The following is a 54,822-nucleotide window of genomic DNA, read 5'->3' as shown; positions in this document are numbered from 1 at the left end:
CGGCCACCACCAGCGCCAGTTGCTGCGCCTGACCGGCCTGGACGCCGAGGAGAACCAGGCCCGGCGGCTGCTGAACGACCTGGAGAGCTGGATGGCCACCCAGGACGACTACGCCCCGGGCGACCCCCTGGGAGCCCGCCCCGAGGTCCTCGCCCACCGCTGGGTGCGCGAGGTCTTCCGGCCCACGGTGCGCGCCGTGCCGCTGGAGCTGCGCGGCGCGATGGACCCGGCCGAGATCTACCACGAGCTGCTGGAGCACCGCTGGTTCCTGTCCGAGCGCGCCCAGCACGACATCGGCCTGGACACCGCCGTCGAGGACTACGTCACCACCATCCTGCCGCGGGCCCGGGAGACCCTTCAGCCCACGGCGGACTGAGCGGCGTACCGGCCGTCACGTGTGCGGGACCACCGCCACCGGGCAGTCGGCGTGGTGCAGCACGCCGTGCGCCACGGAGCCGATCCGGGCGCCGACGGCCGTACGGCGGGCCCGGCGGCCGACCACCATGAGCTGGGCGCCGCCGGCCACCGACAGCAGCACCTGACCCGCGCTGCCCATCTCGACGTGCTCGATCACCGGGACGTCGGGGAAGCGCTCGCGCCACGGCGCGAGGGCCTCGCCGAGTGCCTTCCGCTCGTACTGCTCCAGGCCCCCGGCCTCGTCGGCAAGCCGCATCGAGCCCGGGCTGTAGGTGAACACCGTCGGCAGGGCCCAGGCGCGCACGGCCCGCACCGTGGCGCCGCGCGCGGCGGCCGCCTCGAAGGCGAACCCGATCACGTCGGCGCTGTCCTCGGGCTCCCCCTGCTGACCCACGACGACCTCGCGCCCCGCGGCCTCGTTCGCGGCCTCGTCCCCGGCGCGCACGAGCACGACCGGCCGGGGCGACTCGGCGATCACCTGCTGGCCGACGGAGCCGAGCAGGAAGCCGACGACCGCCCCGTGCCCCCGCGACCCGAGCACGAGCGTCTCGGTGTCGGCCGTGGCGGCGAGCAGCGCGGCGACGGCGTCGTCGGCCTCGCGGATCTCCGTGGAGACCGCGAGGTCCGGGTGGCGCTCGGTGACGGTCCGGACCGACTCGGCCACCGAGTCCCGGATCCCCCGCTCCTGCGCCTCGCGGTCCGTGGGGCCGTCCGTGTCCCGCGACGCGAACCGCCAGGCGTGCACGACACGCAGCGACGCCTCCCGGCGGACCGCCTCCCTGGCGGCCCAGTCCAGCGCGGCCAGGCTCTCCTCCGAACCGTCCACACCTGCCGTGATCGCGCGCGTCATGCGGGCCCCTCCCTGTGTCGCCGTCTCGTTCATGGGGCCCAGTCTTCCCTACGCTGTCCGCATGACCTTGGAGTGGGAGCAGGTGAACGTCGACGCGGCCGATCCGGCGGCGCTCGGACGCTGGTGGGCCGAGGCGCTGGGATGGGTCGTGGTGAACGACGCGCCCGACGAGTACGAGATCCGCCCGGCGCCCGACCGGCTGCCCGGGCTGCTGTTCGTCCCGGTACCGGAGGACAAGACCGTCAAGAACCGGCTGCATCTCGACTTCCGGCCGAAGGACCAGGAGGCCGAGGTGGCCCGCCTGCTGGAACTGGGCGCGCGCCGTGCCGACGTGGGCCAGGGCGAGCAGCCGTGGGTGGTCCTGGCGGACCCGGAGGGCAACGAGTTCTGCGTGCTCGGCCCCCGCGGCGGCCGTCCGGCGGGCTGAGCGGCCGACTGAGCGGGCCGCGCTGATCGAACATACGATGGACGGCAGGCCGGTGCGGTGACGGGGACGCCGTACCGTGAACCCGGCCGTTCGACGTGGGGGACGCATGGCACAGGCCGACGGGGCGACGCGGACCGTCATCATGACCGTGGACGACGATCCGGGGGTCTCCCGCGCCGTCGCCCGTGATCTGCGGCGGCGGTACGGCGCCTCGTACCGCATCGTGCGCGCGGAGTCCGGCGAGTCGGCCCTGGAGGCGCTGCGGGAACTGAAGCTCCGCGGCGACCTGGTGGCGGTGCTCCTGGCCGACTACCGGATGCCGCGGATGAACGGCATCGAGTTCCTGGAGCGGGCCCTGGACGTGTATCCGGGCGCCCGCCGGGTGCTGCTGACCGCGTACGCGGACACCGACGCGGCGATCGACGCGATCAACGTCGTGGACCTGGACCACTATCTGCTCAAGCCGTGGGACCCGCCCGAGGAGAAGCTCTACCCGGTGCTGGACGACCTGCTCCAGGCCTGGCGCACCGGCGACCACCGGCCGGTGCCCAGCACGAAGGTGGTCGGGCACCGCTGGTCGGCGCGCTCCTCCGAGGTCCGGGAGTTCCTGGCCCGCAACCAGGTGCCGTACCGCTGGTACTCGTCCGACGAGCCGGAGGGGCGGCGGCTGCTGACGGCGGCCGGGCAGGACGGGCGGCGGCTGCCGGTGGTGATCACGCCGGAGGGCGCCCCGCTGGTGGAGCCGGAGGCACCCGAACTGGCCGCGCGGGTGGGTCTGGCGACGACGCCGGCGGCCGACTTCTACGACCTGGTGGTCATCGGCGGCGGTCCCGCGGGGCTGGGGGCGGCCGTGTACGGGGCCTCCGAGGGACTGCGGACGGTGCTGGTGGAGCGGTCGGCGACCGGCGGACAGGCCGGGCAGAGCTCCCGCATCGAGAACTACCTCGGCTTCCCCGACGGCGTCTCCGGCGGGCAGCTCACCGACCGGGCCCGGCGGCAGGCGGCGAAGTTCGGCGCGGAGATCCTCACGGCGCGCGAGGTGACCGGCCTGGAAGTGGGCGGCGCGGCGCGGACCGTGCGGTTCTCGGACGGCTCGGCGATCGCCGCGCACAGCGTGATCCTGGCGACCGGCGTCTCCTACCGGCAGCTGGCCGCGCCGGGCGCCGACGACCTGACCGGCTGCGGCGTCTTCTACGGTTCGGCGCTGACCGAGGCGGCCTCCTGCCACGGCCACGACGTGTACATCGTGGGCGGCGCCAACTCGGCCGGGCAGGCGGCGATGTACCTGGCCCGGGGCGCCAAGTCGGTGACGCTGCTGGTGCGCGGCGACTCGCTGGCGGCGTCGATGTCGTACTACCTGATCCAGCAGATCGAGGAGACGCCCAACATCCGGGTGCGCTGCGGCACGGCCGTGGAGGGCGCGCACGGCGACGGGCACCTGGAACGGCTGACGCTGCGCGACGCGGCGAGCGGTGAGACCGAGCAGGTCGACGCGCAGTGGCTGTTCGTGTTCATCGGAGCGGCCCCGCGGACCGACTGGCTGGACGGGACGGTGCTGCGGGACGAGCGGGGGTTCATCCTGGCCGGGCCGGACCTCACCCCCGACGGGCGGCCCCCGGCCGGCTGGGAGTTGGACCGGCCGCCTTACCACCTGGAGACCAGCGTGCCGGGCGTGTTCGTGGCGGGCGACGCCCGCGCGGAGTCCGCGAAGCGGGTCGCGTCCGCCGTCGGAGAGGGAGCCATGGCCGTGATGCTCGTCCACCGGTACCTGGAGCAGTCGTGAGCGGCCGGCCGATGCCGTGCAGCCCCCGGGAGATCGGGGAGCTGTTCCTGTTCGAGAAGCTGACCCCCGAGCAGTTGGGCCGGCTGTGCGCCGAGGGCCGGGTGGAACGGTTCGAACCCGGGCCGGTGTACGCCGAGGGCGAGGACGCGACCTGCTTCTACGTGTTGCTGGACGGGACGGTCGTGCTCTCCCGGCGGGTCGGCGGGGACGAGGTGGAGACCCACCGCACCTCGCAGCGCGGGGTGTACGCCGGGGCGATGCAGGCGTACGTCGGCGACCGGGTGCCGCAGGTCTACACGAACTCGATGCGGGTCACCGAGCCGACCCGGTTCTTCGTGCTGCCGGCGCAGACCTTCGCGAGCGTCATGCAGGAGTGGTTCCCGATGGCGGTGCACCTGCTGGAGGGGCTGTTCTTCGGTTCGCAGAACACCCAGCGGGCCATCGGTCAGCGGGAGCGGCTGCTGGCGCTCGGTTCGCTGTCCGCCGGTCTCACGCACGAGCTGAACAACCCGGCGGCGGCGGCCGTACGGGCCACCTCGGCGCTGCGGGAGCGGGTGGCGAAGATGCGCCACAAACTGGCCGTCATCACCGAGGGACCGTTCACCCGCGACGCGCTCGCCGGGCTCATCGAGATCCAGGAGCGCACGGCGGAGCGGGTGGCCAAGGCCCCCTCCCTCTCCCCGCTGGAGGCCAGCGACCGGGAGGACGCCCTCGCCGACTGGCTGGACGACCACGGCGTCGAACAGGGCTGGCGGATCGCGCCGACCTTCGTGCAGGCCGGGCTGGACACCGAGTGGCTGGACCAGGTGGCGGCGGCGGTGGACGAGCAGCTGCTGCCGGGGGCGATCGGCTGGCTCAACTACACGGTCGAGACCGAACTGCTGATGGACGAGATCGCGGACTCCACCGCCCGAGTCTCGCACCTCGTCGACGCAGCCAAGCAGTACGCGCAGCTCGACCGGGCCCCCTACCGGACCGTCGACGTCCACGAACTCCTGGACAGCACCCTGCTGATGCTGTCCGGCAAGATCGGCCCCCGGATCGACGTCGTCAAGGACTACGACCGCACCGTGCCCGAGATCCCGGCGTACCCGGCGGAACTGAACCAGGTGTGGACCAACCTCATCGACAACGCGGTCTCCGCGGTGAACGGCGCGGGCGGCGACGGCACCCTGACCGTGCGGACCACGCTCCACCACGACCGGCTGCTCGTGGAGTTCCGCGACACCGGGACGGGGATCGCGCCGGAGATCCGCGACCGCATCTTCGATCCGTTCTTCACCACCAAGCCGGTGGGCGAGGGCACCGGGCTCGGTCTGGACATCTCCTGGCGGATCGTGGTCAACAAGCACCACGGCACGCTGCGGGTGGACTCCGTGCCCGGCGACACCCGCTTCCAGGTGCTGCTCCCGCTGACCGCCGCCGCACCCGAACCGACCGAGGAGTCCGCATGACCGACGACACCGGAATCGACCCCACCGTCCCGCCGAGCGGCCCCGGCTGCGCCGACTGCGACGCGGTGGACGGCTGGTGGTTCCACCTGCGGCGCTGCGCCGGCTGCGGTCACGTCGGCTGCTGCGACAGCTCGCCCGGGCAGCACGCGACCGGGCACTTCCGCGCGACCGGGCATCCGGTGGTGCAGAGCTTCGAACCGGGTGAGGACTGGTACTGGGACTACGCGACCGAGGAGGTGCGGGAGTCCGGCCCCGAACTGGCCGCACCGCGCAGCCACCCGGAGGACCAGCCGAGCCCCGGACCGGCGGGACGGGTGCCCGCGGACTGGGCCGAGACGCTGCGTCGTTGAGGAGGGCGCGGCCCGGTCCGGTGGCCTCGCGCCGGTCCCTCGGGGGCCGGCCGCACCGGCGCCGGACCGACCGCCGGGCTCGTGCCAGGATGGGCGGCGTGTCGCAGACCATGTTCACCAGCCCGCTCGTCGGCCGCGAGGACGAACTCGCGCGCCTGGACGACGTCCTGGAACGGGCTCGTTCGGGCGAGGCCCGTGCGGTACTGATCGCCGGGGACGCCGGGGTCGGCAAGACCCGGACGCTCGACGAGGTCGCCGGGCGGGCCGCCGCGGCCGGGACGACCGTGCTCACCGGGCACTGCGTCGACCTGGGGGACGTGGGCCTGCCGTACCTGCCGTTCACCGAGATACTCGGCGCGCTCGCGGCCGACGAGCGCTTCGCCGCCGTCCTGGCCGCCCATCCGGCCGCCGACCGGCTGCTCGGCGGCGGTGTGGACGACGGTCCCGACGGCGGGGACGCCACCACGCGGTCGCGGCTGCGGCTGTTCGAGGGGGTGGCGGCCCTGCTGACCGAGCTGGCGGAGATCACCCCGCTGCTGCTGGTCCTGGAGGACCTGCACTGGGCCGACCAGTCCTCCCGGGACCTGCTGCGGTTCCTGCTCAGCCGGGGGGTCCTGCACCGGCCGGCGGGCGGGGCGCCCGGCCACCGGCTTGCGGTGCTCGCCTCGTACCGGGCGGACGACCTGCACCGGCGCCACCCGCTGCGGCCCCTGCTGGCCGAGCTGGTACGGCTGCCCGCCGTGGAACGCCTGGAACTGCGCCCGCTGCCCGACGCCGACGTGGCCCGGCTGGTGCGCCTCCTCGGGGACCGGCCGCTGCCCGACACCACCGTGCACCGGATCGTGGAACGCGCCGAGGGCAACGCCTTCTACGCCGAGGAACTGGTCGCGGCCGCGGACGCGCCCGCCTCAGGGGTGCCCAGCGGTCTGGCCGACGTCCTGCTCATCCGGTTCGAGCAGCTCTCCGAGACCGCCCAGCAGGTCCTGCGCACCGCGGCCGTCGCCGGGCGGCGCGTGGGGCACGAGCTGCTGCGGGAGGCGGTCGGGCTGCCCGAGGAGGAGCTGGAGACGGCCCTGCGGGAGGCGGTGGGGCGGCAGTTGCTCGTCACCGGCGACGACGGCGCCTACTCCTTCCGCCACGCCCTCGCCCGGGAGGCGGTCTACGCCGACCTGCTGCCCGGCGAACGGGCCCGGCTGCACGGCGCGTTCGCCCGGCTGCTCTCCGGGCCGGGGAGCCGGTCCGACAGTGCCGCCGAGCGCGCGCACCACTACCGGGAGAGTCACGACCTGCCCGAGGCGCTCGCCGCGTCCCTGGCCGCCGCGGACCACGCCCAGCGCGTCGGGGCGCCGGCGGAGGAACTGCGGCACGTGGAGGCGGCCCTCGACCTGTGGTCGGCGGTCGACGCGGCGGCGCGGCCGGCCGGTTCCGACGCCGTGACGCTCACGCTGCGCGCCTCGGCCGCCGCCGCGCACGCCGGGGAGCTGCACCGCGCGGTCTCCCTCACCCGCTCCGCGCTGGCCGGCCTCGGCCAGGACGCCGACCTGGAGCTGGCCGCCCGCGTCCGGTACACGCTCGCCGGGAACCTGCTGAACGTCGACAACCTGTCGGCCGCGTTCACGCACAGCAGCGAGGCGCTCGAACTGATCCCCGCCGAGCCGCCGTCGGCGACGTGGATGTGGGCCGCGGCGACGCACGTCATGGCGGCCCGCCAGGTCGGCGAGTACGAGACGGCGCTGCGGGTCGCCCGCCGGGCGCTGGGCGTCGCCGACCAGCTGGGCGTCGCCGACGCCCGCGCCGATCTGCTGATCTCCCTGACCAGCCTCGAAGGCGGCAACCGGAGCACCCCGCGGGGCCGGGAACGGCTGCTGGAGGCGCGGGAGCTGGCACGGCGGGCGGGGAACGCGCCGGTGGAGATGCGCGCCCTGTTCAACCTCGCCATCGGGAGCTTCGAGTCCGGTGACCTGGAGGAGTGCCGGCACTGGGCGTCGGAGGGGCTGGACCGGGCCCGGCGTTCCGGGCTGCTGTCGTCGCCGTACCCCCGTGAGATGCGGTACCTGCGGCTGCTGGTGCAGTACACGCTGGGCCACTGGGACGAGTGCGTGCGCGCGGCGGCGGACGACGCCGGTGTGCTGCCCGCCGCGGGGGGTCATGGCGCGGGCCCCGGGCTCTACGTGGCGCTGGCGCGCGGGGACCTCTCGGCCGCCGACCGGGCCCGCGCGCTGCTGGAGGGCCCGTTCGACTGGATGGCCACGCTGGTGGCGGGCATCGTGCTGACCGACGCCGCCGCTTCGCGGGGTGACGCGGAGGAGGCCGTGCGGTGGATGCGGTCCACCGTGGAGGTGCTCACCGACGACGCGGGCGTGCTGCCCGCCGCCACCGTCCGACTGGCCGCCCTCGCCCTGTCCGCGGTCGCCGACCGGGTCGTCGAGCTGCGCGGGGCCGGCGACGGGACGGAGGCGGGCCGCTGGACGGCCACCGCGAAGGAGCTTCTGGCGCAGGCCCGCCGGGCCGCAGGGCACGGAGAGGACGGCGTACCGCAGGGGCCGGAGGGGCAGGCGTGGCTGGCACGCGCCGAGGCGGAGATGACCCGGATCGAGGGGGCCGGACCCGACCCGGCGGCCTGGCGGCGGGCGGTGGAGGGGTTCGCGCACGGCGACGTCTACGAACGCGCGCGATGCCGGTTCAGGCTGGCCGAGGCGCTGCTGGCGGCCGACCGCCGCGAGGAGGCGGCCGTCGAGGCCGACGGCGTACGGCGGGAGGCCGACCGGCTGGGCGCCACCCTGCTGCGCGAGCGCCTGGACGGGCTGGCCCGCCGGGGCAGGCTCACGGGCGCCAGGGAGGGTTCCGCCGTGCTGACGGCCCGCGAACAGGACGTGCTGCGGCTCCTCGCCCTCGGCCGCAGCAACCGCCAGATCGGCGAGGAGCTGTTCATCAGCGCCAAGACGGCGAGCGTCCACGTCTCCAACATCCTCGCCAAGCTGGACGCCGCCAGCCGTACGGAGGCGGTGGCGGTCGCCTACCGCCGGGGACTCGTCGCCCCGGAGCCGACCACACCGTCCTGACCCGGCCCGCATCGGCCCGTACCGGGCACCGCCCGGTCCCGGGAACCCCCGGTGGGCGGCGGTCGTTGAGCCGTCACCGAGAGACCCGACCGGAGCGCGGACCACGACGAAGGACGGCACGATGAGCGAGTTGGTCCCCGGGGGCAACGTCCCTCTGCCGGACGGCCCCGTGAGCGTGCGGGTGCCCGGCGACTTCGACGTGTCGGCGCTCGTCACGGACGACGGCGGGAAGGTGCGCGGCGACGAGGACTTCGTCTTCTACAACCAGCCGGAGGCACCCGGCGCCCGGCTGCGCGGCGACACGCTCACCGTCGATCCCGGGCGGCTGCGCCCCGGTGCCACCCGGGTGACGGTGGCGGTCAGCCCCTCGGACCCAGCGACCGCCCTGAGCGCGCTGCCCTCCCCCACCCTCCAGGTCACCGACGCCCGCGGCCGGATGCTGACCCGGTTCACCCCCGAGCGGCCCCGGCAGGAGACCGTACTGCTGCTCGCGGAGTTCTACCGGCGCGGCGCGGGCTGGAAGCTGCGCGCGCTCGGCCAGGGGTACGCCGACGGACTCGCCGGACTCGCCCGGGACTTCGGGGTGGACGTCGTCGAGGACGCCGCCGCACCCGGCATCCGTCCGACGGCCCCTCCCCCGGCGCCCGCCGCCGACCCCGACGGCTTCCTCGCCCTGGTGAACTCCGCCCGGGCGGCCGCCGGTTCGGGCCCGGTAGCCACCGACGCGCGGCTGGTCCGCGCGGCGCGTGCGCACGCCACCGCCATGGCCGCCGCCGGCACCCTGAGCGTGGAGACCCGCGACGGCGTCAGCGTCCACCAGCGCGTCGTCTCGGCCGGGTACGCGTACCTCACCGTCGGCGAGCACCTGGTCTCGGGCCCGCGCACGCCCGCCGAGTTCGTCGCGTACTGCCTGGGCACCGAGCGCACCCGGCGCACACTGCACGCCGCCTTCACCCACACCGGGTGGGCCCACGCCACGCACGGCGGCTCGGGCGACACGTACTGGACGGCGCTGTGGGCCGTGCCGTTCACACCGGACGGCCTGGCCCGCACCGCGGCCGAGGTCGTCGACCTCACCAACCGGGAGCGGTCGGCGGCGGGGCTGCCCGTGCTGGCGGCCGACCCGCGGCTCACCGCGGCCGCGCAGGCGCACAGCGATGACATGGTGGCCCGCGACTTCTACTCCCACACCGACCCGGACGGCGGCAGACCCTGGGACCGGGCCGCCGCCGCGGGCGCCGCGCGCCGCACCGTCGGCGAGAACATAGCCTGCGGCCAGCGCTCCCCCGCCGATGTCGTGGAAGGCTGGATGAACAGCCCCGGACACCGCGCCAACATCCTGAAGGCCGACTTCACCCACATCGGGATCGGCTTCGCCGGCGGCGGCCGGGCCGGCACCTACTGGACGCAGCTCTTCGGCGGCTGAGGCCCGGCGTCCGGTGACCGATCTTGGCGGAAGGCACCCCTCCGGGCCAGGATGCCCGTATGAAGGGTGACCTCTTTTCCAGCGAGCACATGGTGCAGCCCGCCACCGCGCCGGGCATGACCGTCGAGAACTCCAAATGCATCCGTTACACGGTGAACGGCGACATGCTGGCCCGGCAGGGCGCGATGGTCGCCTACCGCGGCAACCTCCGGTTCGAGCGCAAGGGCCAGGGCGTGGGCGGCATGCTCAAACGCGCGGTCACCGGGGAGGGGCTGCCCCTGATGGCGGTGAGCGGGCAGGGCGAGGCCTGGTTCGCGCACGAGGCGCAGAGCTGCTTCATCGTGGAGGTCGAGCCCGGCGACGAGTTCACGGTCAACGGCCGCAACGTGCTGTGCTTCGACACCTCGCTGTCGTACCGCATCTCCACCGTGAAGGGCTCGGGCATCGCCGGCGGCGGGCTGTTCAACAGCGTCTTCACCGGGCAGGGCAGGCTGGGGCTGGTGTGCGAGGGCAGTCCGCTCGTCATCCCGGTCTCGCCGCAGTACCCGGTCTACGTCGACACGGACGCGATCGTGGGCTGGTCCGCCGGACTCGCCACCTCCCTGCACCGCTCGCAGTCCATCGGCTCGATGCTGCGCGGCGGCTCGGGCGAGGCCGTGCAACTGGTGCTGCAGGGCGAGGGCTTCGTCGTCGTGCGGCCGAGCGAGGTGACGCCGCAGAAGGCGCAGGCGCACTGAGGCGACGGGACCGTTCGCCGGCGTCCCGGCGGCCGACGTCCTGCCGCCCGACCACGCCTCGGAACCGTGTTGACCTCGGACGCGGCACGCGAAAGGGTGCGCACGGTCGCGGATCACCGCCCGCGCCGGAAGGATGAGTGCCTTGATCGGGATCACGGAGATCGAAGCCGCGGCGGAGCGGATCGCCGGACATGTCGTACGCACCCCGACCGTGCCCAGCCCCGGGCTGTCCGCGCTGCTCGGGGTCCCGGTCACCGCGAAACTGGAGCTGCTCCAGCGCACCGGCTCGTTCAAGGCGCGCGGCGCGACGGCGAAGCTGCTGTCGCTGACCGAGGCCGAGCGGGCCGCCGGTGTCGTCGCGGTCAGCGGCGGCAACCACGGCATCGCGGTGGCGGTGATGGCCGCCGCCCTCGACGTCAAGGCCACGGTGGTCATGCCGCGCACGGCACCGGCCCGCTCCGTGGAGATCGCCGAGGAGGCGGGGGCGCTGGTGCGGCTGACGGACGGGATGGACAGCGCCTTCGCGTTGGTGAGCCGGCTCCGCGAGGAGGGCCTGACCCTGGTCCACCCCTTCGACGACCCCGTGGTGATCGCCGGCCAGGGCACGGTGGGGCTGGAGTTCGCCGCGGACGCCGGGGAGCTGACCGACGTGCTCGTGAGCATCGGGGGCGGTGGGCTGATCGCCGGTGTGGCGGCGGGGCTGCGGGCGGTGCGGCCGGACGTGCGGATCTGGGGTGTGGAGACCGAGGGTGCCGAGGCCATGTCCCGGGCGCTGGCGGCGGGCGGGCCGCTCCCGGTGGCCCTGTCGTCGGTCGTCACCACGCTGAGCGCTCCGTCCGTCTCCCAGGTGACCTACGAGCATGTGTCGGCGCTGGTGACCGAGGTGCTGGTGGTTTCGGACCGGGAAGCCGTGGAGGGTTCGCAGGCCCTCGCCGAGCACGCGAAGGTGTGGACCGAGCCGGCCGCCGGCTGCCTGCTGCCCGCGGCCCGGCGGGTGGTGGAGCGGGTGGGCGACACCGCGCGGATCGGTCTGGTGGTCTGCGGCGGCAACGCGACCATCGCCGACATGGCGGCCTGGGCGGACCGCTTCGGTCTGCGCTGACGCCCGCATCCGGGCCGCAACCGCGTGTACCGCGGGGCACCACCGGGTCGGCCCCGGATGCGCAGGTTGAAGAACGGTCGGAATCGACCCCCTGATCCACCCGCGTTGAACGCACCCCGGCCTCCTCACCGTACTGCTGGGCAAGCCGAGAGCCGGCGGTGCGAACGAGGGGTGGCCATGGGCAGGGCGCACGTCTCCACACAGGGATCGGTCGCCGGGCGGTACCGCCTCCTGGAGGTCGTCCACCGCGAGACGAACCGGCTCTGCTGGTCCGGGGTGGACGCGGAGACCGGCCGCCCGTGCCTGGTCACGCAGATCGCGCTGCCGGAGGGCCACGCGGCCCAGACCGCCCGCCGGGCCACCGGCCGTGTGGTGCGCACCGGCGAGACCATGCGGTCGCTGTGCCCCGGGCGGATCGCCGCGGTGTCCGACGCCGTCGTGACGGACGGCGTCCTGTGGACGGTGACCGAACGGGTCGCCGGCGTGCCGCTCGGTGAACTCCTGGCCGGGCAGGGCGCCTTCAGCTACGCGCGGGCGGCACGGATCGGCCTTGCCCTGCTGGACGTGCTGGAGGCGGCCCACGACCTGGGGGTCACACACGGCGAGCTGAGCCCGGGGCAGGTGTTCGTGGCCGAGGAGGGCTCGGTCGTCGTCACCGGCTTCGGCCTGGCCGGCGCCACCCTCGCCCCCCGGCTCACGGCACCCTCGTACGCCTCGCCCGAGCAGGCGCGCGACGAGCGGATCGGGCCGGCGGCCGATCTCTGGGCGCTGGGCGCGATCCTCTACACGATGGTCGAGGGACGCCCTCCGTTCCGCGACCGCGAGCGGCCCGAGGCGACGCTGAGGGGCGTGGACCGGCTGCCGCTGCGCACGCCCGTGCGCGCCGGTCCGCTCACGCAGGCCGTGCAGGGACTGCTCCGGAAGGACCCGCGGGAGCGGCTGACCCGCCCGGTGGTGCGCGAGGCCCTCACCCGGGCGCTGGCCGAGGAGCCCGAGCCGGTCGTGCGCGGGGCGTCCCGCCCCCGGCTCCGGGGCGCGTGCGCCGCCGCCCGGTACGCGGGCCGCGGGTGGAGCCGGCGGACGGTGCTCGCGGGGACCGCCCTGGCCGTCGTCGCGGTCACGGCGGCCGTCCTCGCCGTCACCCACGGCCTGCCCGGCTCGGGTGACGGCTCCGCCATCGGCACCGGCCCCCGGCAGCGCCCTTCGGCCCCCGTGTCGCCGCCCGGGGACGACACGGCCCCCTCCTCCCCCGCTCCCCGGCCGAGTGCGACCCCCTCCCCCTCGCGGCCGGGCGGCGCCCTGCCGGCCGGGTTCCGCCGCTACGACGCACCCGAGGGGTTCTCCGTCGCGCTGCCCGAGGACTGGCGGCGGCTGAGCACCTCCCGGGTGTCGGACGTGGCCTACCGGGTGGTCCTGGGCGCGTCCGGCGACCCGCGCACCCTCGCGGTCACCTACAGCGAGCGGGCGGGCGCCGATCCCGTGGCGGTGTGGCGCGAGGACGTCGAGCCCGGTCTGGAGCGGTCCGGGGACTACCGGCGGATCGGCGAGATCCGCGCGACGAGGTACCGGGGACGTGAGGCGGCCGACATGGAGTGGACCGCCGAGGCCGACGGCACCCGAATCCGCACCTTCGGCCGCGGCTTCCTCCTCGGCGGCGGACGGAGCTTCTCGCTGCGCTGGACGACGCCCGCCGAGGACTGGGACGACGCCGGGAACGAGCGGGCGCTCGCCGCCTTCCTGGAGACGTTCCGGGAGGACGCGCGCCGTCCCTCCCCGTCCTGAACCTCGTCGCCCGGTGCGGGGGCGGGTTCGCGGTGCGGGCACCGGGCGCGCGCGGTATTTCGCCCCGTTTTCGCTGCGCCCGGGCGGGGACTCGCGCCCCATGGTGCAAATCGGATACACGATGATGACCGAGCAGGCCGGCCCCCGTGAGCTCGTCGGCCATCTGGTGCGGGCCGAGGAAGCGGGCTTCGACTTCTCGGTGACCTCGGACCACTACTTCCCGTGGCTGCGCTCGCAGGGTCACTCGCCCTACGCCTGGGCCGTGCTGGGCGCGGCGGCCCAGGCGACCTCGCGCATCCCGCTGATGACCTACGTGACGTGTCCGACCTTCCGCTACCACCCCGCGGTGGTGGCGCAGAAGGCGGCGACGTTGCAGTTGCTGTCCGAGGGCCGGTTCCGGCTCGGCCTCGGCTCGGGCGAGAACCTCAACGAGCACGTCGTGGGAGGCGGCTGGCCGTCGGTCGACGTCCGGCACGAGATGCTCGAAGAGGCGGTGGAGATCATCACGGGGCTCTTCGAGGGCCGCCACGTGAACCACCGCGGCACGCACTTCGACGTGGAGTCGGCACGGCTGTGGGACCTGCCGGACACCGCGCCGCCCATCGGCATCGCCGTATCCGGCGAGCGCTCCTGCGCGCTCGCGGGGAAGCACGCCGACCTGGTCATCGCCACCGAGCCGAAGTCCTCACTGCTGGAGGCCTTCGACCGGCACGGCGGTGCGGGCAAGCCGCGCGTGGGCCAGCTGCCGGTGTCCTACGATCCCGACCGGGACACGGCGATCAAGCGCGCCCACGCGCAGTTCCGCTGGTTCGGCAACGGCTGGAAGGTCAACTCCGAACTGCCCCACCCGGATTCCTTCGAGGCGGCCACCCAGTTCGTCACCCCCGACGACGTCGCCGAGTCGATCCCCTGCGGTGACGACCCGGACGCGTTCGTGGAGGCCGTGCGCCCCTACGCCGAGGCCGGGTTCACCGAGGTCGCCCTGGTGCAGATCGGCGGCGAGACGCAACCCGCCTTCCTCGACTGGTCGGAGAAGACGCTGCTGCCCGCGCTGCGCGAGGCCCTGGGCCGGTCCTGAGCCCCGGGGCACGATTCACCCGTCTGCGTGAGCATCTTGCCGGTGAGCGGGGTACTAGAGGGCTCCACGTCCGTCCTCCGGAGGCCCCAGCCGTGAATTCCCTCGTGCACAAGACCCTGGTCGTGCAGCTCCAGGCGGGCGACGCAGACCGCTTCCCCGTGCTCGCCCATCTCGGCTACGACTCCGCGGACCCGTTCGCCGTCACCGTGGTCTTCAGCCACGACGGGCGCGTCCTCGCCCGCTGGTCGCTGGACCGGGAGATGGTGCTCGACGGGCTGACCCGCCCGGTCGGCGTCGGCGACGTGCGACTGCGGCCCGAGTCACGGGGCCTGTGGGACGAGCTGCGGATCGAACTGCTCGGCGACGCCCGGCCCGACGGAGGCCGCCACCACGCCGTGGTGTTCCTGTGGGCGGCGGCCGTCGAGGCCTTCCTGCGCGAGACCCACGCCGTGGTGCGGCCCGGGGAGGAAGAGGTGTGCGTCGACGACTTCCTCGCGGAGGTCATGGCCGAGGGGTGACGCGCAGTCAGCGCGTCGTGTGGCGGTACCGGGTCCACAACGGGATGCCGAACCAGCACACCAGGTACCAGAACACCACCCCGGCCACGAGATAGGGCACGAACCCGTCGTGGGTCGCCACGCGCAGGATCAGCAGGAGCGAGGCGGTCGTCGTGGCGAGCAGCAGGACCAGGCCGAGCAGGGTGAGCCGGGAGGCCCACCGCACGGCATGGGGCTTCACCCGCCGCCCGGCGACGATGCGGTGCAGGGACACCGGACCGATCAGGGCGCCGGTGGTGACCGCCCCGAGGACGACCGTCACCAGGTAGATCATCTGGTCGGTGTCCGAGAGGTCGTCGTACTTCGGGGTGAACACGACGGTGAGCAGGAAGCCGAACAGGATCTGCACACCCATCTGCGCGACGCGGACCTCCTGGATCAGCTCGGTCCACATGCGGTCCGCCCGCTCCTCCTCGGTCTCGTCGCGCCCTCTGCGCCGACCCGAGTTCGCTGTCGCGCCCTGGTCCGTCACGGTTCCTCCCGGTTGCCGCGGCCTGCGTTCCCTTCCCTCTTCCCGGGTTCTCCACCCTCAGGCTCCAGGTCGGGGCGACGGCGCCCGGTTTGAGTGATCAGCGCACGGATACACGGGCCCGGACCGACGCGATTCCTGGGGAAGGGCGAAGCATGTCCGACACACAGCTCACCGTGACGCTCAGCGGTGGCGGCATCGACGACGCGCGGGCGATCGTCCGCGCACTGGAGGAGGTCTTCGGCGCGCCCGACGGCCTGCCGGGCGACGAGCGGGCGACGGTGCGCACCGCGACCTTCGACTCTCCGGACGCGCCGCGGGCGGCCACGGCCGACCGGCCAGCCGGGACCACGCTGTCGGAGCCGGTATCGGTCACCGTCCAGGGCTCGCCGCAGGCCGTCGAGGCGGCGAGCAAGACGCTGGCCCACGCCTTCAGCACGAGGAACGAGGGGGCCGCCTCCGGCGACCAGGAGCGGGAACGGCAGCTGCTCCTGGTGCCGTGAGGGCGACGGGTACGCCTACCAGCGGCTCTCGACCTGGTCCCTGACCCGCCGGTCGTACAGGTCGCGGATCGCCGTGAGCGTCTCCTCGGACAGCTCCGGCAGCCGGGCCGCGTCCGTGTTGGCGCGGGCCTGTTCGGGTGAACGCGCTCCCGGGATCACCGTGGTGACGCCGGGCTGCTGGATGATCCAGCGCAGCGCCAGCTGGGCCGGGGTGTACCCCTCGGGGGCGAGCGCGGCGAACTCCGCGGCGGCCTCCACTCCGGTGGCGAAGTCGACACCGGAGAAGGTCTCGCCCTGGTCGAAGGCCTCGCCGTGCCGGTTGAAGTTGCGGTGGTCGTTGGCCGCGAAGACGGCGTCCCTGGTGTACTTGCCGGACAGCAGTCCGGAGGCCAGCGGCACCCGGGCGATGATGCCGACGCCCGCCTCCCGGGCGGCCGGCAGCACCTCGCGCAGGGGCTTCATCCGGAACGGGTTCAGGATGATCTGCACGCTCGCCACGTTCGGCCGGGCGATCGCGGTCAGCGCCTCGGCGCAGGTCTCCACGCTGACGCCGTACGCGGCGATGCGCTCCTCCTCGACGAGGGCGTCCAGGGCGTCGAACACCTCGTCGCTGGAGTAGACGGGGGTCGGCGGGCAGTGCAGCTGCACCAGGTCGAGGACGTCCACGCCGAGGTTGCGCCGGGAGCGGTCGTTCCACTCCCGGAAGTTGTCGAGTACGTAGTTCTGCGGGATCTGCTCGACCCGGCGGCCCATCTTGGTGGCGATCAGCACGTGCAGGTCGGGCCGGCCGCGCAGGAACCCGGCGATCGTCTCCTCGCTGCGCCCGTCACCGTAGACGTCCGCGGTGTCGAAGAACGTCACCCCGGACTCGGCGGCCGCCTCCAGCACCGCGAGGGCTTCCTTGTCGTCGACGTCCCCCCAGTCGGCGCCCAGTTGCCAGGTGCCGAGTCCGACCACCGAGGCGTGCTGATCCGACCTGTCGAAAGTGCGCTCGTCCATGGCGACAGTCTGTCACCCGGAGCGCTCCCGCACCGCGCCGGGACCTGCCGCCGGACTCGCGGCGAGTCTCCGGGCCTGGACCGTGCGCGCGATCCTGGGTCCCAGCCAGCGCTTGAGCCGGCGCAGCGCCTCCAGCCGGCCGGCCGCCCGGTCGAGCCGGTGGTAGAGCCGGGGCGGGACGTACGGCAGCAGGGGCGAGTGGCGCTGGCCGAGCAGGGCGAACATCTGCTCCGGGGGGAGGCCGATGTAGCGGGGCAGGTTCTCGTACCACTGCGCGCTGTGCCGGGCCGCGCTCTGCACCGGGAGCAGGGCCTCCCTGCGTTCCCGCTCGTAGTGGGCGAGCGCCTGCGGGAGGGTCGCCCGTTCGCGCAGGGCGGCGGACAGGGCCATGGCGTCCTCCAGGGCGAGCGTGGTGCCGGCGCCGATGGAGTAGTGCGTGGTGTGCGCGGCGTCGCCGAGCAGGACGAGGTTGTCGCGGTACCAGGTGCGGTTGGTGAGGGTGCGGAAGGTGGGCCACGCGCCGCCGGCGCCGGCCGCTGACCGCCCGGTGAGGGGGTGGCCGTCCAGGACGTCGGCGAAGAGCTTCTCCAGCACGGTCAGGGCTTCGGCCTCGTCGGCGCGGTCCAGCCCCAGGCCGGTCCAGGTCTCGGGCGCGCACTCGACGACGCAGGTGCTGCCCTCGGGGCCGTAGCCGTAGCCGTACGCCCAGATCCAGCCGTGGTCGGTCTCGGTGAACGCGAAGGTGAAGGCGTCGAAGACCTTGGTGGTGCCGAGCCAGGCGTAGTGGTTGCGCCCGGCCCGGGCCTCGGTGCCGAAGTGACCGGCATGCCGGGTGCGCAGGGCGCTGCCCACGCCGTCTGCGGCCACGACGAGGTCGGCGGGGGGCAGGTCTGCGGCGTCGACCTCCAGGTCGAACTCCAGCCGCACGCCGAGGGACCGGGCTCGGGCGGCGAGGATCTCCAGGAGCCGGTGGCGGCCGATGCCGAAGCCCTCGTCGCCGCGGTGGCGGGCCTGCTCGCCGTCCACGTGGGCGACACCGTCCCGCCAGCGCACGGAGTGCTCCTCGACGGCGCGCGCGGACTCGGGGTCGTGTGCGTGGAGCCGGTCGAGGAGACCCCGCCAGTAGGTCACGCCCCAGCCGTAGGTGGAGCCCTCCGGGTTGCGTTCGTACACGGTGATGTCGTGGGAGGGGTCCTGCACCTTCAGCAGGATCGACAGATACAGGCCGGCGGGTCCGCCACCGACGCATGCGACCTTCACACTCACCCCTGGAATGCCATCAAAACGGTCATATGGCGTGGCAGGTTAGCAGGCGGACGCACTGCCGGGGAGGACGCGACGGCGGGCGGCGGTGACGCACGGCGACGACCCGTGCGGTGGCCCCGCCGGGAACGACTCGGGGGTGCGCGCGGTGGGGTGCGGGGCCCGGTGCTAGCCGGCCGCCGCCGTGCGGCACTCGGGGTGGCCCCAGCCCTGGTCGTTCTTGGCGATGGGTTCCCCGGCGGCGTAGGAGCGGCCGCAGAGGCACCGCCCCGGGAACTTGGCCTTGAGGGTGCGCGCGGAGGCGCCGCCGCTCTTGCGGGCCGTGGACGCGCCCCGGCGCGGTGCCTTCTTGGCGGCGGGCGCGTCGGGGGCGGGCGGCGGCTCCGGGGACCCGAGGCCACTGCCCGCCGGCTTCTGGACGACGGCGGCCTGGCTGGCGGCGCGGTCGGCGAAGTCGTTGAGGCGGTCGCCGTCCACCTGGTGGGCGGGCACGTAGCGGAAGTCGACCGAGCGGCCGTCGAGCAGCTCGTCGATGCGCACGACCAGTTCCTGGTTGGCGACCGGCTTGCCGGCGGACGTCTTCCAGCCGTTGCGTTTCCAGCCGGGCAGCCAGGTGGTGACGGCCTTCATCGCGTACTGCGAGTCCATGCGGACCTCGAGCGGCACGTCCGGGTCGGTCGACGCCAGCAGGCGCTCCAGCGCCGTGAGTTCGGCGACGTTGTTGGTGGCCCGGCCGAGCGGGCCCGCCTCCCAGCGGACCGGGACCTCGCCCGCGTCGGCGACCACCCAGGCCCAGCCGGCCGGACCCGGGTTCCCCTTCGAAGCCCCGTCGCACGCGGCCACCACACGTTCACGCATGCGTCCGATCATGCCATGGCGCGGGGGGTCGCCCGGACGGGGTTCAGGAGACGTCCGTGACCTTCGGCATCTCCCCTTCCGGCTTCGTGAGGTCGATCACCGAGAAGGTGGCGCCCTGGGGGTCGCCGAGCATGGCGAACCGGCCGAAGGGAGAGTCCATCGGCCCGGACCGCAGGACCCCGCCGAGCGCGGTGGCGCGGGCCACGGCGTGGTCGCAGTCGGCGACGGTGAAGCAGACGTTGATGTGGGGCGGCACCTCGGGCGGGAAGTCGTCCGTCATGGCCATCCGGCCGAGGACGGTGTCCTCGCCCAGGTCGAAGAGGCGGAAGTCCACCCCGTCGTCCTCCATCTGCTTCGCCGTGTAGGAGAAGACGGCCGGGAAGAAGCCGTCCGACGTGCCGGGCTCGCGGGTGAACACCTCGGCCCAGCAGTACGCACCCGGCTCCGCCGTCGCCTCGAAGCCCTCGTGGGTGCCGCCCTGCCAGATCCCGAAGACGACGCCCGACGGATCACGCGCCAGGCACATGGTGCCGAAGTCGTCGACCCGCATCGGCTCCATGACGATCTCGCCGCCCGCCTCGCGGATACGCCCGGCGGTCGCCGCGGCGTCGGGGGAGGCGAAGTAGAGGCACCACTGCGCCTGCTCCTCCCGGCCGGGCATGGGCGGCACCACGGCCGCGACCGCCTTGCCGTCGGCGTAGCACTGCGTGTAGTTGCCGTACTCCGACGACGACTCGCCGAAGGTCCAGCCGAGGATGTCGCCGTAGAAGCGCTTGGCTCCCTCGAGGTCGCCGAACATCGCGTCGGCCCAGCAGGGGGTTCCTTCAGGTCGGACGGCCATGACCGCCGCCTCCCGTACGTCGGGGTGAATGGTCCGGATCGTGGGGCGCTCGCCCTCTCACGCTCGTCCTCTCACGCTGGTCATCCCCTTCCGCCTCCGCGCGGCGGCGGGCTCACTCCCCTGCGTACGCCTTCTCCAGTGCGGCGATGTCGAGCTTGCGCATCGACATCATGGCCCGGTTGGCGCGCGCGGCCTTCGCGGCGTCCGGGTCGCGGAACATCTCCTCCAGCCGCGCCGGGACGACCTGCCAGGACACGCCGAACCTGTCCTTGACCCAGCCGCAGGGCCCCTCCTCGCCGCCGTCCTCGGTGAGCGCGGTCCAGTAGTGGTCGACCTCCTTCTGGTCGTGGCAGGTGATCTGGAAGGAGACGGCCTCGTTGAACGTGAACATCGGGCCGCCGTTGAGCGCGACGAACTTCTGGCCGTTGGCCGTGAAGTCGACGGTGAGCACGTTGCCGGCGGGCTGGTGCGCCCCCTCGGGGTAGTAGGTGACGGCGCCGAGGCCGGAGTTCTCGAAGAGGGAGACGTAGAAGCGGGCGGCCTCCTCCGCCCGGCCGTCGAACCAGAGACACGTGGTGAATCCGTCGGTGTCCATGCGGACCTCCTGGGCGTGCGAACGCGGTCACCACTGTCGACCGGCGCGGGCTGGAGAACTCATCGGTCGGCCGCCACCGATCCGGACGGCGGGAGTGCGCTGGCGGGGTGTGCTGCCCGTGACGGCGGGAACGATCCGCTCCTGACGGCGGGAGGGGTCTGCTCGTGGCGAATCTGCCGCGGGCAGAGAAATCCGTGCGGGGGGCCGTGGCGGGCCAAGAGTGGAGGGACAGCGGCATCCCGGCCGCGTACGGCTCACTCGACGACTCGACAAGGAGCGCCGATGTCTCCACTCATCACCGGCCGCGCCCCGGCCGCCCTGCCCCGGGCGGAGGAGGGCGACACCCCCGCGACCCGCTTCGACGACCACCTGGCCGCACAGCTGCTGACGCAGCGGATCGTGCTGCTGGGCACCCAGGTCGACGAGGTCTCCGCGAACCGGGTCTGCGCCCAGCTGCTGATCCTGTCGGCGGAGGACCCGCGCACCGACATCAGCCTCTACATCAACAGCCCCGGCGGCTCCGTGCACGCGGGGCTCGCCATCTACGACACGATGCGGCTGATCCCGAACGACGTCTCGACGCTCGCCATGGGGTTCGCCGCCAGCATGGGGCAGTTCCTGCTGAGCGTCGGTGCGGCGGGCAAGCGGCACGCCCTGCCCAACGCGCGGATCATGATGCACCAGCCGTCGGCGGGCATCGTCGGGACCACCGCCGACATCGAGATCCAGGCCGACAACCTGGAGTTCACCAAGCGCACCATCGAGCGGATCACCGCGGAGCACACCGGCCAGAGCCCGGAGACCATCTCCCGGGACGGGGACCGCGACCGCTGGTTCACGGCCGAGGAGGCCAAGGAGTACGGCATGGTGGACCAGGTCGTCCAGTCCCTCGCGGACGTGCGCCCGGCCGCCACCAGGCGACGGATGGGGCTGTGACATGGGGAGCTACACGATTCCGAGCGTCGTCGAGCGGACCCCGCAGGGCGAGCGCTCCTACGACGTGTTCAGCCGGCTGCTGTCGGAGCGGATCATCTTCCTGGGGACCGAGATCGACGACGGTGTCGCCAACGTCGTGATCGCGCAACTCCTCCACCTGGAGTCGTCGGCCCCGGAGAGCGAGATCGCGATCTACATCAACTCCCCCGGCGGCTCGTTCACGTCGCTGATGGCGATCTACGACACCATGACGTTCGTGCAGGCGCCGATCTCCACGTTCTGCGTCGGGCAGGCGGCCTCCACGGCGGCGGTGCTGCTGGCCGGCGGGGACCCGGGACGGCGGTTCGTGCTGGAGCACGCGCGGGTCCTGCTCGGACAGCCGGCCAGCGGCGGACGGCAGGGCACGGTCTCCGATCTGGCGCTGCAGGCCAAGGAGATGGTGCGCATCCGCGCCCAGGTCGAGGAGGTGCTGGCCCGCCACACGCGTCACGACGTGACGACGCTGCGCGCCGACATGGACCGCGACAAGGTCTTCACCGCCGAGGAGGCCGTGGCCTACGGGCTGGCCGACGAGGTGCTCGGCCGGCGCCTGGCGCGGGTGTGAAAGGCCGGGCCGGCGTCCGCGGGACGCCGGCCCGTACGGCGGTCAGGCCGCCAGGCACATCCCGTCGCGCCGGGCGGCGGAGGTACCGCGGGCCCGGCTCGTGCCGGTGTGCCGCGAGGTGAGGCGGACCAGCTCCCCCTGGGCCCGGGCGAGCAGATCACCGAGACCCAGTCCGAGGGCGCCCGCCGCGGCGGCCAGCACCTCGGACGACGCCTCCTTGCGTCCGCGCTCCACCTCCGACAGGTACGGAATCGAGATCCGGGCGCTCTCCGCGACCTCCTTCAGGGTGCGCTCCTGGGCGAGACGCTCACGGCGCAGGACGTCCCCGACCAGATCGCGCCACAAGGGCTCCCTGGCGGCGGGGCGGGCTCCTGGGCGCGCGGGCTGCGGGCGCAGGGCGATGACACGGGCTTCGTTCGGCACATGGCTGGTCACGTCCTCAGCCTAGGAGCGGGGCCGCGCGACGGAAGGGGCCGGCATTGCGCCCAGAGGGAAATCCGCGGGTGCCACTCGCTGTGGACGGGACTACCCTGAAGAGTGACAGATCACGTCGAGACGCCGTGGCACCGTTTTTCGGCCACCCGTGAAACACGGGGGCATGTGCCGCCGCGCCCCGGGTACCCGCAAGCGGGAAGCGCCTAGGGAGAGACGTCGAACCGTGACTTTCGTGGGAGAGGTAATGGAGACCGCCGTGATCCGGCCGAAAGCACAGGTCGTCGGGGAGACAACCGGGAGCAGGACGGGTGACGGAGCACTGCTGGGCGTGGTGGACCCGCGCGCCGTGGCTCCGCGTGACGCACGGCAGCTCTCCCGCCAGTTCTTCCAGCGCCTGACGGAGCTCGAAGAGGGCACCCACGAGTACCAGTACGCGCGCAACACCCTGATCGAGATGAACATGTCGCTCGTGCGGTTCGCCGCCGGCCGCTTCCGCGGGCGCGGGGACGACATGGACGACATCGTCCAGACCGGCATGATCGGCCTGATCAAGGCGATCGACCGGTTCGAGCTGTCGCGCGAGGTCGAGTTCACCTCCTTCGCGCTGCCGTACATCGTCGGCGAGATCAAGCGCTTCTTCCGTGACACCACCTGGGCCGTGCACGTGCCGCGGCGCCTCCAGGAGCTGCGGGTGGAACTGGCCAAGGCCCGCGAGGAGCTGTCCTCCCGGCTGGACCGGGAACCCACGGTCGCGGAGCTCGCCACGCTGATGAACATCAGCGAGAGCGAGGTCGTCGAGGGCCAGATCGCCTCCAACGGCTACAACTCGTCCTCGCTGGACGCGGCGCTGACCGGGGACGGTCCCGAGGGTGGCGAGTCGGTCCTGGCCGACTTCATCGGCGTCGAGGAGGACGGGCTGCGACTCGTCGAGGACTTCCACTCGCTCGCGCCGCTGATGGCCGAGCTGAGTGAGCGCGACCGGCAGATCATCCACATGCGGTTCGTGGAGGAGGCCACGCAGGCGGAGATCGGTGAGCGGCTCGGCTGCTCGCAGATGCACGTGTCGCGGCTGATCAAGCGGATCATCACGCGGCTGCGCGAGGGCATGCTGGGCGAGCTGGGCTGCGCCTGACGCCGGAGGCGGCGGACGAAAAGACGCCGAGGCCGCGGAGCCGACGGAGGTCGCGGAGGTCGCGGAGGTCGCCCCACACGCGGAGGTGGGGCGGCGCGCTCAGGCCTCGGTGAGGGGAATCGTCGCTCGTACCCGCTTGCCGACGGGCACGTGTTCGACGACGACCGCCTCCGCCAGGGCGTGGACGATCTCCAGTCCGTGCCGGCCGACACGCTCGGGGTCACGCGGGAAGCGTTCGGGAACGGCGCCGCTGCTGTCGTAGACGGTCACCGCCACGGTGGCGTCGGTGCCCTCGAGTTCCAGGATGTACGGGCCCTTGCTGTGACGGTCCGCGTTGGTGATCAGCTCGCTCACCACCAGCAGGACCGCGCCGTCGGCACGGGGGCCGATCGTGGCGCACCACTCGGTCCTCAGCTGCTCCAGGAACAGCGAGGCGAAGGCACGTGCCTGCGCGATGCATCCCGGCTCGCCGGAGTAGTGCGCCGCCTGCCTCAGCGGGTCAACGGGTACGTCGAAACCAGTCGGTATCACTGCCCCGTCCAGGAACTCGGTCATGCGTTTCTCTCTCGAAGCCGGACTGGCCGGACGCTGCTGCACCTGCCCTCGTACCCCGAGCCCGGCCTCGCAGTCCTCACGTCTTCACACTGCGGGCATTGTCACAGTGTCGCGGGGCACCCGGAGGTACGGGAAGGGTGTGCGATGGACGAACTGATGACCGCACGAAGCCTCACCACCCGGCCGGTGGTCACCCTCGGCGGCGACGCCGTCGCCCATGTCAAGGACACCGTATGCGACGACGCCGCGAGCCGGATCACCGGTTTCACACTGACCGGCCGCGGTCTGTTGTCCGGGCCCCTGAAGGAGGGTCTGCCCTGGTCGTGCGTGTACGCGCTGGGCCATGACGCGGTGATGATCCGCGACCGGCGGGCGCTGGTGGGCGCCGCCGCGCTGGCGCACCGGCCGACCCTGCGGGCCCGGGTGGTGGGGGCGCCCGTGATGACGGACACGGGTGCCGAGATCGGCACGGTGCTGGACGTCGTGGTGGAGGGCGGCACCGGCGGGCGGGTCGTGGGCTTCCGGGTGGCCGCGAGCAAGGGCTTCGCCCCGGGCCCCACCCGGCACCGGTGCCGGCTGTACGTGCCGCGCGGCGAGACGCTGACGGTGGCCGGCCGGGCCCTGGTCCTGCCCCGGGCCGCGGTCCGGCATGTCGCCGACGACCTCCCGGGGCTCACCGCCGTGGTCGCCGAGGCCACCGGCCGGCGGAGGGGTGCGCTGCCGTGATGCTCTTCACCGAGGTGCGGGGGCTGCCGGTGGTGCCGGCGGCCGGGGCGGGGCCGCTCGGGACGGTGGCGTCCCTGACCGTCGACATCGCCTCCGGCGCGGTGAGCCACGTCCGTCTGCGGGGCGGTCTCTTCCGCAAGGGGACCGCACTGCCGTGGGACGTGGTGCGGACGGTCGGCCCGGGCGCCGTCCGGGTCCGCTCCGCCGCGGCCCCCGCATCGGTCCCGCACCGCCACGAGTTGCTGGGCCGGCAGGTCCTGACGGATGCGGGCGCCGGGCACGGCACGGTGCTCGACGTGGCGTTCGTGCCCGAGACGGGCCGGATCCTCGCGGTCTTCACCACGCGGGGCGAGGTGGCTGCGGACCGCCTGCTGGGACTGGGCGACCACGCCCTCGTCGTCCGGGAGGGCTGAGACCGCACGGAAGCACGGCGAGGCGCCTCCCGCCACCGCCCCGCGGGCCTTCGCGCTCTCCGGCCCGCCCGCGCACCACCGCCCCACGGTCTCCGCTCGCTCCCCCTCTCAGCCGGTGTGCAGGACCCGGAAGCGGCCGGGGTCTGCCGGGTCGCGGTCCACGACCTGGACCGGCGCCCAGGACCACTGCCACACGCTGATGCCCGGCGCACGGGAGAACCGGATCGGTCCCCGGGTGCCCTCGACCGCGACGTGCGGCCAGGCTCCGGCGGTGCCCGACCGGTCCGCGCCGCGGGTACGCAACACCTCGGCTAGGACCGCCACGGTGTCGTAGCCCTCGAAGGCGACGAAGGAGGGCGCCTCGTCCAGCCGCTCGCGCAGGGCGGCCTCGACCCTGGTGCCGAGCGGGCCGAGCCGTTCGGGCAGGTAGCGCAGGAACGGGACCGCGGCGCCCTCGCGGCCCAGCGCGGCACCCCACCGCGCGAACTCCGGCTGCCCGGCCGGAGCGCCGATCAGGACCTCGCCGAGACGCGGGTCCCGGCGGACGGCCCGGACGAGGGACACCGCCGGCTCGGGGTGGCCGACCAGCAGCAGGAGCGCCGTGGGCCGGCCCTCGACGAGTCCGTCGCACACCGCGGCGGGGGCGAGCGTACGCGCGTCGAGGTCGATGACGGTGCCGCCGCGGGGCGCGAGGTGGTCCCGCAGAAGGCGAGCGCCGGACGCCCAGTAGACGCTCGGTTCGGCCGCCACGGCGATCCGGCGGTGGCCGGCACCGAGGAGGAAGTCCGCGTAGGTGCGCCAGCCGTGGGACTGCGCCGGGGCGAGGCGCGCCACCCAGGGTGTCGCGCGTTCGGTGAGCGCGTCCAGCACGGCGGAGGAGCAGAGGAACGGCAGGCCGAGGGCGTCGGCCCGTGCGGCCGCGGCGCGGGCGACGACGCTGTGGTACTCCCCCGCGAGGGCGGCCACGCCCAGGCCCGCGAGTTCGTCCACGGCCGCCGCGGCCCTGTCCGGGTCCGCCGCGGTGTCCCTGACCACCAGTTCGAGCGGTCGGCCGGCGATCCCCCCGGAGTCGTTGACCTCGCGCACGCCCAGTCGCAGCCCGGCGAGCAGGTGGTGGCCCGCCTCGGTCCAGCCGGGCCGGCTCAGCGGCACGAGAGCGCCGATCCGCACGCGGGCTCCGCGGGGCCGGTCCGGGGGCGACGAGGTTGGTGTACGCATGTGCCGATGTCTCCCCTGTGACGCGCCGGTCGCCGGTCGCCCGGCCGCTCGGCGGTCATTGCATCCACCGCCGTCGCCGTGGGGCAACCGCTTATCGGGGCTCCGCGCCGTCCGGCTCCGCCGCGTCACCGTCGCGGGTACGGGCCCGGCGCGGACGGCCGTGTCGGGCGGGCGGGACCGGCGGCCGCTGCTTAGCGTGGCAGCGTGAGTTCGCCAACCCCCTCCGGTCCCCCCGGTTCGGCAGTCGCCGCGCACGGCTGGCTCCAGGCGCTGGGGGTGGTGCTGGCCGGGCTGATCGCCATGGGGGTCGTGGCCGCGCTCGGACTGTGGGCGGCCGGCGCCGCGGACCTGCCCGACAACGCCTTCCCCCGGGTCGTCACGGCGACCGTCGTCACCGCCGTGGGCGGGGCCCTGGAGCTGTCCGGGAACGCCGGAGGGTTCGCGGACACCGATGCCGGACTGACCGTCATGCCGCTGTCCGTCACCCTGACCGGGGCGCTGGTGATCGCGCTGGGTTTCCTGCGGCCGCTGCGTCGCCGGGCCGTGGCCTCCGCGGCCGAGCTGGCCGGCTGGGCGGGCCGGATCGCCGTCCTGTGGCTGCTCGCCCTGCTCGGACTGGCCTTCGCGGCGCGGCAGACCTTCGAGGTGTCCCTCGGCGAAGGGGTGCTGAGCGACCTCGGCGACCTCTTCGGCGTCAGGCCGACGGTCGGGTTCACCACGGACGTGCCGCTGACCGTCCTCTTCGGACTGCTGTGGCTGGCGGGAGTGCTCCTGCTGGCCCTGCTGGTCTCGCGCGGGGCGCCGCTGCCCGGACGGCTGCTGCGCCATCTGCCCTCGGTGCGGCCGACGGCGTACGCGATGACCGCCCTGCTGCTCGCGTACGTGGTCGTCGGCGGTGTCGTCGGGCTGGTCGTCGCCGGGACGCGGGGGCACCCGGCGGACACGTTCGCGGTGCTGCTGCTCGGCCTGCCGAACCTGGCGTGGCCGGCGCTGACGATCGGTCTGGGCGCCACCTGGGAGGGGCGGGTCGAGGGGCCGTTCGGCCTGCCCATGCCGCACGTCCTGGACGAGGTGCTGCGCACGCCGGACATGTCGACGCTGAACCTCGGGACGCTCGCCGAGCACGACGGGCGGTGGTGGTGGCTCCTGGTCGCCGCGGCGGTCCTGCTCCTGGCGGCCGGATTCCTGCTGGCGTCCCGCGCTCCGGCCGGGACACCGGCCTGGGTGCACTCCCTGCACATGGCCGTGGGGCTGGCGCTCACGGTCCTCATGATCACGCTCGTGGGGCGGATCTCCGCGCACTACGGTCTGTCGGTGCTCGGCATCGGCGACCTGGCCGGCGGGCTCGCCGGGGAGCTGTTCCTGCGGCCGCGGCTGCGGAGCGCGGTCGGTCTCGCCCTGCTGTGGGGGCTGGTCACGGGATTCCTCGGCGCGTCGCTCGCGCGGTGGGCGGCCCGGCGGGCCGACCGGGAGGCACCGTCCCGGAAGTGAGGCCGCGAGGTCTGAGGCCCGGTTCAGGCGACGGGGACGACCAGGGGCGGAGAGGCCCGCTGCATGCGCAGCGCGTCCACGGACTCGGCCATGAGCTCGTACTCGGTGGTGTCGTCACTGGTGGCGACGCGCACCAGGCGCCCTGCCGCCAACTCGTCGGCGACCAGCTCCTGTTGTACGTCGTCGGCGCACCAGGTGCGCAGCACGCGCGAAACGTCGGGTGCGTCGTCGGCGACCGGAGTCAGGGCGCCGCGGGGTAAGTGGGGGCTGTCGGGCTGCGGGTCGAGTCGTTCGGCGATCCAGGACGCACGGTCGCGCAGCCACCACAGGGCGAGGGCGAGGGTGGGGGCGCGGTAGGTGCCGAGGGGGACGCCGATGCGCCGGCCGTCACAGACGCCGTAGGCGGTGACATGGCACAGGAACTCGTCGTGCACTGCTCCCCTCCCCGTCGCCCGGCCCGCCGGCCGGTCGGGCCGGCGCCCGCGTGACTCGTGTGCGGTGCGTGAGGACGTTGTCGCATGGTGTGAGACGCCCTAGAGGTGAGTATGTTCAGTGCTGAACCACTGTCACCATGAATTTCCGGCCAGTCTCCTGGCATATTCACGGTCATTGGTGGCCGAAACCCTACGGCGGGCGGCCCCGCCTCCACCGGCCCGGCACCGGCGTCTCCCGCCACCTCCGAGGGAGACGGGCATGACCCCCGGGGTAATCGACGGCGGCGACAGCCGCGGGCAGGGTTGCGTCATCGGGTCGCCGCTGCCGGCACCCGGTTGCTGACCAGCACACACCGTCTCGATGGAGGTCGATCATCGTGTCCGCTCCCACCACCCGTTTCGAGGACGCCGTCACCCGCTACTTCCAGGCCTGGAACGCCGGGCCGGACGCCGTGGCCCAGGCGGTCGCCGCGGCCTGGACCAATGACGGCAGCTACACCGACCCGCTGGCCGACGCCCGCGGCCACGAGCAGATCGCGGCCGTGATCGCGGCGGTGCACGCGCAGTTCCCCGGCTTCGTGTTCCGTCCCTCGGGCACCGTCGACGGGCACCACGACACGGCGCGCTTCTCCTGGGAGCTGGTGAGCGAGGCCGACGGCTCGGCACCCGTGGCCGGGTCCGACGTGGTCACGCTGGACGCCGAGGGGCGGATCAGGGCCGTGCTCGGCTTCCTGGACCGGGTCCCCGCGGGGGTGTGACCGGCCGCGGTGCGGGCGATGAGTTCCGCCGCCCCCGGGAGTCCACCGGGAAACGGGCCACCGACACCCCTGGGAGCGAAGCCGTCATGACCACGAACCGGGATCTCGACGAGGAATTCACCGCCACGCTGCGCAAGAGCCCGAACAAGGGTGGCTGGACCTATGTGGTCTGGCCGAAGTCCGCCGAGTTCTTCGGCACGCGCGGACTGGTCAAGGTCCGCGGCACTCTCGACGGGCACCCGTTCCGCAGCTCCTTCATGGCGCTGGGCGACGGCACGCACAAGCTGCCGGTGAAGGCCGCCCTCCGCCGGGCCGTCGGCAAGGCGGAGGGCGACACGGTCACGGTCCGGCTGGAGGAGCGGCTCGGCTGAACGCCCTACCGCGCGACGATCTTGTCGATCCGGGTCAGCTCGTCGGCGCCGAAGGCGAGGTTCCCGATCGCCGACACGCTGTCCTCCAGCTGCCCCGGGCTGCTCGCGCCCACCAGCGCGGACGTCACCCGGCCCTCACGCAGGACCCAGGCGAGGGCCATCTGGGCGAGCGACTGGCCGCGGGACCCCGCGATCTCGTTCAGCTCGCGCAGCTTGCCGACCAGTTCCCCGGTGAGGGCGTCGGAGTTCAGGAAGGGGCTGTCGCTCGCGGCGCGCGAGTCCTCGGGGATGCCGTCGAGGTAGCGGCCGGTCAGCAGGCCCTGCTCCAGCGGGGAGTAGGCGATGGAGCCGACCTGGAGCTCGTCGAGGGTGTCCAGGAGGCCGCTGGTCTCGGGACGGCGGTCCAGCATGGAGTAGCGCGGCTGGTGGATCAGCAGCGGGGTGCCCAGCTCGGCGAGGATGCGCGCGGCCTCGCGGGTCTGCTCGGGCGAGTAGTTGGAGACGCCGACGTACAGCGCCTTGCCCTGCTGCACCGCGGTGTGCAGGGCGCCCATCGTCTCCTCCAGGGGAGTCTCCGGGTCGGGGCGGTGCGAGTAGAAGATGTCGACGTAGTCCAGGCCCATCCGGTTCAGGCTCTGGTCGAGGGAGGACAGCACGTACTTGCGCGAGCCCCACTCGCCGTACGGGCCCGGCCACATCAGGTAGCCGGCCTTGGTGGAGATGACCAGCTCGTCGCGGTACGGCGCGAAGTCGGCCTTGAGCGCCTCGCCGAGGGCGGACTCGGCGGAGCCGGGCGGGGGGCCGTAGTTGTTGGCGAGGTCGAAGTGGGTGACGCCGAGGTCGAAGGCGCGGCGCAGGATGGCGCGCTGGGTCTCGACGGGACGGTCCGGGCCGAAGTTGTGCCACAGGCCGAGCGAGAGCGCGGGGAGCTTCAGACCGCTGCGTCCGGTGCGCCGGTAGGGCATGTCCGCGTAGCGGTCGGGGTGTGCGGTGTACAACGCGACTCCAGAGGGGTTGGCACCCGGGGTACGGGGCTTGGGCGGAACCGTCTCCCACTCTGTCGTGACCTGCGGGCAGTGGTCCAACAGAAGAATCCGATGGGATTGTGCGGTTACGCTTCTGAGTCATGGAACTGCGTCATCTCCAGCACTTCGTGGCGGTCGCCGAGGACCAGCACTTCACCCGGGCGGCGGAACGGCTGCTGGTCTCCCAGTCCGGCCTCTCGGCGTCCATCCGGGCCCTGGAGCGCGAGCTTCGGGCGCCGCTGTTCGTGCGCACGACCCGCAGTGTGACGCTGACTGAGGCCGGCCGGGCGCTCCTGGGCGAGGCGGAGCGCATCCTGGCGCAGGTCCGCTCGGCGCACGAGGCGGTCGCCGCGGTGCAGGGCGTCCTGCGCGGCACGCTGTCGCTGGGGGCAGAGCAGTGCATCGCCGGGGTGCCGGTGGCGGGGCTGCTCGCGGCGTTCCGGCGCCGGCACCCGGACGTGGAGATCAGGCTGCGGCAGGCGGGCTCGGGCGAGCTGGCCGAGGAGGTCGGGGCCGGGCGGCTCGACCTGGCCTTCGCCTACCGGACGCAGGACGACACCGACCAGCTGCGGTCGGTGTCGCTGGCCGGCGAGCCGATGACGGTGCTGTGCCACCCCGGCCACCGCCTCGCGACGGCCGGCGCGGTGCGGTCCCCGCACGACCTGGCCGACGAGGTCTTCGTCGACTTCCACCCCGACTGGGGTCCGCGCCGCGTCACGGACGCGGCCTTCGCCGCGGCCGGCGTGCGGCGGACCGTCGCGCTGGAGGTGAACGACGTGCACGGTCTGCTGGACCTGCTGGACGAGGACCTCGGCATCGCGGTCGTGCCGCGGCACTTCCGGCACAAGCGGGCCTCGCTGACCTCGCTCCCGTTGGAGGACGGCGACGAGGCGGCGTACGAGACCATCGCCCTGCTGCCGCCCGCGCAGGCCACCAGCCCGGCGGCGCGGGCGCTGATGGGGCTGCTCGAAACGGGGAGCGTGTGACGGCGGACTGCGCGATGGTGGACGCATGCACGCGAAGGACATCCTCATCGAGGGCTACGGCCGCATCAGGGAAGAAGTCCACTCCGCCGTCGAGGGCCTGGACCCCGACGGCCTGAACGCCCGCCCCGCCGACGGCGCCAACTCCGTCGCCTGGCTCGTCTGGCATCTCACCCGCGTCCAGGACGACCACGTGGCGGACGCCTTCGGGCTCGACCAGGTGTGGCTCACCGCGGAGTGGGAGAAGCGGTTCGGCCTCGGGCTGCCACCCGAGGACACCGGGTACGGGCACAGCGCGGCCGAGGTCGCACGGGTCCGGGTCGACTCGGCGGAGCTGCTCACCGGCTACTACGACGCCGTGCACGAACAGACGCTCACGGCCCTGCGCTCCCTGGCCGCGAAGGACCTGGAGCGCATCGTCGACGAGAACTGGGACCCGCCGGTCACGCTGGGCGCGCGCCTGGTCAGCGTCCTGTCCGACGATCTCCAGCACGTCGGACAGGCCGCCTATGCGCGCGGACTGGTTCAGAGCGCCGCGGCGTAACCCGGCAGGACGACGTCCTCGATGAGAGCCCTGCGCTCGTCGAACGGGATGAAGGCGCTCTTCACCGCGTTCACGGTGACCGTGCGGAGGTCCTCGACCGTCCAGCCCGCCTCCTCGACGAGCAGGGACATCTCGCGGGTCATCGTCGTGCCCGACACGAGGCGGTTGTCGGTGTTGACGGTGACGCGGAAGCCGAGGTCCTTGAGCGCCGTCACGGGGTGCTCGGCGATCGAGGTGGCGGCGCCGGTCTGGAGATTGGAGGTCGGGCACATCTCCAGGGCGATCCGGCGGTCGCGGATCCAGCCCGCGAGGCGGCCCAGCTTGCCGGCCGCGAGGTCGGGGATGTCGTCGGTGATGCGCACCCCGTGCCCGATGCGCTGCGCGCCGCACACCTGGATCGCCTGGTGGATGCTGGGCAGACCGTGCGCCTCGCCGGCGTGGATGGTGAAGGGCACGTTCTCGCGGCGCAGGTGCGCGAAGGCGTCCAGGTGGTCGGCGGGCGGGAAGCCGTCCTCGGCGCCCGCGATGTCGAAGCCGACGACGCCCGCGTCCCGGTAGGCGACCGCGAGGTCGGCCGTCTCGCGGGTGCGGTCGAACATGCGCATCCCGCACAGCAGGGTGCCGACGCGGACCGGGGTGCCGGCGGCGGCCGCCTTGGCCATGCCGCCCGCCAGTCCCTCCTGGACGGTCTCGACGACCTCGGCGAGGGTGAGGCCGCCCTTCAGCATCAGCTCGGGGGCGTAGCGGACCTCGCCGTAGACGACGCCGTCGGCGGCGAGGTCGAGGACGTACTCCTCGGCGGTGCGCAGCAGCCCCTCGCGGGTCTGCATCACGGCGAGGGTGTGCTCGAAGGTGGCGATGTAGCGCACCAGGTCACCGGAGTTGGCGGCCTCGAAGTACCAGGCGGCCAGCTCGTCGGGGTCGGTGGTGGGCAGGGTGTGTCCGACGCCTTGCGCCAGTTCCACGACCGTCGCGGGACGCAGGCCGCCGTCGAGGTGGTCGTGCAGCACCGCCTTGGGGAGGCGGCGGAGAGTCTCGGTGTCTATGCGCGTAGATGACATGTGCGGCGTTTCCTCGGCGGTTCGGTGCGGGGATTCGGGACGGGTCAGGAGGCGGACGGCTGGAGCAGGTCCCAGCGGTTGCCGTACAGGTCCTGGAAGACGGCCACCGAGCCGTAGGGCTCGTGCCGGGGAGTCTCCAGGAAGGTCACGCCCGCGGCGGTCATGCGGGCGTGGTCGCGGGCGAAGTCGTCGGTGTACAGGAAGAAGCCGACACGTCCGCCCGCCTGGTCGCCGACCCGGGCCCGCTGGGCCTCGCCCTTGGCCCGGGCCAGCAGCAGCGCGGTGCCGGCGCCCTCCGTGCCGGGCTCGACGACGACCCAGCGGGAGCCGTCGGGCCGGGGCGCGTCCTCGGCGAGGCGGAAACCGAGGGCCTCGGTGTAGAAGCGGATCGCCTCGTCGTAGTCGTCGACGACGAGGGTGACCAGGGCGATGCGTCTCATCGGAGCCTTTCGGGAGGGACGATTGACGGGAGAGGTTATACGTACAACCCACCCTCGCGCCAGTCCCGGGCCGTCCCTGCGCCGGTCCCGGGCCGTCCCTGCGCCGGTCCGAGGCCACCCCTCCCCTGCCGCCAGTCCCGGGCCGGCGTACGCCGGTCCCGGACGGTTCGCGCCGGTCCCGCGCCGGTCCCGCGCCGGTCCCGGGCCGGTCTCCGGTCCTAAGTCTCGGGGCCGAGGCGCGGGCGGCGCCCGCGCACTAGCGTCACGATCATGGAGATCACCGCACCACCGCGCCCGCCCGCGCGACGCCGGCAGGACGTCCTGGACCGACTGGCACGGGAGATGGACATCTGGGTCGCCACGGCGGACGCCGACGGCCTGCCGTGCCTGGTCCCGCTCTGGTTCGTGTGGCACGAGGAGTCGGTCTGGCTGTGGACCCGGCCCACCAACCCGACCGGCCGCAACCTGCGGGACGGCGGCCGGGTCCGCCTGGCGCTGGGTCACACCCGCGACGTCGTCCTGATCGACGGCGAGGTGGAGACCTTCGGCGCGCGTGAGGCTCCCCCGTCGGCGGCCGGGGCGTTCCTGGCCAGGACCGGCTGGGATCCGCGCGAGGAGAGGGCACCCTACGCCTGTTTCCGGGTACGCCCGCTCGCGGTGCAGGCCTGGCACGAGCAGCACGAGCTGAAGGGCAGGCACCTCATGCGGGACGGTTCCTGGACCGTGTAGCGCACCGCGCGTCGGGGTGGGGATCGGGCGCGCGTCGGTACCGCGCCCTCAGGCCCTCACACCCTCAGGGCGCGCGGCCGCGGCGGGCGGGGTCACGCGTCGCCGTACCGGGTCGTACGTCATCCGACGCCGGACCGGGCGCCGGACCCGTGTGGCCTCGCCGGCGGGTGGGCGGCCGTGGGAGGGGTACTCCGTCCTCCATCCGCGGGCCCGGTTCGCCGGGGCCCGAGCGACCGCCTCCGGACAGGAACCCTCCATGGACCCGTCCCTCGATGACGACCTGCGACTCCACTTCGTAGGCAACGCGACCCTGCTCCTCCAGTACCGCGGTCTCAGCCTGCTGACCGACCCGAACTTCCTGCACCGGGGCCGGCGGGCTCACCTCGGCTACGGGCTGGTGAGCCGGCGCCTGACCGAGCCCGCCCTGGACCCGGCGGACCTGCCGCGCCTGGACGCGGTGGTCCTGTCCCATCTGCACGGCGACCACTGGGACAGACGCGCACGGCGGCACCTGTCCCGCTCGCTGCCCATCGTCACCACGCCGCACGCGTCCCGGCGCCTGCAGGGCGTGCACGGTTTCCACCGGGCCGTGGGACTGCGCACCTGGCAGGAGGAGACGGTGCGCCGCGACGGGACCCAGGTCCGGGTCACGGCGCTGCCGGGGCGGCACGCCGGCCAACCGGTCCTGCGGCGCCTGCTGCCACCCGTGATGGGCAGTCTGCTGGAGTTCGGGCCCGTCGACGAGCCGCCGCTGCATCGCCTGTACGTCTCCGGGGACACCCTGCCTTTCGACGGTGTCGAGGAGATCGCACGCCGCTTTCCCGGCCCGGACCTGGCGGTGCTGCACCTGGGCGGCACGACCCTGCCCGGCGGCTTCGTCGTGACGATGGACGGTCGCCAGGGCGCGGAGGTCGCCCGGCTCGTGCGCGCACGGCTGATCCTGCCGGTGCACTACGGCGACTACACCGTCTTCCGCTCGCCGATCGACGACTTCCTCGCCGAGGCCGACCGGGCGGGGCTGGCGGACCGCGTCGTGCACTGCCGCCACGGGCAGCGCGCCGTCCTGCGGCCGGGCGGCGGAGCGCCGGTCGTCGTCTGAGCGGGACCGGGTCAGCCGCAGCGGACGCGGGTGCGCGGCCACGAGGTGTTGGCATAGCCCTTGGGATTCCACAGCCGGCCGGGCGACTCGGGCATGACGGTGCCGGCCGAGTCCCACGCGCGGGCCATGATCTCCACGTCGCCGTGCGGCAGGTCCAGCGTGGTGCGCCACTGCTGCCACACCCACGGGCCGGCGGCCGCGTCCACGTCGGCCCGGCGCCAGGTTCGGCCCGAGTCGTGGGAGACCTCGACGCGGGTCACGGTGCGGCCCCGGCCGGCCAGGGCGTAGCCGGTGACCGGCGTCGGGCCGCACGGCAGGCGGGCCCCGTCGTCGGGGCGCAGGATCGCGCAGTTCAGCGTGAGCGGGCCGAGCGGGAGGCCGGCCCCGTCGGGGGCGGCGGTGCCCGGACCGGAACCGGTCGGGGGCAGACGGTAGGCGACGGCCTGGAAGTAGTTGTCCGAGGGGGTGCGGCGTACGGTCACACGGGTCAGCCACTTGACGCTGCGGGCGCCGATCCACCCCGGGACGACCGCACGCAGCGGCGCTCCGTGCACGCGCGGCAGCGGTGCGCCGTTCATGGACCAGGCGAGGAGGACCTCCGGGCCCAGCGCCTTGGCGAGCGGGACGGAGCAGCCGTAGGGCTGCGGCGGACGGGAGAGCGGGGAGACGTCCGGTGCGGCGAGGGCGACATGCGCGGCCCCGGGCCGCGGACGGGCGTCGGCGAGCACGTCGGCCAGGCGGACACCGTGGAAGCGGCCGGTGGAGATAGCGCCCGGGCCCCACGGGGTCTCGCCCGGGATGTCGCGCACCTCGGTCAGGCCGGCCCGCCGGTTGCCCGCGCACTCGAGGGTGACCTCGACGTCCGCGGGCTCCCATCGCGTGCGCAGGTCGTCGAGGGACAGGGTCAGGGGGTGGTCGACGAGTCCGTCCACCTCCAGCATCCACGTCGCCGGGTCCGCCTCGGGGACCGGGCCGTGGTTGCGGCTGTAGAAGGTGTCCACGGGGGTGACGGGCGCGTCGGCCAGCGCGGAGCGGGGCGGCTCGGCGTTGAACGGGTCACGCTCGTGCACCGTCATGTCGTCCCGCTTGCCCCACAGGCCCATGTGTCCCGATTATCCGCTTCCGCCCCTACGGCCGCCCGTCGTCGCGGTACAAGGCCGTCGCGACCGGCGTCGGCGCGGCCAGTGCGGCTGTGCCCCTCTCGGCACGGTCCCGTCACCGCGTCCGTGCCGGACACGCTGACGGGACCGGCGCGGCTCAGCAGTAGAGGTTGCCGCCCGGCGAGACGCCGAGGATCTGGCTGAACTGCTGGTACTTGCTGACGCGGCTCTGGACCTGCGCGGGGTTCTTGCCGTCGCACTCCAGGGAGCCGTTGATGGAGCGGATGGTCTGGCCGAAGCCGGCGCCGTTCACCATCGCGTTGTGCGGGGTCATGCTCCCGGGCCCGGACTGGGTGTTCCAGTACCACAGGGCGGTCTTCCAGGCGACGGCCGCGTCGTTCTGCACCAGCCAGGGGTTGCCCAGCAGGTCGATGCCGAGCGCGTCGCCCGCGGCCTTGTAGTTGAAGTTCCAGCTGAGCTGGATCGGCCCGCGCCCGTAGTAGGCGGCCTGTCCGGCGGGACAGCCGTAGGGCTGGCCCCAGTCGCAGTAGTGCGGGTAGTTCGCGGTGTTCTGCTCGACGACGTGGACGAGTCCGCCGGTCTCGTGGCTGACGTTGGCGAGGAAGGCCGCCGCCTCCTGCTTCTTGGTGGCGTCGCCGCCGGTGGTGGCGAACCCGGGGTAGGCGCTGAGCGCGGCGGTGAGGCCGCGGTAGGTGTAGAAGGAGTTCCGGCCCGGGAACATCTGGTTGAACTGGGCCTCGCTCACGACGAAGTTACCGACCGGCGTCCCGGGCCCGTTGTCACAGGCGTACGGCTCCCAGTACCAGGTGCTGATGATCGGGTCGTAGCCCGGGTTGGCGTGCTCGGCGATGTAGGCCTTGCCGTCGGTGTAGCGGACGATGTCGCCCGCGTTGTACGACCTGCCGGCCGTCCAGCTCGGGTAGCTCGAGCAGGCGGCGGCCGACGCCTCGGTGGCGGGCAGGAGCACGGGCACGGCTCCGGCGAGGGCGAGTGCGGTCACCAGTGCGGATATACGGCGCCTCGACACGGGTCTGCCTCCTTCGGCGGGGCACGGCCGCTCCCGTACAAGGACAGCTCCCGTACAGGGACAGGGAGCAGCGGAGCCTTGTGCGCACGTGCCGGTCGGACCGGCCACGGCGTGGGGGCGGCCGTGGTGGGGGGTGTGGAGGCACACTCAACCGCGTTGGTCTGTACCAGTCAAGGGTGTAGACCAGTCCAACCCGGCCGGTGGGCGGCCGGGTTGGCGTGGCGGAGTGACGCGGTCAGGCCAGCGGCTTCCTCAGCACCGCCTTGCGGTGGCTGAAGGTCTCGAGGGACCAGCGGCCGTGGTAGCTGCCCATGCCGCTCTCCCCCACCCCGCCGAACGGCAGGTCGGAGACGGTGAGATGGGCGAGCGGCAGCCCGTGGCCGAGGCCGCCGGAGGAGGTCTCGGCGGCGAACCGCTCCCGGGTTCCGTCGGACGCGCTGAAGACGTAGAGGGCCAGCGGCTTGTCGCGGTCGTTGACGAACGCGATCGCCTCGTCCGGGCCGGACACGGTGACGATCGGCAGGATCGGCCCGAAGATCTCCTCGCGCATCACCGGCGCGTCCGGAGCGACGTCGGCGAGGACGGTCGGCGCGATGTACTTCCGCGCCCGCTCGCTGTCGCCGCCGACGACCACCCGGCCGGAGTCCAACAGGCCGGCCAGCCGGTCGAAGTGGCGCTCGTTCACGATCCGCGCGTACTCCGCCGACTCGGCGGGGTCGGCTCCGTACAGCGCCTCGACGGCGCGGACCAGCGCGGGCTCCAGCGCGGCGGCGGTCTCCGGATCGGTCAGGACGTAGTCGGGGGCCACGCAGGTCTGGCCCGCGTTCAGGAACTTTCCGCCGGCCAGCCGGGCGGCGACGACGTCGAGGTCGGCGTCGCGGTCGACGAACGCCGGGGACTTGCCGCCCAGTTCGAGGGTGACCGGCGTGAGGTGCTCGGCGGCGGCGCGCATGACGATCCGGCCGACCGTGCCGTTGCCGGTGTAGAAGATGTGGTCGAAGCGCTCGGCGAGCAGCGCGGTCGTCTCCGGGACCCCGCCCTCCACCACGGCCACGGCCTCGGCGTCCAGGTACTCCGGCAGCAGCCGGGCCAGCGCGGCGGAGGTGGCCGGGGCCAGCTCGCTGGGCTTGGCCACCACGGCGTTGCCCGCGGCCAGGGCGCCGGCGACCGGGGCGAGCAGGAGCTGCACCGGGTAGTTCCAGGGTGCGATGACCAGGACGACGCCCAGCGGGTCGTACTGCGTCCAGGCGGTGGCGTCGGCGCCGAGATGGGCCGGGACGGGGGCGGGCTCGGGGCGCAGCCAGTCGGTGAGGTGGTCGAGGGTGTGGTCGATCTCGCGCACGGTGAAGCCGATCTCCGTCCGCTGGGCCTCGGCCGCGCTCTTGCCGAGGTCCGCGTGGAGCGCGGCCTCCAGCTCCGGGCCCTGCTCCGTCAGCAGCGCGCGCAACCGGCGCAGCTGGGCGGTGCGCCACTCGACGGGCTTGGTGCGGCCGGTGCGGAAGGCGGCGCGCAGGCGGGCCGCGACCTCGGCGGGCTGCTCGGGGGCGGAGTGGTTCACGATGTGCCTCGCAGGTGGGGGGAAGACGGTCGGCGGACAGTAGATGCAATAACCAACCTTTCACACCGAGAAACAATTCCCGTCTCGGCGACCCGCCGCGAGGCCCCTCCTCCGTGGCGCCCTCGTCACGCGACGCCCCGATCGCGAGAATCGCCGCATGACCACCACCACACCCCATCCACTCGTCGCCGAGGCCCGACGGCTCGCGGACGGCCTGCTGGCCCCCTCCGCACAGCACGTGGACCAGGACGTCGTGCCCGTGAGCCACATCGACGCGGTACGGCGCTCGGGGCTGCTGGGCGTGAGCGCTCCCGAGGAGTACGGCGGGGCGGGCGCCCCGGACCCGGTGGCCCGGGAGGTCGCGGAGATCCTGGCCGGCGCGTGCTGTTCCACCTGGTTCGTGCAGACCCAGCACCACACGCCGGTCCGGTTGCTGGCGAAGGCGGAGCCCGGGCTCCCCGCCCGGGAACGCCTGCTGTGTCCGCTGGCGACCGGCGGACTTCTGGCCGGCATCGCCTACGCCCACGTCCGCTCCGTCGCCCGCACCCCGGTGCGGGCCGCCGACGAGCGGGGCGGTGTGCGCTTCGACGGCACCGTGCCCTGGTACACCGGCTGGGGGCTGAACGACGTGATGCTGCTCGCGGGCGTGACCGAAGCGGACGAGGTCGTCTTCGCCTTCGTCGACGCCCGCGAGCAGCCGGGACTGCGCCCGTCGCCGCCCCTGCGGCTCGCGGCGCTGACGGCCTCCCGCACGGTCTCCGTGGAACTGGACGCCCTGTGGGTGCCGCGGGAAGCCGTGGTGCTGCGCACACCCCGTGCGGAGTTCGCCCGGGTCGACCTGCCCCGCAGCGCCAACACCTCACCCGCCGTCTTCGGCGTCGCCCGTGCCGCGCTGGACCTGCTCGGCGACTCCCCGGACGAACGGAGGACCGCCGACGCGCTGCGGGTCCGGCTCGACGAGCTGCGCACGCGGGCGTACGCCCTCGCGGACCGCCCCGACCCTCACGAGCACGTCGAGGAACGGCTGGCGCTGCGTACCCGGGCGTACGACCTCCTGCGAGCGGCCACGACGGCGGCGGTCGTCAGCGGCGGCGGACGCGCGACGAGCCTGGACAGCCCCGCCCAGCGGCTCGTCCGGGAGGGGATGTTCCTGCTGGTGCAGGGCCAGACGGCGCCGGTGCGCGCGGCGCATCTGGCCGCGCTGGCCGGCCTCTAGACGGCGACCGGCACCGGCGCGTCGCCCGCCGCCTCCGCCCGCGCGGGATGACGCCACAGGCCGCGTGCGGCGAGGCGGGGCAGGACGCCCTCGCCGAACCAGTAGGCCTCCTCCAGGTGCGGGTACCCGGAGAGGACGAACTCGTCGATGCCGAGCGCGTGGTACTCCGCGATCCGGTCGGCGACCTCCTCGTGGCTGCCGACCAGGGCGGTGCCCGCGCCGCCGCGCACCAGGCCGATGCCCGCCCACAGGTTGGGGTGGATCTCCAGGTCGCCGCGGGACCCGTGGTGCAGGGCGAGCATCCGCCGCTGCCCCTCCGACTCGCTGCGCGCGAGGCCGGCCTGCACGGCCCGTACGGTCTCGGGGTCGAAGCCGTCGAGGAGCCGGTGCGCCTCCGTCCAGGCCGCCTCCGCGGTGTCCCGCGTGATCACGTGCAGCCGGATGCCGAAGCGCAGGGTACGGCCCTGCTCCGCGGCCAGCCCGCGCATCCAGGCGATCTTGGCGGCGACCTGCGCGGGCGGCTCGCCCCAGGTCAGGTACACGTCCACGTGCCGGGCGGCGACCTGTCCGGCGGCGGGCGAGGAGCCGCCGAAGTACACCTCGGGCACGGGGTCGGGCGTCCGGACCAGCTGGGCCTCCTCGACCTGGAGGTGCCGGCCGCGGAGGTTCACCGTGCCGCCTTCCCACAACTCCCTGACGACCTGGAGGAACTCGCCGGTGCGACGGTAGCGGGCGTCCTTGTCCAGGAAGTCGCCGTAGGCCCGCTGTTCGCGGCTCTCACCGCCCGTGACGACGTTCAGCAGCAGCCGTCCGCCGGTCTGCCGCTGGAAGGTGGACGCCATCTGCGCCGCGAGCGTGGGCGAGAGCAGGCCGGGCCGGAAGGCGACGAGGAACTTCAGGCGCTCGGTCGCCTGGGAGACCATGGCGGTGGTCAGCCACGCGTCCTCGCACCAGGCACCGGTGGGCGTGAGCGCGCCGACGAAGCCGAGGTCCTCGGCGGCACAGGCGATCTGGCTCAGATACGCCACCGTCGGCGGGCGGTTGCGCCCCGAGTCGGTGGCGGGGGCGCCGTGGCCACCGCCCACGACGTCGCGGCTGTCGCCGCTGGTGGGCAGGAACCAGTGGAAGGTGAGGGACACGGGGATCTCCTTCGAGGACGCGGTGCACGACGGAAGGGCGCCGCACGGCGGTGGGGTCGGGGTACGACGGACGGGTCGGCGCACGGTGAACGGGTCGGCGCACGGCGTACGGTGTCCGAGCGAACGGCGGGGTACGGACGGCGGTGGGCGGTCCGCCGCTCACCCGGTCGCGGCCAGCACGGGGCGGTCGAAGCGGGTGCCGAGGGCCGTCGAGAACTGGTCGACCACGTGGGCGAGGGCCTCTTCCGCGCCCTCGGCCAGCGCGACCGTGCCGTCCTCCCGGCGCGTGATGTCCCGGTCGAGGGTGAACCAGCCCTGCACGATGTGCGCCGCGCCCATGGAGTTCAGCACCGGGCGGAGCGCGTAGTCGATCGCCAGGACGTGGGCGGTGGTGCCCCCGGTGGCGAGCGGCAGCACCGTCTTGCCGGTGAGGGCGTACTGCGGGAGGAGGTCGAGGAGGGCCTTCAACACCCCGGAGTAGGACGCCTTGTAGACGGGCGTGCCGATGACGACACCCTCGGCGCGGGCGAACAGAGCGGTGGCCTCGACGATCGCCGGGTGCGCGAAGTCCGCGCCGAGCAGGGCCTCGGCGGGGACGGTACGCACGTCGAGCGGAAGCACCTCGTGGCCCTGCGCGGCCAGCCGGTCGTCGAGGTGGCGCAGCAGCCCGCTGGTGCGCGAGGAAGCGGAGGGGCTGCCGGAGACGGACAGGACGGTGGCCATGGTTCCTCTTTTCGGGTGGGCGGACGCGCGGCGCTCCCGGCCGGATCTCCCCTGCCGCGCGGACACGGGGAATCCGGCGGTGCGCGACCACCGGTGGGGAGTACGACGAGGGGTGGGGGGAAGCGGAGCGGCACACGGGACGGCCGCGGACGGCACAGCGGCACGTGACGAGCACCCGGCGCACGGCACCGTGGCACTCCGAACAGGCGCACGTACGGCGGGCGGTGGCGGGACCGGGCGTGGACGAGCCCCCGAGACACCGGGATCGGCAACGGGATCCAGGCGCGGGAAGGGCCCGCGGTCACGGACGCCGGGCCCGGGCGGCGGCTCGGCGAGAGGTCAGACCGCGGTGCGACAGACGGCGCTCGAGACGCGCGCGAGGTCGACGTGGCGTCGCCGCGTGAGGTCCGGTCGCGTGGTCATAGCGGTGATCGTGGCAGCCGTCGTCGACGGGGGTCAACGGGAAACGGCCCGGTCTCGGATCGCGGACCGGATTTCACACGGGCGTGACACAAGGGGCCTCTCCGTCGCGCGGACGCGACGGAGAGGCCCCACATGCGTGCGGTGCGGGCGCCACCACGCCCGCACCGCACCGGCTCCCGCCCTGGTTCAGTCCTCGTCGCGCCCAGGAACGACCACCAGGAAGGCGTCCGACTTCAGATCCATCACGACGGTCGCGGCCTCACCCTGGTCCCGACGTCGCGCGGCGTACTCCTCCGCCGGCCACGATCCGCGCGGCGACCCCGCCGGAAAACGCTCCAACACCTTCGCACCCATAGCCGCGGCCACCTCCGCTGTCCCTCTGTCCGTTCGTGCTCCCTCACCACAGCGCCTGCCCGCGATCCGCGTGGACATGTCCGGTCCGCCCCTCACCCCACGCTGCCCACGCCGCTCACGACTACACATAAGGGAGAAATAAGAGCACACTGGACATATGAGGCGCTACCGCTCATCGCATCGGACGCGGTGAGCCCGGTAAGGCAAAGGAGACGACTCATGGCCAACGTCTCGCACACCCGAGGTGACATCACCAGCCATCCCGACGCACCGGAGATGCAGCAACGCTACGACCGCATGCTGGGCGGCCGCGACGTGGCACTCGTGGACGGGCCGGTGTTCCTGCTCGGCCTGTACTGTGCCGTGTCCCCGTGGATAGTCCACTTCACCACGAGCCAGCCCGCACTGGTGGCCCACAACCTGATCATAGGTATCGCCATCGGCCTGCTGGCCCTCGGATTCACCCGCGCTCCGGAACGCATGTACGGCCTCAGCGGTGCGATGTGCGCGATGGGTATCTGGATGATCATCTCGCCGTGGATCGTGGGCACGAACCCGGATGCCGGCGTCATCTGGAACAACATCATCATCGGCGCCCTGACCCTGGCCCTGGGGACGGTGTGCGCCGCCACGGCGGCGAAGAGCATGCGCAAGCCCTAGACGGCACCGGAAGGGATCACCACGGGCCGGCCCGCCCCCGCGGACCGGCTCGCGCGCGCCCCGGGCCCCCGAGACGGACTGCGACCGCCCGCAGAGGGCACACGCACTCCTGCGGGGGCCTTGACAAGAAGGGGCGGACATGGAGATCGACGGAATCATCAGTGCCATCGTCATCGGAATCGTCATCGGCATCCTGGGTCGACTCGTCGTCCCGGGCCGCCAGCGCATCGGGATCCTGTGGACGATCCTCGTCGGCATCGCGGCCGCGCTCATCGGGTCGGGGATCGCGTCGGCCTTCGACGTGGCCGACACGGACGGGGTCGACTGGGTCGAGTGGCTCATCCAGATCGGACTCGCGGCGGTCGGCGTGGCCGCACTGGACCGGTCGCGCAGCCGTACCCGCCGCTGAGGTCCGACTCGCCAGGACGCCGGACGCCGGGTGAGACCGGGCTGCAGGTGAAGGTCGCATCGCCGAGAGGAGCCGAGCCATGACCGTGCAGGACGCCGAACTGCCGCACCTGCGCCGTTGCGTGGAACTGGCGGCCGAGGCACTGGAAGCCGGTGACGAGCCGTTCGGGTCGGTCCTGGTCGGCGCGGACGGCACGGTCCTGGCCGAGGACCGCAACCGCGTGGCCTCGGGCGACCGCACCCGCCACCCGGAGTTCGAACTCGCCCGCTGGGCCGCCGCGCACCTCACGCCCGAGGAGCGGACCGCCGCCACGGTGTACACGTCCGGGGAGCACTGTCCGATGTGCGCCGCCGCCCACGGCTGGGTGGGGCTCGGCCGCATCGTGTACGTCGCCTCGTCGGAGCAGCTCCGGGGCTGGCTGGCCGAACTGGGGGCCGCGGCCGCGCCGGTGCGGGCGCTGCCCGTGCACGAGGTGGCGCCCGAGGTGACCGTGGAGGGACCGGTGCCCGAGCTGTCCGCGGAGATCCGCGCACTGCACCGCCGCTTCCACGAAGGGCCTTCGGGGCCGGTCTGAGGAGGGCTCCCGGAGCGAGGTCACCGGGCCGGGCGGAGACGCGCGACGACGCGTCCGCCCGGCGGCACGTGTCCGCCCGGCGGCACGTGTCCGCCCGGCGGAGCGGCATGTCCCGGCTGCGCCCTGCCCGGTGGCGCTCCGGGACGACCGTCCGCAGGAGGGTCAGCCCTCGGTCTTCGGTCGGTACCGCCGGTAGAGGACGGTTCCGCCCAGGAGCAGCGCGGCGCCGCCCGCGAGTGCGGGCAGGGTCTGGTCCGCGCCGGTGTGGGCGAGGGACGCCGACGACCGCGGCGGGACGGAGTGCGGGGACGGCTGCGGCGGGGCCCGCTCCTCCTCCGGCGCGGACGGCTCGGGTTCCGCGGGAGGCCGCTCGGTCTCGGGGCGCTCGGTCTCGGGGCGGTCGCCGGGGGTGTTCCTCGACTCGTTGCCGACGGCCGGGTTGCCGATGCCGACCACGTTGACGCTGTTGCCGGTCACGTTCACCGGGAGGTCGACCGGGAGCTGCACGCCGTTGCCGGAGAGCACGCCCGGGGAGTCCTTCCCGGCGCCCTCGGCGACCGCGCCGCCGCCCGTGCCGGACGCACCACCGCCCGCGGAGGCCCCCTGGCGGGCCGTGCCGCCCCCGCCACTGTTGGCGCAGCTGTTGCCCGCGGCCGGGTTCAGGAGCCCGACCACGTTCACGGTGTTGCCGCACACGTTGACCGGCACATCCACCGGGAGCTGGACGGTGTTGCCCGAGATCAGCCCGGGCGAGCCGACCGCGGAACCGTCCGCGCCGGCGCCGCCGGACGCGAACGCGGCGTGCGTCGGCAGCGTCACCGCCAGCGCGCCGGACGCGGCGAGGGCGAACACACCGTTTCGGGTGACCCTTCTCATGAGGCTCCCTGCCTTCCAGTCATGGTCACGGGCACTCGCCCGCACCGGTTGACCCACACCGCTTAAAACGCGACCGCACCATCCGAGTTATGGCTTATAGGCCTTTCACCCCATCGAGTGGCCGTTTCATCGAACGAGCGGCAAAGCGTCCGCACACCCGCCGCGGCGCCCGGCGCACCGGCGGCATCGCCCGGAGGCGAGGTACCGGGGCCCCGCTTATGGTGATCGAGGGCGTCGACCACCGGTCCGCGACAGGGCGCCCGGGAGGCATCGATGCAGGCCAAGCTGTCGAATCGGCCCACGGCCCGGCGCCGCGCGGTCACCGGAGCGCTCGGGCTGGCCCTGCTGGGTGCCGGGCTGCCCGCCGCGACGGCGACCGCCGACGACGCCGAACCCGGTCCGGCCCGGTTCCACGATCAGAAGATCACCTGGTCGGCGTGCGAGGGCATGGACGTCCCGAAGGACCTGCAGTGCGGAAAGGTCACCGTCCCCCTGGACCACGACCGGCCCGAGGCGGAGACGCTCGACCTGGCCCTCGCCCGCTACCCGGCGACGACCGACCACCCGCGCGGCTCGGTCCTGCTCAACTTCGGCGGGCCGGGCGGCTCGGGTGTCGGTGAACTCGCCAGTGGCGGGGGCAAGGAGTTCATGCACCTGACCAACGACTACGACGTGGTGACCTTCGACCCCCGCGGCGTCGGCCGCTCCTCCCCGGTGACCTGCGGGCCGGCCACGGTGGACATCATCGAGGCGACGGACGGGAACAAGACGCTCACCGACCCCGAGGACGTGCTCGGACGCCTGCGGGACGCGGCCGCCGAGTGCGCGAAGCACTCCGGCCCCGTACTGCGGCACATAGGCACGGTCGACGCGGCGCGGGACCTGGACGTCATGCGCCGGGCACTCGGCGACGACCGGCTCAACTACCTGGGCTTCTCCTACGGGACCCGGCTGGGCGCGGTCTACGCCGCCCAGTTCCCGGACAAGGTCGGCCGGATGGTGCTCGACGGCGTCGACACCCTGACGGAACCGCTGACCGAGCAGGGACTGGCCGGCGCGCGGGGGCAGCAGACGGCGCTGGAGAACTTCCTCGACTGGTGCGTGCAGGACATCGCGTGCCCGTTCGGACAGGACGCCCGGAGCGCCCGCCGCCAGGTCGAACAGGTCATCGCCTCGCTCGACGCGGACCCCGTCCCGACGGGCTTCGGCGAGCCCTTCTCCGGACAGGACATGGTCGGCGCCGTCGGTCAGGCGCTGTACAGCGAGGAGTTGTGGCCCTCCTTGCAGCGGGCGCTCGCCCAGCTCATGGAGGACGGCGACACCCGCGGCCTGGAGGGTTTCGTGTCCGGAGGTGTCACCTTCCCGGTCCGGGCTCCGGAACCGGCGCGGGGCCGGGAAGGGGCCGGGGCCGGCCTCACCGACCAGGAGGACGTCCCCCTGGACAACCTGCCGGCCGCCCTCATGGCGATCAACTGCGCGGACGATCCCGACCGCCCCACCGCCGAGCAGGTCGCCGGGTCCCTGGGCCGGCTGCGCGAACGGTACGAGGAGGCCTCGCCCGTCTTCGGCCGCTACCGCCTCACCCAGGTGCTGATGTGCCACGGCCGCCCCAAAGGCACGGACTACATCCGGGACGACGTGAAGGACCTCGACACGGCCAGGATGCTGCTCGTGGGCACCCGGGGCGACCCGGCCACGCCGTACCGCTGGACCGTGGAGACCGCCGAGCGGCTCGGGGCCCCGGCCGTGGTCCTCGACAACAAGGGCGAGGGACACACCGGCTACGCCTCCTCCGAGTGCGTGCACCGCAAGGTCGACGACTTCCTGCTCTACGGCTCCCTGCCGGCCGACGGCAGCTCGTGCGGCTCCGAGGCACCCCGGAGCGAGGACGACTGAGCCGGCCGGGGCCGGTGGCGCCACGGGGCGCGGGGCCGGAACGGGTCGACATGGTTCGCCCCCGAATGCCCGATACGTCCATCGGTCCTATCGTGCTGTCATGGAGCACGATCTGAGTCCCGCCACCCTCGCCGAGCTACGGCGCCCCCGCCCGTACCCGGCCGTGTCCGTGCTGACGCCGACCCACCGCCGCGAACCGGACAACGCTCAGGATTCCGTCCGGCTGCGCAACGTGGTCGCCGAGGCCAAGAAACAGCTGGAGGACGATCCGGCGGTCACCCGCGAACGGCGCATGGAGGTGTCCCGGGAACTGGACCGAGCCCTCGCGGAAGTCGACCTGACCCATGCCGAGGACGGCCTGGCGATCTTCGCCGCCCCGGGCGAGCACCAGGTCTGGACGCTCGCGCGTTCCGTCCCGGAGCGCGTGGTCCTCGCGGACACGTTCCTGACCCGCAACCTGGTGGCCGCACAGGCTGCCGAACGGCCGTTCTGGGTGCTGTCGGTCGCGGCCGACCGCGTCACGCTGTGGAGCGGCGGCGCGGACCGGGTCGTCGAGGACCGCACCGGCGGCTTCCCGATGGACCGGCCGCCGCTGGACTTCGACCCCGAACGCCAGGAGCGGATCGGCGACTCGCCGAGCACCTTCCGCGACGAGACCACCCGCCGGTTCCTGCGCGACGCCGACGCCGCGATGGGCAGGGTCCTGCGCGCGCATCCCCGGCCGCTCTACATCACCGGTCCGCAGCCCGCGCTGTCCCTGCTGGAGGAGACGGGGAGCACCGTGCGGGAGGCGGTGCTCGTGCCGCACGGAGGTCTCGCGCACGGCACGGCCGAGGCGGTGCGGCAGGCGGTGCGGCCGGTCCTGGAGGACGAGGCGCACGGTTTCGTCGAGGCGGTGGCCAGGGAGCTGGAGGCGGCCCGCGGACGCAAGGACTTCGCCGCCGGCGTGGACGAGCTGTGGGAGAGCGCGCACACCGGCCGGGTCCGGCTGCTGGCCGTCGAGGAGAACTTCAAGGTGACGATGCGCGACGACGGGGAGCACCTGCTCCCCGCGCACGACGGCGACCTCGACGCCCGGGAGGACATCGTGGACGAGATCGTCGAGCAGTGCCTGGAGACCGGCGCCGAGGTCCGCTTCGTACCGGACGGCGCGCTCGGGGAGGCGGAGGGCATCGCGGGGGTGCTGCGGTACTGAGCCGCCGCACCCGGGGGGCCCGCTCCTCTTGACGACCATGAAACCCTGTCCGCCGGACACGTGTCCGCCCTCGCGGGTACGCGGCGGACGGGGAGGAGTCGACGGGGCGTGAGCGAACTTCTGGGTGTGGCGGTCCTGGGCGCCGGGCACATGGGCGCCGACCACATACGACGCCTGGACCGGGTGGTGAGCGGCGCGAGGGTCGCCGCGGTGGCCGACCCCGACGCCGACCGGGCGAAGGAGGCCGTCGCCGGGATGGACGGCGTGACCGTGCACACCACCGCGCGGGCCGCGCTGGACGCACCGGGTGTCGAGGCCGTTCTGATCGCCTCGCCCGGCGAGGCGCACGAGGAGGCTCTGCTGGCCGCCTTCGCCCGCGGGCTGCCGGTGCTGTGCGAGAAACCGATGGTGCCGGACTCCGCGGGTGCGCTGAGGGTGGTGGAGGCGGAGGCGCGAGGCGGCCGGAGACTGGCGCAGATCGGCTTCATGCGGCGCTACGACACCGAGTACCGGCAGCTGAAGTCGCTGCTGGACGGCGGGCGGCTGGGCCGGCCCCTGATGCTGCACTGCGTCCACCGCAACGTGTCCTCCCCGCCGCACTTCACGTCCGCGATGCTGGTCACCAGCTCCGTCTCGCACGAGATCGACGCGGCCCGCTGGCTGCTCGGTCAGGAACTGACCGCGGTGTCCGTGCTCCGGCCGCGCCCCTCGGCGGGCGCGCCCACGGGACTGCTCGACCCGCAGTTCGTGCTCTTCGAGACCGAGCGGGGCGCCCTGGTCGACGTGGAGATCTTCGTCAACTGCGGCTTCGGCTACGAGGTGCGCTGCGAGGCCGTCTGCGAATCGGGCAGCGCCCGGATCGGGGAGGCGCACGGCATGCTGGTGACGGCGGCGGGAGCCGCTGGCGAGGAGGTGCCGCAGGACTACCTCGTACGGTTCGCGGATGCCTACGACCGCCAGGTGCAGGCCTGGGTCGACGCCACCCGGCGGGGCCGGGTCACCGGCCCCGGCGCCTGGGACGGATACGCCGCCTCCGTGGCGGCCGAGGCCGGTGTGCGCTCCCTGGAGACGGGCACGCGCACCCCCGTCGTGCTGGCGCCCCGCCCGGCTCTGTACGACCGGTCATAGAACAAGGGTTCACCGAACATCAAGGCGACGACTCCATCACCTTCCGGAACCCGTCAAGTTCCGTAGGAATTCTACGACTTGACCCTCGGCCCGCCTACCCCGCCGACGTGCCGAAGTCGCTCCGGGAAGACCGTGGCATATGCCTGGAGCACCACCGTATCGTGTGTCGCCGAATCCCTTACGGGGCGTCGCGGGCTGTGCAACAGTCGTAACGGTCCTTCCGCAAGCCGCGGTCCCGCCTTGGTCGTACCGTCTGCACATCGGAGTGCGTCATGTCGTCCCCTCTCTCCGCGGACCATCCAGCCGCCCAGCAGCCAGGACGCGGCTCGGTGGAGGCCCTGATCTCGCTGACGCGGCGGCTCCGGGGCGACGTGGACGCGGTACGACGGGACAGCCGGGGCGACGGGACGGACCCGCGCGGACGCTGGCAGCGCGCCCTGTACGACCTGGCGCTGCACCAGCTCAGCGATCTGGACGAGCACCTGGCGCAACTGCGGGACGGCCCGGCGCCCGCACCCCGGCCCGGTTCCCTGCTCAGCCGGGTCGGCAGCGCGGAGTGGAACCTGCTGACCGACGAGGCCGAGTGGTCCGGGGAACTCTTCCAGATCTTCGGCCGCGATCCGGCGACCGCTCCGCTCAGTCTCGACGAACTCCCTTCCCTGGTGGTCGCCGACGACCGGCCGACACTGACCGCCATGGTCACCGGCTGCCTCGTCGACGGCCGGCCCATCGACGGCGAGTTCCGCGTGCTGCGGCCCGACGGCACCGTGCGCACCGTGCACATGATGGGCGAGCCCGTGCTCGACGCCGACGGCAGCACCGCCTCGATGTGGGCGGTGCTGCGGGACGTCAGCGAACTGCGCCGCAGTCAGCGGGCGGTGAGCGAGACCCGTGACTCGCTCCACCGCCCGCTGCCGGCGGACGCTGAGCCACGGGCCGCGGTCGAGCCGCGGGACGTCGTGCTGCCACCCTGGCACGGCATCCTGCGGTTCCCGCGCGAGGGCCGGCCCGGCCTGGACCTGGCCGTCGGGTACCTGCCGTCCCGCATCAACGCGCCCCGGGGCGGCGCCTGGTACGACGCGTGCGCGCTCACCGGCGACGACACCCTGCTCAGCGTCGGCGCGCTCGCCGGGCCGGACACCGCCGGGGCCCAGACCCCGGCGATGGTCATCAGCGCACTGCGCGGCCTGGCGATGGCCGGCTCGCAGCCCGCACACCTGCCGGAGCGACTGGACCGGTTACTCGACCGCGGCGCCCTGCCCCCCGTGCGCGACGCCCTGTTCTGCGGATACCGGCCCGGGACCCGCACCCTGACCTGGGCGCACACCGGCCGAGCCACCCCCTTGCTGGTCCGTGACGGAACGGCAAGGGCGACGGCCGAGCGGCATGCGGTGCCCCTGCGCGCCGGCGACCTGGTGCTCCTGCACACCGGCGGACTCGCCGAGGAGGACGAGCACCGCCTCCTCGCGCTGACCCCCCGTCTGGCAGGGGTGCGTTCCGCCCAGGACGGCGTACGGATCGTGACGGAGATACTCGACGCGACCGCCGCGCCCGGCAGCCGGGGCGACACCTGCGTGCTGGTCGCCCGGGTGACGGCCTAGGCAGCACGGCTGAGCGGAACGGGTCACCACGCGGCGGCACTACGCCGGCGCGATGTCGCCGCTCCTCCCCCTGGCCCTGGACGACTTCCCCTTGGGAAGCGCCAGTTCGATCTCCTCGCGCAGCTCCTGGATCTTGGGGAAGCCGGCGTACTCCGCGGTCAGCCGGTACATCTGACGCAGCCGGTCCCAGGTCCGCTGGGAGGAGTTGGTGCCCATGGACACCAGGGCCAGTCGCGCGTACCGGTCCGCCTGTTCGGGGTCGTCGGCGATGAAGCAGGCGGAGGCCATGGAGAGGTAGTCGAAGATCTTCGACCGCTGCCGGCCGTCGATCCTGAGGGCCAGCGCCTTCTCGGCGTAGTGCTGGGCGTGCGCGGCGGCACCCGGTTCGAACTCGGCGAGCGTCCGGTAGGCCAGGGCCTGCATGCCGTACAGGTCCTCCTCCTTGAACGTCTGCATCCAGTCCGGCGGTGGCACGTCCGCCTTGTCGGAGACGAAGAGGTCCTCGGCCCGGCCCAGGGTGCGGCGCATCGCCTGGCCCTTGCCCATGGAGGCCTGCGCCCAGGCCTCGATGGTGTAGAGCATGGCCCGGGTACGCGGCAGCACCTCCTCGCCGGAGCCCGACTCGGCCAGCTTCATCAGGTCGAGCGCGTCGTCGGGCCGGCCCAGGTGCACCATCTGACGGGCGGCCCGGGAGAGCGCCTCGCCGGCCCGGGGCCGGTCGCCGCCCTCGCGCGCGGCATGGGCGGCGATGACGAAGTACTTCTGCGCCGTGGGTTCCAGGCCGACGTCGTGCGACATCCAGCCCGCGAGGACCGCGAGGTTGGCGGCGACGCCCCACAGGCGGCGCTGGAGATGGGGTGGGTGGTGGTAGGAGAGCATGCCCCCCACCTCGTTGAGCTGGCCCACCACGGCCTTGCGCTGGAGTCCGCCGCCCCGGGCGGCGTCCCAGGCGCGGAACACCTCGACCGAGCGCTCCAGTTCCTCGACCTCCTGCGACCCGATGGGGGCGGCTTCGTACCGGTCGAACCCGGCGGGGTCGGCGTGCGGGGGTCGGCGGGGGTGGGGAGCGTCGGCAACCAGGGCCGGGTCGGTGTGCAGCCAGTCGTGCATGGCGCTGCTGAGTGCGGAGCCCGCGGCGAGCGCGGCGCCCGCGCCCACCAAGCCGCGTCGGTTGAGCATGAGGTCCATTCCCGTGAATTCGGTGAGGACCGCCGCGGTCCGCTCGGGCGCCCACGGCACTCCGTCGGGATGTTCCTCGCTCCCGCCGTCCTGCCGTTTCCCCGCGCGCCCGTGCCGAACCAGACCGAGGTCCTCGATGGTCACGACACGGCCGAGACGCTCGGTGAACAGGACCGCCAGCACCCGCGGCACCGGATCGCGCGGGATCTCTCCCATGTCGATCCACCGCCGCACCCGAGAGGTGTCGGTCGCCAGCTGGGGGTGGCCCATGGCCGCCGCCTGCCGGTTGACCAGCCTCGCGAGTTCCCCCTTGGACCAGCCGGCCAGGCCGAACAGGTCCGACAGACGGGTGTTGGGTTCCTTGTCCACGTCAAGCCCCCAGGTTCTCGGCTGAGTTGACAGTAGCCCCGTGCGGGTTGCCGGGCGACTATTCGCCACCGTTCGCCAGGGTGCGCCAGATGGTGTGCCAGGGGCGGACGGGTGTCAGGTAGGAATGCGCCACCCCGACCCGGTTGCCGTGGGGTTACTCCCCAGGGTGGTCCCCGGCGGCCGGTCGGACGGCGCGACGGCTTCCCGAAGGCGGCCCTTCCGCACGATCGGTCGGGCACCGCTCTTCAGACAGGCACAGCAGGCACACGAAGGGATCTGTCTCGATCATGTACGCAGCATCGTCCTCCGTGTCCGCCCCGCAGCGCTCGCTGCACCCCCGTCCGGCGGCGGGCGGCGGCCCCTATCTCGCCCCCGCTCGTCCGGCGGCCCCGGTGCTCGGGGCGGGCAGGGCGCGGCGCGGCGCGGGCCCCGGAACCCAGCCGCTCAGCGGGAGAATCGACCTGTCCGGCCCCCAGGGGGCCCAACTGCGCACGGCGATCGCCTCCGTGCACCGGATCTGTCCGGAGTTCTCCCCGGTGCAGGTGCTGCGCCGCAGCGGGCGCTCCGTGCTCCTGGTCGGTACGACCGGGCGCAGCACCGCGGTCGCCAAGTGCTTACTGGACCACTCCCCCGCGTGGGCGGAGCGCATCCGGCACGAGATAGGGGCATACCGCTCGTTCGTCCGGCACCGCCCCCCGGTGCGGGTGCCGAGGCTGATCGCAGCGGATCCGGACAACTGCACACTGGTGATCGAGCGGATGCCCGGGCGGGTGGCGGCTCTGCACCGGCATCCGCTGGAGGCTCCGCCGCGGGCGGACATCAGGGCGGCGCTCGGCGCGATCTGCCGGCTCAACGCCTGGCGTCCACCGGCCGGCACCTTCGACGCGCCGCTGGACTACGCCGACCGGATCTCCCGCTACCACGAGCTGGGACTGCTCACCGACCGGGACCTGGGTGACCTGCAGAAGCTGCTGCACGGCATCGCCCACGCGGGTGGCCGCCAGGGCATGGGCCAGTTCTGCCACGGTGACGCGCTGCTCTCCAACGTCCTGATGTCCCCGGCCGGTCCGGTGCTGGTGGACTGGGAGCACGCCGGCTGGTACCTGCCCGGTTACGACCTGGCCACCCTGTGGGCCGTCCTCGGCGACGCCCCGGTGGTCCGCCGCCAGATCAGCCAGATCGCCCAGTCGGGCGGGACGGCCGCGCGCGACGCGTTCCTGGTCAACCTGATGCTGGTGCTGACCCGGGAGATCCGTACGTACGAGACGGCCGTGCAGCGTTCCCTCCAGGACACCGCACCGGCGGCACCGGTCCCGCCCGGAGCCGCACCCTCCGGCGAGGAACAGCGACTGCTGCTGCGCCGGCTGCACGACGACTGCCAGATGGCCCGACGGGCGGTACGCGCGGCGGTCGGCACGCGCTGACGGAGGGACGGCGAACCGCGGTGCGCCCGGGCCGCCCGGGGACGGGGGCGCACCCTCAGGTGCAGCGATGAGGGCCGGCTCCTTCGGGCTCGGGCGAAGGCCTTGCATCATGCCGGCCCCATCGGTGAGAAGGGGCATCCTCTGCGGGAGGAGCACGGGGGCCGGGTGCCGTGTGTGCTGGGATGCTGGGCATGTCTGGTCGCGCGCTGAGTTTCGGAGTCGTGGCGGATGCGTACGAACGGCCTCGGCCGGGGTATCCCGTGGAGCTGTGCGACACGGTGATGGCCTATGCGGGCGCCCGGTGCGGAGTGCCCTCGAGATCGGTGCTGGAACGGGCAAGGCGACCCGTCTGTTCACCCGACGGGGGGGGGGCGGTCACCGCGACCGAGCCGGACGGGGCCATGCTCGCCGAACTGCGCAAGCACGTGCCGGCCAACGTCGGA

Annotated in this window: 57 protein-coding genes (1 of these 57 cut by a window edge); 34 read left to right on the top strand and 23 right to left on the bottom strand. The window is 73.6% G+C overall.

What is annotated here, in order from left to right:
- Positions 1-376: the end of a DUF4032 domain-containing protein gene (locus tag AC07FV_RS14515; protein WP_479087308.1), read on the top strand. The gene continues 857 nt to the left of window position 1, outside the view; only the last 376 of its 1,233 coding nucleotides appear in the window; the start codon falls outside the window, past its left edge; its stop codon occupies positions 374-376.
- Positions 377-391: 15 nt separating this feature from the next.
- Here AC07FV_RS14515 and AC07FV_RS14510 read toward each other — a convergent pair whose 3' ends face one another.
- A complete protein-coding gene (locus tag AC07FV_RS14510) occupies positions 392-1,267 on the bottom strand; it encodes a universal stress protein (RefSeq protein ID WP_479087307.1) in 876 nt (291 codons plus the stop codon).
- 61 nt (positions 1,268-1,328) lie between these two features.
- Here AC07FV_RS14510 and AC07FV_RS14505 point away from each other — a divergent pair, with 61 nt between their 5' ends.
- The 11 genes from AC07FV_RS14505 to AC07FV_RS14455 all read left to right on the top strand — a co-directional run bounded on the left by AC07FV_RS14505 (position 1,329) and on the right by AC07FV_RS14455 (position 14,986).
- Entirely contained in the window at positions 1,329-1,694 is a 366-nt protein-coding gene (locus AC07FV_RS14505) for a VOC family protein (protein ID WP_479087306.1), read from the top strand.
- 106 nt (positions 1,695-1,800) lie between these two features.
- Positions 1,801-3,477: an NAD(P)/FAD-dependent oxidoreductase gene (locus AC07FV_RS14500; protein WP_479087305.1), complete on the top strand. Its 1,677-nt coding sequence runs from the start codon at positions 1,801-1,803 to the stop codon at positions 3,475-3,477.
- 11 nt (positions 3,478-3,488) lie between these two features.
- Positions 3,489-4,931 (top strand): ATP-binding protein, encoded by a 1,443-nt coding sequence (locus tag AC07FV_RS14495; RefSeq protein ID WP_479087377.1) that lies wholly within the window; start codon positions 3,489-3,491, stop codon positions 4,929-4,931.
- Positions 4,928-5,281 (top strand): UBP-type zinc finger domain-containing protein, encoded by a 354-nt coding sequence (locus AC07FV_RS14490; protein WP_479087304.1) that lies wholly within the window; start codon positions 4,928-4,930, stop codon positions 5,279-5,281. The genes AC07FV_RS14495 and AC07FV_RS14490 overlap by 4 nt, the downstream gene beginning before the upstream one ends.
- An 89-nt stretch (positions 5,282-5,370) precedes the next feature.
- The gene (locus AC07FV_RS14485; protein ID WP_479087302.1) at positions 5,371-8,343 is read left to right on the top strand and encodes a helix-turn-helix transcriptional regulator; all 2,973 of its coding nucleotides are present in this window, start codon (positions 5,371-5,373) and stop codon (positions 8,341-8,343) included.
- A 121-nt stretch (positions 8,344-8,464) separates the two neighbouring features.
- A complete protein-coding gene (locus tag AC07FV_RS14480) occupies positions 8,465-9,769 on the top strand; it encodes a CAP domain-containing protein (RefSeq protein ID WP_479087300.1) in 1,305 nt (434 codons plus the stop codon).
- A gap of 59 nt (positions 9,770-9,828) precedes the next feature.
- On the top strand, positions 9,829-10,506 hold the full coding sequence (locus AC07FV_RS14475; RefSeq protein WP_479087298.1) for an AIM24 family protein: 678 nt from the start codon (positions 9,829-9,831) through the stop codon (positions 10,504-10,506).
- A gap of 142 nt (positions 10,507-10,648) precedes the next feature.
- Positions 10,649-11,608: a threonine/serine dehydratase gene (locus AC07FV_RS14470; protein ID WP_479087297.1), complete on the top strand. Its 960-nt coding sequence runs from the start codon at positions 10,649-10,651 to the stop codon at positions 11,606-11,608.
- A gap of 177 nt (positions 11,609-11,785) precedes the next feature.
- On the top strand, positions 11,786-13,390 hold the full coding sequence (locus tag AC07FV_RS14465) for a serine/threonine protein kinase (RefSeq protein WP_479087295.1): 1,605 nt from the start codon (positions 11,786-11,788) through the stop codon (positions 13,388-13,390).
- Between the two features lie 100 nt (positions 13,391-13,490).
- Entirely contained in the window at positions 13,491-14,468 is a 978-nt protein-coding gene (locus AC07FV_RS14460) for an LLM class F420-dependent oxidoreductase (protein ID WP_479087294.1), read from the top strand.
- A 92-nt stretch (positions 14,469-14,560) separates the two neighbouring features.
- Positions 14,561-14,986, top strand: a complete 426-nt coding sequence (locus AC07FV_RS14455; RefSeq protein WP_479087293.1) for an SsgA family sporulation/cell division regulator — start codon at positions 14,561-14,563, stop codon at positions 14,984-14,986.
- 7 nt (positions 14,987-14,993) lie between these two features.
- Here the strand turns inward: AC07FV_RS14455 and AC07FV_RS14450 are convergent, their stop codons facing one another.
- Positions 14,994-15,497 carry a DUF6328 family protein gene (locus AC07FV_RS14450; protein ID WP_384700820.1) on the bottom strand — a complete coding sequence of 168 codons (504 nt, stop codon included), beginning with the start codon at positions 15,495-15,497 and terminating at the stop codon, positions 14,994-14,996.
- 152 nt (positions 15,498-15,649) lie between these two features.
- On the opposite strand from AC07FV_RS14450, the gene AC07FV_RS14445 reads away from it, so the two are divergent.
- Complete coding sequence (locus tag AC07FV_RS14445) at positions 15,650-15,997, top strand: hypothetical protein (protein WP_479087292.1); 348 nt, start codon at positions 15,650-15,652, stop codon at positions 15,995-15,997.
- Between the two features lie 15 nt (positions 15,998-16,012).
- Here AC07FV_RS14445 and AC07FV_RS14440 read toward each other — a convergent pair whose 3' ends face one another.
- The 5 genes from AC07FV_RS14440 to AC07FV_RS14420 all read right to left on the bottom strand — a co-directional run bounded on the left by AC07FV_RS14440 (position 16,013) and on the right by AC07FV_RS14420 (position 20,553).
- On the bottom strand, positions 16,013-16,996 hold the full coding sequence (locus tag AC07FV_RS14440; protein WP_479087291.1) for an aldo/keto reductase: 984 nt from the start codon (positions 16,994-16,996) through the stop codon (positions 16,013-16,015).
- A 12-nt stretch (positions 16,997-17,008) separates the two neighbouring features.
- Positions 17,009-18,256: an FAD-dependent monooxygenase gene (locus tag AC07FV_RS14435; protein WP_479087375.1), complete on the bottom strand. Its 1,248-nt coding sequence runs from the start codon at positions 18,254-18,256 to the stop codon at positions 17,009-17,011.
- A 171-nt stretch (positions 18,257-18,427) separates the two neighbouring features.
- Entirely contained in the window at positions 18,428-19,129 is a 702-nt protein-coding gene (locus tag AC07FV_RS14430) for a ribonuclease H family protein (protein WP_479087290.1), read from the bottom strand.
- Between the two features lie 31 nt (positions 19,130-19,160).
- Entirely contained in the window at positions 19,161-19,958 is a 798-nt protein-coding gene (locus AC07FV_RS14425; protein WP_479087289.1) for a VOC family protein, read from the bottom strand.
- 112 nt (positions 19,959-20,070) lie between these two features.
- A complete protein-coding gene (locus tag AC07FV_RS14420; RefSeq protein ID WP_479087287.1) occupies positions 20,071-20,553 on the bottom strand; it encodes a VOC family protein in 483 nt (160 codons plus the stop codon).
- Between the two features lie 282 nt (positions 20,554-20,835).
- On the opposite strand from AC07FV_RS14420, the gene AC07FV_RS14415 reads away from it, so the two are divergent.
- Positions 20,836-21,489, top strand: coding sequence for an ATP-dependent Clp protease proteolytic subunit (locus AC07FV_RS14415; protein WP_479087286.1), 654 nt, complete (start codon positions 20,836-20,838; stop codon positions 21,487-21,489).
- A 1-nt stretch (position 21,490) separates the two neighbouring features.
- The gene (locus AC07FV_RS14410; RefSeq protein ID WP_383649602.1) at positions 21,491-22,093 is read left to right on the top strand and encodes a ClpP family protease; all 603 of its coding nucleotides are present in this window, start codon (positions 21,491-21,493) and stop codon (positions 22,091-22,093) included.
- A gap of 42 nt (positions 22,094-22,135) precedes the next feature.
- On the opposite strand, the gene AC07FV_RS14405 is transcribed toward AC07FV_RS14410, so the two are convergent.
- Entirely contained in the window at positions 22,136-22,528 is a 393-nt protein-coding gene (locus AC07FV_RS14405; RefSeq protein WP_479087285.1) for a helix-turn-helix domain-containing protein, read from the bottom strand.
- A 244-nt stretch (positions 22,529-22,772) separates the two neighbouring features.
- Between AC07FV_RS14405 and AC07FV_RS14400 the strand changes: the two genes are divergently transcribed.
- Complete coding sequence (locus tag AC07FV_RS14400; RefSeq protein WP_384700841.1) at positions 22,773-23,660, top strand: RNA polymerase sigma factor SigF; 888 nt, start codon at positions 22,773-22,775, stop codon at positions 23,658-23,660.
- Between the two features lie 99 nt (positions 23,661-23,759).
- Here the strand turns inward: AC07FV_RS14400 and AC07FV_RS14395 are convergent, their stop codons facing one another.
- Complete coding sequence (locus AC07FV_RS14395; protein ID WP_356610745.1) at positions 23,760-24,215, bottom strand: ATP-binding protein; 456 nt, start codon at positions 24,213-24,215, stop codon at positions 23,760-23,762.
- A gap of 144 nt (positions 24,216-24,359) precedes the next feature.
- Here AC07FV_RS14395 and AC07FV_RS14390 point away from each other — a divergent pair, with 144 nt between their 5' ends.
- Both AC07FV_RS14390 and AC07FV_RS14385 read left to right on the top strand, forming a co-directional pair.
- Positions 24,360-24,941: a PRC-barrel domain-containing protein gene (locus AC07FV_RS14390; RefSeq protein WP_479087284.1), complete on the top strand. Its 582-nt coding sequence runs from the start codon at positions 24,360-24,362 to the stop codon at positions 24,939-24,941.
- Positions 24,938-25,354, top strand: coding sequence for a PRC-barrel domain-containing protein (locus tag AC07FV_RS14385; protein ID WP_479087282.1), 417 nt, complete (start codon positions 24,938-24,940; stop codon positions 25,352-25,354). The genes AC07FV_RS14390 and AC07FV_RS14385 overlap by 4 nt, the downstream gene beginning before the upstream one ends.
- A gap of 108 nt (positions 25,355-25,462) precedes the next feature.
- Here AC07FV_RS14385 and AC07FV_RS14380 read toward each other — a convergent pair whose 3' ends face one another.
- Positions 25,463-26,572 (bottom strand): ABC transporter substrate-binding protein, encoded by a 1,110-nt coding sequence (locus AC07FV_RS14380; RefSeq protein ID WP_479087281.1) that lies wholly within the window; start codon positions 26,570-26,572, stop codon positions 25,463-25,465.
- Positions 26,573-26,776: 204 nt separating this feature from the next.
- On the opposite strand from AC07FV_RS14380, the gene AC07FV_RS14375 reads away from it, so the two are divergent.
- A complete protein-coding gene (locus tag AC07FV_RS14375) occupies positions 26,777-28,063 on the top strand; it encodes a streptophobe family protein (protein ID WP_479087280.1) in 1,287 nt (428 codons plus the stop codon).
- 23 nt (positions 28,064-28,086) lie between these two features.
- Here the strand turns inward: AC07FV_RS14375 and AC07FV_RS14370 are convergent, their stop codons facing one another.
- The gene (locus AC07FV_RS14370) at positions 28,087-28,497 is read right to left on the bottom strand and encodes a hypothetical protein (protein WP_356610740.1); all 411 of its coding nucleotides are present in this window, start codon (positions 28,495-28,497) and stop codon (positions 28,087-28,089) included.
- A gap of 377 nt (positions 28,498-28,874) precedes the next feature.
- Here AC07FV_RS14370 and AC07FV_RS14365 point away from each other — a divergent pair, with 377 nt between their 5' ends.
- Together AC07FV_RS14365 and AC07FV_RS14360 are read left to right on the top strand one after the other, a co-directional pair.
- Positions 28,875-29,255 (top strand): nuclear transport factor 2 family protein, encoded by a 381-nt coding sequence (locus AC07FV_RS14365; RefSeq protein WP_479087279.1) that lies wholly within the window; start codon positions 28,875-28,877, stop codon positions 29,253-29,255.
- An 86-nt stretch (positions 29,256-29,341) separates the two neighbouring features.
- On the top strand, positions 29,342-29,626 hold the full coding sequence (locus AC07FV_RS14360; RefSeq protein ID WP_479087278.1) for a DUF1905 domain-containing protein: 285 nt from the start codon (positions 29,342-29,344) through the stop codon (positions 29,624-29,626).
- A 5-nt stretch (positions 29,627-29,631) separates the two neighbouring features.
- Here AC07FV_RS14360 and mgrA read toward each other — a convergent pair whose 3' ends face one another.
- A complete protein-coding gene (gene mgrA, locus AC07FV_RS14355; protein WP_479087276.1) occupies positions 29,632-30,624 on the bottom strand; it encodes an L-glyceraldehyde 3-phosphate reductase in 993 nt (330 codons plus the stop codon).
- A 128-nt stretch (positions 30,625-30,752) separates the two neighbouring features.
- On the opposite strand from mgrA, the gene AC07FV_RS14350 reads away from it, so the two are divergent.
- Together AC07FV_RS14350 and AC07FV_RS14345 are read left to right on the top strand one after the other, a co-directional pair.
- Positions 30,753-31,637, top strand: coding sequence for a LysR family transcriptional regulator (locus AC07FV_RS14350; protein WP_479087274.1), 885 nt, complete (start codon positions 30,753-30,755; stop codon positions 31,635-31,637).
- 25 nt (positions 31,638-31,662) lie between these two features.
- Positions 31,663-32,178: a mycothiol transferase gene (locus AC07FV_RS14345; protein ID WP_479087272.1), complete on the top strand. Its 516-nt coding sequence runs from the start codon at positions 31,663-31,665 to the stop codon at positions 32,176-32,178.
- On the opposite strand, the gene AC07FV_RS14340 is transcribed toward AC07FV_RS14345, so the two are convergent.
- The gene (locus tag AC07FV_RS14340; protein ID WP_479087271.1) at positions 32,160-33,239 is read right to left on the bottom strand and encodes an adenosine deaminase; all 1,080 of its coding nucleotides are present in this window, start codon (positions 33,237-33,239) and stop codon (positions 32,160-32,162) included. The genes AC07FV_RS14345 and AC07FV_RS14340 overlap by 19 nt on opposite strands.
- A 44-nt stretch (positions 33,240-33,283) precedes the next feature.
- Positions 33,284-33,679 (bottom strand): VOC family protein, encoded by a 396-nt coding sequence (locus tag AC07FV_RS14335; protein ID WP_479087269.1) that lies wholly within the window; start codon positions 33,677-33,679, stop codon positions 33,284-33,286.
- A gap of 270 nt (positions 33,680-33,949) precedes the next feature.
- Here AC07FV_RS14335 and AC07FV_RS14330 point away from each other — a divergent pair, with 270 nt between their 5' ends.
- Both AC07FV_RS14330 and AC07FV_RS14325 read left to right on the top strand, forming a co-directional pair.
- Positions 33,950-34,408 carry a pyridoxamine 5'-phosphate oxidase family protein gene (locus AC07FV_RS14330; RefSeq protein ID WP_479087267.1) on the top strand — a complete coding sequence of 153 codons (459 nt, stop codon included), beginning with the start codon at positions 33,950-33,952 and terminating at the stop codon, positions 34,406-34,408.
- A gap of 256 nt (positions 34,409-34,664) precedes the next feature.
- Positions 34,665-35,507 (top strand): MBL fold metallo-hydrolase, encoded by an 843-nt coding sequence (locus tag AC07FV_RS14325; protein ID WP_479087266.1) that lies wholly within the window; start codon positions 34,665-34,667, stop codon positions 35,505-35,507.
- 11 nt (positions 35,508-35,518) lie between these two features.
- On the opposite strand, the gene AC07FV_RS14320 is transcribed toward AC07FV_RS14325, so the two are convergent.
- The 3 genes from AC07FV_RS14320 to AC07FV_RS14310 form a co-directional block, all read right to left on the bottom strand.
- A complete protein-coding gene (locus AC07FV_RS14320) occupies positions 35,519-36,610 on the bottom strand; it encodes a sulfite oxidase (protein WP_479087264.1) in 1,092 nt (363 codons plus the stop codon).
- 154 nt (positions 36,611-36,764) lie between these two features.
- Entirely contained in the window at positions 36,765-37,655 is an 891-nt protein-coding gene (locus AC07FV_RS14315) for a glycoside hydrolase family 19 protein (RefSeq protein ID WP_479087263.1), read from the bottom strand.
- Positions 37,656-37,890: 235 nt separating this feature from the next.
- Entirely contained in the window at positions 37,891-39,213 is a 1,323-nt protein-coding gene (locus AC07FV_RS14310) for an aldehyde dehydrogenase family protein (protein WP_479087262.1), read from the bottom strand.
- A 157-nt stretch (positions 39,214-39,370) separates the two neighbouring features.
- On the opposite strand from AC07FV_RS14310, the gene AC07FV_RS14305 reads away from it, so the two are divergent.
- Complete coding sequence (locus tag AC07FV_RS14305; protein ID WP_479087260.1) at positions 39,371-40,429, top strand: acyl-CoA dehydrogenase family protein; 1,059 nt, start codon at positions 39,371-39,373, stop codon at positions 40,427-40,429.
- On the opposite strand, the gene AC07FV_RS14300 is transcribed toward AC07FV_RS14305, so the two are convergent.
- The 4 genes from AC07FV_RS14300 to AC07FV_RS14285 all read right to left on the bottom strand — a co-directional run bounded on the left by AC07FV_RS14300 (position 40,426) and on the right by AC07FV_RS14285 (position 43,068).
- Positions 40,426-41,568 (bottom strand): LLM class flavin-dependent oxidoreductase, encoded by a 1,143-nt coding sequence (locus tag AC07FV_RS14300; protein ID WP_479087258.1) that lies wholly within the window; start codon positions 41,566-41,568, stop codon positions 40,426-40,428. The genes AC07FV_RS14305 and AC07FV_RS14300 overlap by 4 nt on opposite strands.
- A 159-nt stretch (positions 41,569-41,727) precedes the next feature.
- A complete protein-coding gene (gene ssuE, locus AC07FV_RS14295; protein ID WP_383649645.1) occupies positions 41,728-42,291 on the bottom strand; it encodes an NADPH-dependent FMN reductase in 564 nt (187 codons plus the stop codon).
- Positions 42,292-42,630: 339 nt separating this feature from the next.
- Positions 42,631-42,714 (bottom strand): putative leader peptide, encoded by an 84-nt coding sequence (locus AC07FV_RS14290; RefSeq protein WP_356610804.1) that lies wholly within the window; start codon positions 42,712-42,714, stop codon positions 42,631-42,633.
- A gap of 186 nt (positions 42,715-42,900) precedes the next feature.
- A complete protein-coding gene (locus AC07FV_RS14285) occupies positions 42,901-43,068 on the bottom strand; it encodes a hypothetical protein (protein WP_356610719.1) in 168 nt (55 codons plus the stop codon).
- 219 nt (positions 43,069-43,287) lie between these two features.
- On the opposite strand from AC07FV_RS14285, the gene AC07FV_RS14280 reads away from it, so the two are divergent.
- The 3 genes from AC07FV_RS14280 (at position 43,288) to AC07FV_RS14270 (ending at position 44,711) form a co-directional block, all read left to right on the top strand.
- Complete coding sequence (locus AC07FV_RS14280; protein WP_383649646.1) at positions 43,288-43,728, top strand: SPW repeat protein; 441 nt, start codon at positions 43,288-43,290, stop codon at positions 43,726-43,728.
- Between the two features lie 139 nt (positions 43,729-43,867).
- Positions 43,868-44,137 (top strand): GlsB/YeaQ/YmgE family stress response membrane protein, encoded by a 270-nt coding sequence (locus AC07FV_RS14275; protein WP_053127102.1) that lies wholly within the window; start codon positions 43,868-43,870, stop codon positions 44,135-44,137.
- A gap of 79 nt (positions 44,138-44,216) precedes the next feature.
- Complete coding sequence (locus tag AC07FV_RS14270) at positions 44,217-44,711, top strand: nucleoside deaminase (protein ID WP_479087256.1); 495 nt, start codon at positions 44,217-44,219, stop codon at positions 44,709-44,711.
- A 162-nt stretch (positions 44,712-44,873) separates the two neighbouring features.
- Here the strand turns inward: AC07FV_RS14270 and AC07FV_RS14265 are convergent, their stop codons facing one another.
- Positions 44,874-45,587 carry a chaplin gene (locus AC07FV_RS14265; protein ID WP_479087254.1) on the bottom strand — a complete coding sequence of 238 codons (714 nt, stop codon included), beginning with the start codon at positions 45,585-45,587 and terminating at the stop codon, positions 44,874-44,876.
- A 273-nt stretch (positions 45,588-45,860) separates the two neighbouring features.
- Here AC07FV_RS14265 and AC07FV_RS14260 point away from each other — a divergent pair, with 273 nt between their 5' ends.
- From AC07FV_RS14260 to AC07FV_RS14245, 4 genes are all read left to right on the top strand, one after another.
- Positions 45,861-47,483 carry an alpha/beta hydrolase gene (locus AC07FV_RS14260; protein ID WP_479087252.1) on the top strand — a complete coding sequence of 541 codons (1,623 nt, stop codon included), beginning with the start codon at positions 45,861-45,863 and terminating at the stop codon, positions 47,481-47,483.
- A 100-nt stretch (positions 47,484-47,583) separates the two neighbouring features.
- Positions 47,584-48,678: a baeRF3 domain-containing protein gene (locus tag AC07FV_RS14255; protein WP_479087250.1), complete on the top strand. Its 1,095-nt coding sequence runs from the start codon at positions 47,584-47,586 to the stop codon at positions 48,676-48,678.
- 108 nt (positions 48,679-48,786) lie between these two features.
- Positions 48,787-49,806: a Gfo/Idh/MocA family protein gene (locus AC07FV_RS14250; protein WP_479087248.1), complete on the top strand. Its 1,020-nt coding sequence runs from the start codon at positions 48,787-48,789 to the stop codon at positions 49,804-49,806.
- A gap of 272 nt (positions 49,807-50,078) precedes the next feature.
- Entirely contained in the window at positions 50,079-51,407 is a 1,329-nt protein-coding gene (locus tag AC07FV_RS14245) for a PP2C family protein-serine/threonine phosphatase (RefSeq protein ID WP_479087247.1), read from the top strand.
- Between the two features lie 39 nt (positions 51,408-51,446).
- Here AC07FV_RS14245 and AC07FV_RS14240 read toward each other — a convergent pair whose 3' ends face one another.
- Positions 51,447-52,955, bottom strand: a complete 1,509-nt coding sequence (locus AC07FV_RS14240) for a DNA-binding protein NsdB (protein WP_479087245.1) — start codon at positions 52,953-52,955, stop codon at positions 51,447-51,449.
- Between the two features lie 287 nt (positions 52,956-53,242).
- On the opposite strand from AC07FV_RS14240, the gene AC07FV_RS14235 reads away from it, so the two are divergent.
- The gene (locus tag AC07FV_RS14235; RefSeq protein ID WP_479087244.1) at positions 53,243-54,379 is read left to right on the top strand and encodes an aminoglycoside phosphotransferase family protein; all 1,137 of its coding nucleotides are present in this window, start codon (positions 53,243-53,245) and stop codon (positions 54,377-54,379) included.
- Positions 54,380-54,822: the final 443 nt, after the last annotated feature.

It is taken from the genome of Streptomyces sp. NPDC045956 (assembly GCF_056430705.1).
Note: the sequence above shows the minus strand (reverse complement) of the source record. Positions and strands in the feature narration are given on the sequence as shown.

Bases quoted from the DNA above. Each gene is read 5' to 3' on its own strand.
- AC07FV_RS14510 (WP_479087307.1), bottom strand. From the start codon at position 1,267: ATGACGCGCGCGATCACGGCAGGTGTGGACGGTTCGGAGGAGAGCCTG.
- AC07FV_RS14505 (WP_479087306.1), top strand. From the start codon at position 1,329: ATGACCTTGGAGTGGGAGCAGGTGAACGTCGACGCGGCCGATCCGGCG.
- AC07FV_RS14500 (WP_479087305.1), top strand. From the start codon at position 1,801: ATGGCACAGGCCGACGGGGCGACGCGGACCGTCATCATGACCGTGGAC.
- AC07FV_RS14495 (WP_479087377.1), top strand. From the start codon at position 3,489: ATGCCGTGCAGCCCCCGGGAGATCGGGGAGCTGTTCCTGTTCGAGAAG.
- AC07FV_RS14490 (WP_479087304.1), top strand. From the start codon at position 4,928: ATGACCGACGACACCGGAATCGACCCCACCGTCCCGCCGAGCGGCCCC.
- AC07FV_RS14485 (WP_479087302.1), top strand. From the start codon at position 5,371: ATGGGCGGCGTGTCGCAGACCATGTTCACCAGCCCGCTCGTCGGCCGC.
- AC07FV_RS14480 (WP_479087300.1), top strand. From the start codon at position 8,465: ATGAGCGAGTTGGTCCCCGGGGGCAACGTCCCTCTGCCGGACGGCCCC.
- AC07FV_RS14475 (WP_479087298.1), top strand. From the start codon at position 9,829: ATGAAGGGTGACCTCTTTTCCAGCGAGCACATGGTGCAGCCCGCCACC.
- AC07FV_RS14465 (WP_479087295.1), top strand. From the start codon at position 11,786: ATGGGCAGGGCGCACGTCTCCACACAGGGATCGGTCGCCGGGCGGTAC.
- AC07FV_RS14460 (WP_479087294.1), top strand. From the start codon at position 13,491: ATGGTGCAAATCGGATACACGATGATGACCGAGCAGGCCGGCCCCCGT.
- AC07FV_RS14445 (WP_479087292.1), top strand. From the start codon at position 15,650: ATGTCCGACACACAGCTCACCGTGACGCTCAGCGGTGGCGGCATCGAC.
- AC07FV_RS14440 (WP_479087291.1), bottom strand. From the start codon at position 16,996: ATGGACGAGCGCACTTTCGACAGGTCGGATCAGCACGCCTCGGTGGTC.
- AC07FV_RS14430 (WP_479087290.1), bottom strand. From the start codon at position 19,129: ATGATCGGACGCATGCGTGAACGTGTGGTGGCCGCGTGCGACGGGGCT.
- AC07FV_RS14425 (WP_479087289.1), bottom strand. From the start codon at position 19,958: ATGGCCGTCCGACCTGAAGGAACCCCCTGCTGGGCCGACGCGATGTTC.
- AC07FV_RS14420 (WP_479087287.1), bottom strand. From the start codon at position 20,553: ATGGACACCGACGGATTCACCACGTGTCTCTGGTTCGACGGCCGGGCG.
- AC07FV_RS14415 (WP_479087286.1), top strand. From the start codon at position 20,836: ATGTCTCCACTCATCACCGGCCGCGCCCCGGCCGCCCTGCCCCGGGCG.
- AC07FV_RS14410 (WP_383649602.1), top strand. From the start codon at position 21,491: ATGGGGAGCTACACGATTCCGAGCGTCGTCGAGCGGACCCCGCAGGGC.
- AC07FV_RS14400 (WP_384700841.1), top strand. From the start codon at position 22,773: ATGGAGACCGCCGTGATCCGGCCGAAAGCACAGGTCGTCGGGGAGACA.
- AC07FV_RS14395 (WP_356610745.1), bottom strand. From the start codon at position 24,215: ATGACCGAGTTCCTGGACGGGGCAGTGATACCGACTGGTTTCGACGTA.
- AC07FV_RS14390 (WP_479087284.1), top strand. From the start codon at position 24,360: ATGGACGAACTGATGACCGCACGAAGCCTCACCACCCGGCCGGTGGTC.
- AC07FV_RS14380 (WP_479087281.1), bottom strand. From the start codon at position 26,572: ATGCGTACACCAACCTCGTCGCCCCCGGACCGGCCCCGCGGAGCCCGC.
- AC07FV_RS14360 (WP_479087278.1), top strand. From the start codon at position 29,342: ATGACCACGAACCGGGATCTCGACGAGGAATTCACCGCCACGCTGCGC.
- AC07FV_RS14350 (WP_479087274.1), top strand. From the start codon at position 30,753: ATGGAACTGCGTCATCTCCAGCACTTCGTGGCGGTCGCCGAGGACCAG.
- AC07FV_RS14345 (WP_479087272.1), top strand. From the start codon at position 31,663: ATGCACGCGAAGGACATCCTCATCGAGGGCTACGGCCGCATCAGGGAA.
- AC07FV_RS14340 (WP_479087271.1), bottom strand. From the start codon at position 33,239: ATGTCATCTACGCGCATAGACACCGAGACTCTCCGCCGCCTCCCCAAG.
- AC07FV_RS14335 (WP_479087269.1), bottom strand. From the start codon at position 33,679: ATGAGACGCATCGCCCTGGTCACCCTCGTCGTCGACGACTACGACGAG.
- AC07FV_RS14330 (WP_479087267.1), top strand. From the start codon at position 33,950: ATGGAGATCACCGCACCACCGCGCCCGCCCGCGCGACGCCGGCAGGAC.
- AC07FV_RS14325 (WP_479087266.1), top strand. From the start codon at position 34,665: ATGGACCCGTCCCTCGATGACGACCTGCGACTCCACTTCGTAGGCAAC.
- AC07FV_RS14320 (WP_479087264.1), bottom strand. From the start codon at position 36,610: ATGGGCCTGTGGGGCAAGCGGGACGACATGACGGTGCACGAGCGTGAC.
- AC07FV_RS14305 (WP_479087260.1), top strand. From the start codon at position 39,371: ATGACCACCACCACACCCCATCCACTCGTCGCCGAGGCCCGACGGCTC.
- ssuE (WP_383649645.1), bottom strand. From the start codon at position 42,291: ATGGCCACCGTCCTGTCCGTCTCCGGCAGCCCCTCCGCTTCCTCGCGC.
- AC07FV_RS14290 (WP_356610804.1), bottom strand. From the start codon at position 42,714: ATGACCACGCGACCGGACCTCACGCGGCGACGCCACGTCGACCTCGCG.
- AC07FV_RS14285 (WP_356610719.1), bottom strand. From the start codon at position 43,068: ATGGGTGCGAAGGTGTTGGAGCGTTTTCCGGCGGGGTCGCCGCGCGGA.
- AC07FV_RS14280 (WP_383649646.1), top strand. From the start codon at position 43,288: ATGGCCAACGTCTCGCACACCCGAGGTGACATCACCAGCCATCCCGAC.
- AC07FV_RS14275 (WP_053127102.1), top strand. From the start codon at position 43,868: ATGGAGATCGACGGAATCATCAGTGCCATCGTCATCGGAATCGTCATC.
- AC07FV_RS14270 (WP_479087256.1), top strand. From the start codon at position 44,217: ATGACCGTGCAGGACGCCGAACTGCCGCACCTGCGCCGTTGCGTGGAA.
- AC07FV_RS14265 (WP_479087254.1), bottom strand. From the start codon at position 45,587: ATGAGAAGGGTCACCCGAAACGGTGTGTTCGCCCTCGCCGCGTCCGGC.
- AC07FV_RS14260 (WP_479087252.1), top strand. From the start codon at position 45,861: ATGCAGGCCAAGCTGTCGAATCGGCCCACGGCCCGGCGCCGCGCGGTC.
- AC07FV_RS14255 (WP_479087250.1), top strand. From the start codon at position 47,584: ATGGAGCACGATCTGAGTCCCGCCACCCTCGCCGAGCTACGGCGCCCC.
- AC07FV_RS14245 (WP_479087247.1), top strand. From the start codon at position 50,079: ATGTCGTCCCCTCTCTCCGCGGACCATCCAGCCGCCCAGCAGCCAGGA.
- AC07FV_RS14235 (WP_479087244.1), top strand. From the start codon at position 53,243: ATGTACGCAGCATCGTCCTCCGTGTCCGCCCCGCAGCGCTCGCTGCAC.